The sequence below is a fragment of the Faecalicatena sp. genome, assembly GCF_058819085.1.
In genome coordinates this window covers 1-57,671 of the sequence record NZ_JBZUUL010000020.1, presented here as the reverse complement: position 1 = coordinate 57,671, position 57,671 = coordinate 1, and the positions used below count along the sequence as shown (strand labels likewise).

At 45.8% G+C, this 57,671-nt stretch carries 48 protein-coding genes, 1 other RNA gene and 1 riboswitch (1 of these 50 running past the window's edge); of the genes, 44 read left to right on the top strand and 5 right to left on the bottom strand.

The genetic code is table 11. The annotated features are described in order from the left end of the window. From AC4OGX_RS10240 to AC4OGX_RS10205, 8 genes are all read left to right on the top strand, one after another. Positions 1–1,559: the 3' portion of an alpha-L-rhamnosidase-related protein gene (locus AC4OGX_RS10240; protein WP_493330281.1), read on the top strand. Its footprint begins 793 nt before the window's first position; only the last 1,559 of its 2,352 coding nucleotides appear in the window; the start codon falls outside the window, past its left edge; it ends in the stop codon at positions 1,557–1,559. A 61-nt stretch (positions 1,560–1,620) separates the two neighbouring features. Continuing rightward, complete coding sequence (locus tag AC4OGX_RS10235; RefSeq protein ID WP_493330280.1) at positions 1,621–2,982, top strand: GH1 family beta-glucosidase; 1,362 nt, start codon at positions 1,621–1,623, stop codon at positions 2,980–2,982. A gap of 44 nt (positions 2,983–3,026) precedes the next feature. Further along, entirely contained in the window at positions 3,027–3,848 is an 822-nt protein-coding gene (locus AC4OGX_RS10230; protein ID WP_493330279.1) for an MATE family efflux transporter, read from the top strand. Further along, positions 3,809–4,402, top strand: a complete 594-nt coding sequence (locus AC4OGX_RS10225; RefSeq protein ID WP_493330276.1) for an MATE family efflux transporter — start codon at positions 3,809–3,811, stop codon at positions 4,400–4,402. Before AC4OGX_RS10230 ends, AC4OGX_RS10225 begins: the two co-directional genes overlap by 40 nt. 302 nt (positions 4,403–4,704) lie before the next feature. Continuing rightward, positions 4,705–4,971, top strand: a complete 267-nt coding sequence (locus AC4OGX_RS10220) for an MFS transporter (RefSeq protein ID WP_493330275.1) — start codon at positions 4,705–4,707, stop codon at positions 4,969–4,971. Between the two features lie 372 nt (positions 4,972–5,343). Then, positions 5,344–6,597, top strand: coding sequence for a helix-turn-helix transcriptional regulator (locus tag AC4OGX_RS10215; RefSeq protein ID WP_493330274.1), 1,254 nt, complete (start codon positions 5,344–5,346; stop codon positions 6,595–6,597). A gap of 194 nt (positions 6,598–6,791) precedes the next feature. Continuing rightward, the gene (locus tag AC4OGX_RS10210; protein ID WP_493330273.1) at positions 6,792–7,367 is read left to right on the top strand and encodes a hypothetical protein; all 576 of its coding nucleotides are present in this window, start codon (positions 6,792–6,794) and stop codon (positions 7,365–7,367) included. Between the two features lie 176 nt (positions 7,368–7,543). Further along, positions 7,544–9,079 (top strand): family 43 glycosylhydrolase, encoded by a 1,536-nt coding sequence (locus AC4OGX_RS10205; RefSeq protein WP_493330272.1) that lies wholly within the window; start codon positions 7,544–7,546, stop codon positions 9,077–9,079. Positions 9,080–9,086: 7 nt separating this feature from the next. Here AC4OGX_RS10205 and AC4OGX_RS10200 read toward each other — a convergent pair whose 3' ends face one another. Further along, positions 9,087–9,644: a TetR/AcrR family transcriptional regulator gene (locus AC4OGX_RS10200; protein WP_493330271.1), complete on the bottom strand. Its 558-nt coding sequence runs from the start codon at positions 9,642–9,644 to the stop codon at positions 9,087–9,089. Positions 9,645–9,886: 242 nt separating this feature from the next. On the opposite strand from AC4OGX_RS10200, the gene AC4OGX_RS10195 reads away from it, so the two are divergent. The 14 genes from AC4OGX_RS10195 to AC4OGX_RS10130 all read left to right on the top strand — a co-directional run bounded on the left by AC4OGX_RS10195 (position 9,887) and on the right by AC4OGX_RS10130 (position 24,032). Next, a complete protein-coding gene (locus tag AC4OGX_RS10195; protein WP_493330270.1) occupies positions 9,887–11,275 on the top strand; it encodes an MATE family efflux transporter in 1,389 nt (462 codons plus the stop codon). A 58-nt stretch (positions 11,276–11,333) separates the two neighbouring features. After that, entirely contained in the window at positions 11,334–12,164 is an 831-nt protein-coding gene (locus AC4OGX_RS10190; RefSeq protein WP_493330269.1) for a DUF4299 family protein, read from the top strand. Between the two features lie 34 nt (positions 12,165–12,198). Continuing rightward, a complete protein-coding gene (locus AC4OGX_RS10185) occupies positions 12,199–12,843 on the top strand; it encodes a hypothetical protein (RefSeq protein WP_493330268.1) in 645 nt (214 codons plus the stop codon). A 54-nt stretch (positions 12,844–12,897) separates the two neighbouring features. Further along, a complete protein-coding gene (locus AC4OGX_RS10180) occupies positions 12,898–13,071 on the top strand; it encodes a hypothetical protein (RefSeq protein ID WP_493330267.1) in 174 nt (57 codons plus the stop codon). A 49-nt stretch (positions 13,072–13,120) separates the two neighbouring features. Continuing rightward, positions 13,121–13,264, top strand: coding sequence for a hypothetical protein (locus AC4OGX_RS10175; RefSeq protein ID WP_493330266.1), 144 nt, complete (start codon positions 13,121–13,123; stop codon positions 13,262–13,264). A 402-nt stretch (positions 13,265–13,666) separates the two neighbouring features. After that, entirely contained in the window at positions 13,667–15,373 is a 1,707-nt protein-coding gene (locus AC4OGX_RS10170) for a sensor histidine kinase (RefSeq protein ID WP_493330265.1), read from the top strand. A gap of 12 nt (positions 15,374–15,385) precedes the next feature. Next, positions 15,386–16,888, top strand: a complete 1,503-nt coding sequence (locus AC4OGX_RS10165; RefSeq protein ID WP_493330264.1) for a response regulator transcription factor — start codon at positions 15,386–15,388, stop codon at positions 16,886–16,888. Positions 16,889–17,045: 157 nt separating this feature from the next. Then, positions 17,046–18,299 carry an ABC transporter substrate-binding protein gene (locus AC4OGX_RS10160; protein ID WP_493330263.1) on the top strand — a complete coding sequence of 418 codons (1,254 nt, stop codon included), beginning with the start codon at positions 17,046–17,048 and terminating at the stop codon, positions 18,297–18,299. 88 nt (positions 18,300–18,387) lie between these two features. After that, positions 18,388–19,293 carry a carbohydrate ABC transporter permease gene (locus AC4OGX_RS10155; RefSeq protein WP_493330261.1) on the top strand — a complete coding sequence of 302 codons (906 nt, stop codon included), beginning with the start codon at positions 18,388–18,390 and terminating at the stop codon, positions 19,291–19,293. A gap of 18 nt (positions 19,294–19,311) precedes the next feature. Next, positions 19,312–20,193 (top strand): carbohydrate ABC transporter permease, encoded by an 882-nt coding sequence (locus tag AC4OGX_RS10150; RefSeq protein WP_493330259.1) that lies wholly within the window; start codon positions 19,312–19,314, stop codon positions 20,191–20,193. A gap of 78 nt (positions 20,194–20,271) precedes the next feature. Further along, positions 20,272–21,657, top strand: a complete 1,386-nt coding sequence (locus AC4OGX_RS10145) for a glycoside hydrolase family 30 protein (RefSeq protein WP_493330258.1) — start codon at positions 20,272–20,274, stop codon at positions 21,655–21,657. Between the two features lie 97 nt (positions 21,658–21,754). Next, a riboswitch (FMN riboswitch) is annotated at positions 21,755–21,879 on the top strand. Between the two features lie 191 nt (positions 21,880–22,070). Then, complete coding sequence (locus tag AC4OGX_RS10140; protein ID WP_493330257.1) at positions 22,071–22,697, top strand: ECF transporter S component; 627 nt, start codon at positions 22,071–22,073, stop codon at positions 22,695–22,697. 244 nt (positions 22,698–22,941) lie between these two features. Beyond that, on the top strand, positions 22,942–23,394 hold the full coding sequence (locus AC4OGX_RS10135; protein ID WP_493330256.1) for a LytTR family DNA-binding domain-containing protein: 453 nt from the start codon (positions 22,942–22,944) through the stop codon (positions 23,392–23,394). After that, positions 23,391–24,032 carry a DUF4318 domain-containing protein gene (locus AC4OGX_RS10130; RefSeq protein WP_493330254.1) on the top strand — a complete coding sequence of 214 codons (642 nt, stop codon included), beginning with the start codon at positions 23,391–23,393 and terminating at the stop codon, positions 24,030–24,032. The genes AC4OGX_RS10135 and AC4OGX_RS10130 overlap by 4 nt, the downstream gene beginning before the upstream one ends. Positions 24,033–24,051: 19 nt before the next feature. On the opposite strand, the gene AC4OGX_RS10125 is transcribed toward AC4OGX_RS10130, so the two are convergent. Continuing rightward, positions 24,052–25,401, bottom strand: a complete 1,350-nt coding sequence (locus tag AC4OGX_RS10125) for an MATE family efflux transporter (protein ID WP_493330252.1) — start codon at positions 25,399–25,401, stop codon at positions 24,052–24,054. 288 nt (positions 25,402–25,689) lie between these two features. Here AC4OGX_RS10125 and AC4OGX_RS10120 point away from each other — a divergent pair, with 288 nt between their 5' ends. From AC4OGX_RS10120 to AC4OGX_RS10090, 7 genes are all read left to right on the top strand, one after another. After that, positions 25,690–26,166 carry a pyridoxamine 5'-phosphate oxidase family protein gene (locus tag AC4OGX_RS10120; RefSeq protein ID WP_493330250.1) on the top strand — a complete coding sequence of 159 codons (477 nt, stop codon included), beginning with the start codon at positions 25,690–25,692 and terminating at the stop codon, positions 26,164–26,166. A gap of 196 nt (positions 26,167–26,362) precedes the next feature. Continuing rightward, complete coding sequence (locus AC4OGX_RS10115) at positions 26,363–26,785, top strand: bacteriohemerythrin (RefSeq protein WP_493330248.1); 423 nt, start codon at positions 26,363–26,365, stop codon at positions 26,783–26,785. A 305-nt stretch (positions 26,786–27,090) separates the two neighbouring features. Beyond that, positions 27,091–27,873 (top strand): ABC transporter ATP-binding protein, encoded by a 783-nt coding sequence (locus AC4OGX_RS10110; protein WP_493330246.1) that lies wholly within the window; start codon positions 27,091–27,093, stop codon positions 27,871–27,873. Between the two features lie 13 nt (positions 27,874–27,886). After that, positions 27,887–30,526, top strand: coding sequence for an extracellular solute-binding protein (locus AC4OGX_RS10105; protein WP_493330244.1), 2,640 nt, complete (start codon positions 27,887–27,889; stop codon positions 30,524–30,526). A 44-nt stretch (positions 30,527–30,570) separates the two neighbouring features. After that, on the top strand, positions 30,571–31,665 hold the full coding sequence (locus AC4OGX_RS10100) for a 2-aminoethylphosphonate--pyruvate transaminase (RefSeq protein WP_493330243.1): 1,095 nt from the start codon (positions 30,571–30,573) through the stop codon (positions 31,663–31,665). An 82-nt stretch (positions 31,666–31,747) separates the two neighbouring features. Beyond that, a complete protein-coding gene (gene phnX, locus AC4OGX_RS10095; protein ID WP_493330241.1) occupies positions 31,748–32,521 on the top strand; it encodes a phosphonoacetaldehyde hydrolase in 774 nt (257 codons plus the stop codon). Between the two features lie 352 nt (positions 32,522–32,873). Beyond that, entirely contained in the window at positions 32,874–33,578 is a 705-nt protein-coding gene (locus AC4OGX_RS10090; RefSeq protein ID WP_493330239.1) for a cell wall hydrolase, read from the top strand. Between the two features lie 114 nt (positions 33,579–33,692). Here the strand turns inward: AC4OGX_RS10090 and AC4OGX_RS10085 are convergent, their stop codons facing one another. Both AC4OGX_RS10085 and AC4OGX_RS10080 read right to left on the bottom strand, forming a co-directional pair. Continuing rightward, positions 33,693–35,888, bottom strand: a complete 2,196-nt coding sequence (locus tag AC4OGX_RS10085; protein WP_493330237.1) for a DNA topoisomerase III — start codon at positions 35,886–35,888, stop codon at positions 33,693–33,695. Positions 35,889–35,906: 18 nt separating this feature from the next. Continuing rightward, positions 35,907–36,749: a YitT family protein gene (locus tag AC4OGX_RS10080; protein ID WP_493330236.1), complete on the bottom strand. Its 843-nt coding sequence runs from the start codon at positions 36,747–36,749 to the stop codon at positions 35,907–35,909. 142 nt (positions 36,750–36,891) lie between these two features. Here AC4OGX_RS10080 and eno point away from each other — a divergent pair, with 142 nt between their 5' ends. From eno to aroD, 7 genes are all read left to right on the top strand, one after another. Continuing rightward, on the top strand, positions 36,892–38,163 hold the full coding sequence (gene eno / locus AC4OGX_RS10075; RefSeq protein WP_493330235.1) for a phosphopyruvate hydratase: 1,272 nt from the start codon (positions 36,892–36,894) through the stop codon (positions 38,161–38,163). A 156-nt stretch (positions 38,164–38,319) separates the two neighbouring features. Next, complete coding sequence (gene secG / locus AC4OGX_RS10070; RefSeq protein ID WP_493330234.1) at positions 38,320–38,562, top strand: preprotein translocase subunit SecG; 243 nt, start codon at positions 38,320–38,322, stop codon at positions 38,560–38,562. Positions 38,563–38,698: 136 nt separating this feature from the next. After that, positions 38,699–40,933 (top strand): ribonuclease R family protein, encoded by a 2,235-nt coding sequence (locus tag AC4OGX_RS10065; RefSeq protein ID WP_493330233.1) that lies wholly within the window; start codon positions 38,699–38,701, stop codon positions 40,931–40,933. Positions 40,934–40,962: 29 nt separating this feature from the next. Then, positions 40,963–41,430: an SsrA-binding protein SmpB gene (gene smpB / locus AC4OGX_RS10060; protein WP_493330380.1), complete on the top strand. Its 468-nt coding sequence runs from the start codon at positions 40,963–40,965 to the stop codon at positions 41,428–41,430. A gap of 199 nt (positions 41,431–41,629) precedes the next feature. Continuing rightward, on the top strand, positions 41,630–44,188 hold the full coding sequence (locus AC4OGX_RS10055; protein ID WP_493330231.1) for a YhgE/Pip family protein: 2,559 nt from the start codon (positions 41,630–41,632) through the stop codon (positions 44,186–44,188). Further along, on the top strand, positions 44,185–46,377 hold the full coding sequence (locus tag AC4OGX_RS10050; RefSeq protein WP_493330229.1) for a YhgE/Pip domain-containing protein: 2,193 nt from the start codon (positions 44,185–44,187) through the stop codon (positions 46,375–46,377). Before AC4OGX_RS10055 ends, AC4OGX_RS10050 begins: the two co-directional genes overlap by 4 nt. A 99-nt stretch (positions 46,378–46,476) precedes the next feature. Further along, the gene (gene aroD, locus AC4OGX_RS10045) at positions 46,477–47,259 is read left to right on the top strand and encodes a type I 3-dehydroquinate dehydratase (protein ID WP_493330228.1); all 783 of its coding nucleotides are present in this window, start codon (positions 46,477–46,479) and stop codon (positions 47,257–47,259) included. A 109-nt stretch (positions 47,260–47,368) separates the two neighbouring features. On the opposite strand, the gene ssrA is transcribed toward aroD, so the two are convergent. Further along, positions 47,369–47,714, bottom strand: a transfer-messenger RNA (tmRNA) gene (gene ssrA, locus AC4OGX_RS10040). Positions 47,715–47,903: 189 nt separating this feature from the next. On the opposite strand from ssrA, the gene AC4OGX_RS10035 reads away from it, so the two are divergent. The 8 genes from AC4OGX_RS10035 (at position 47,904) to hisF (ending at position 57,601) form a co-directional block, all read left to right on the top strand. Continuing rightward, positions 47,904–48,725 (top strand): zinc dependent phospholipase C family protein, encoded by an 822-nt coding sequence (locus AC4OGX_RS10035; RefSeq protein ID WP_493330227.1) that lies wholly within the window; start codon positions 47,904–47,906, stop codon positions 48,723–48,725. A 93-nt stretch (positions 48,726–48,818) separates the two neighbouring features. Then, the gene (locus AC4OGX_RS10030; protein WP_493330226.1) at positions 48,819–50,072 is read left to right on the top strand and encodes an MFS transporter; all 1,254 of its coding nucleotides are present in this window, start codon (positions 48,819–48,821) and stop codon (positions 50,070–50,072) included. Positions 50,073–50,111: 39 nt separating this feature from the next. Next, complete coding sequence (locus AC4OGX_RS10025; RefSeq protein WP_493330225.1) at positions 50,112–50,816, top strand: ABC transporter ATP-binding protein; 705 nt, start codon at positions 50,112–50,114, stop codon at positions 50,814–50,816. Positions 50,817–50,825: 9 nt separating this feature from the next. Further along, positions 50,826–53,912 carry an FtsX-like permease family protein gene (locus AC4OGX_RS10020; RefSeq protein WP_493330224.1) on the top strand — a complete coding sequence of 1,029 codons (3,087 nt, stop codon included), beginning with the start codon at positions 50,826–50,828 and terminating at the stop codon, positions 53,910–53,912. A 115-nt stretch (positions 53,913–54,027) separates the two neighbouring features. Beyond that, positions 54,028–54,708 carry a response regulator transcription factor gene (locus AC4OGX_RS10015; RefSeq protein WP_493330222.1) on the top strand — a complete coding sequence of 227 codons (681 nt, stop codon included), beginning with the start codon at positions 54,028–54,030 and terminating at the stop codon, positions 54,706–54,708. After that, entirely contained in the window at positions 54,705–56,216 is a 1,512-nt protein-coding gene (locus AC4OGX_RS10010) for a sensor histidine kinase (RefSeq protein WP_493330220.1), read from the top strand. The genes AC4OGX_RS10015 and AC4OGX_RS10010 overlap by 4 nt, the downstream gene beginning before the upstream one ends. Positions 56,217–56,219: 3 nt before the next feature. Then, a complete protein-coding gene (hisH, locus tag AC4OGX_RS10005) occupies positions 56,220–56,828 on the top strand; it encodes an imidazole glycerol phosphate synthase subunit HisH (RefSeq protein WP_493330219.1) in 609 nt (202 codons plus the stop codon). Between the two features lie 11 nt (positions 56,829–56,839). Continuing rightward, entirely contained in the window at positions 56,840–57,601 is a 762-nt protein-coding gene (gene hisF / locus AC4OGX_RS10000; protein ID WP_493330218.1) for an imidazole glycerol phosphate synthase subunit HisF, read from the top strand. Positions 57,602–57,671: the final 70 nt, after the last annotated feature.

The following is a 57,671-nucleotide window of genomic DNA, read 5'->3' as shown; positions in this document are numbered from 1 at the left end:
AAAGAGCGATTCTCCTGGATGCGGGGGTAGAGAAGAATGGTTATCCGATCTTTCGTTTTGACGGAGGAAAGGGCAGCAGGGTTTATTTTACATATTTAGAAAGGTTTACAAGCAGTACTAAGAAGATTAAAAAAACGGATGCCGAGAATGGTGAGATCATCGGACTGACAGATTCCATCATTTTAAATGGCAAAGCATTCTGCTACGAGCCATTTAGATATCGCACCTTCCGCTTTTTGTATATGGAGATCGAAGCGAAAGAAGATGTGACGGTGTATGCGCCCGTCTTCCGAAAGACGGGGTATCCACTTCTGATTGATTCATGGGTGGCTTCTTCCGAAAAATGGGTGGGGGAGGTATGGAATATCTGCAGCCGTACACTCCAAAATTGTATGGTGGAATCCTACATGGACTGCCCATACTACGAACAGATGCAGTTTTCGATGGATACAAGACTGCAGGCAATGTTTAACTATGCACTGAGCACAGATACAAAGCTGGCGCGAAAAGCCCTGGAAGACTTTCACTGCTGTCTGACCCCGGAAGGGCTGATCCACGGCAAATATCCTTCTGCATACTGCCAGATTATTTCTACCTTTTCGCTGCATTACATCTATATGCTAAAAGAATATTATATGCAGACAGGGGATCTGATGACAATTAAGATGTATCTGCCGGATGTGGATGCTATCTTGGGATATTATGATCGTAGGATTGGACCTGACGGCCTGGTGGGACGCCTTGGGTACTGGGAATTTGTCGACTGGCAGAAGGCCTGGGCGGATACAGCCGGAGCGCCTGCCGCACTGTCCAAAGGTCCGTCCACAATTATCAACCTAATGTATGGGTATGCCCTAAAAGATGCGGCGTTTCTATATGAAGCGGCGGGACGCAGAGAAATGGCATCAGAATTCGGGGAACGCCGCGAAAAGATCACCCGTATCATCCGTAATCTATGCTGGAATCCCGATAAGATGCTTTACCGGGAGGGACCAGAGTTTGAACAGTATTCACAGCACGCTCAGGCCTGGGCCGTATTGAACGAGATGGATGATCAGGAAACCGCACAGAAGATACTGAAAGCGGCAATGACAGATGAGGAAATACTCATATGTTCTTTTTCTACCTCCTATGAATGGTTCCGGGCACTGGAAAAAGCAGGCTTGTACTCTGATACAGAAAAATACATGAAACGATGGGCAAAACTGCCAGAGCAAGGCAGTACGACCTGTCCTGAGGAGCCGGAAGACGGCAGAAGTGAGTGCCATGCGTGGAGTGCGCTGCCATTGTATGAAATGATCAGGTGTATGGCAGGAATCAAACCGTATACGCCGGGATGGTCCATGGTGGAAATCAGACCGCAGCCGGCATACCTTACGGATCTGGAAGGAGAAGCAGTGACTCCGGGCGGAAAAGTCTATTATAAATATCAAAAGCAGAACGGAAAATGGAACTGTCAGGTGAGATTACCGGAAGGTGTCCGGGGGATCTTCATTTATCCGGATGGAAAAGAAGAGAGAATCTCAGGTGGAAAGCTGTATCAGTTTTCAGAGATCTAATATTTACATGGCTTGTGGCATTTTGCAATTTGTATTTGGATGAAAATAGGAGAAAATAAGAATGACAAAAAAGTATGAATTTCCAGAGGATTTTGTATGGGGTGTCGCAACGGCGGCACAACAGATTGAAGGAGGGGCATTTGAGGATGGCAGAGGCGCATCTATCTGGGATGTTTACTCGAGACTTCCGGGAGCCATCAAGCATGGTGAGACGCCGGATGTGTGCTGTGACTCTTACCACAGATATGAGACAGACGTGAAACTTTTGAAGGAGCTGGGCGTAAAATCCTATCGTTTCTCCTTCTCATGGTCCAGAATCATTCCGGATGGTTCCGGAGAGGTGAATCCGGCGGGGATCGCCTATTATAAGAAACTGATCAAAGCCTTAAAGGAAGCGGATATTATGCCGAATGCCACCATGTATCACTGGGATCTGCCCTATGCACTGCAGGTAAAAGGAGGATTTGGAAATCGCGATATCATCAAGTGGTACACCCATTATGCGGAAGTCCTGCTGGATAATTTCGGAGAAGACGTGGATATGTGGGCGACCTTCAATGAACCGATTGCAGTTTATGTGGGATATGCACTCGGCTGGTTCGCACCGGGGCTGAAGGATGAGGCTTACGCCCGCCAGTGCCTGCATCATCTGCTTTTATGTCATGGGGAGACGGTCAAATTATTTCGAAAGAAGAACCTCCCAAATGCAAAAATCGGAATTGTGGTGGATGTATGGAAACATTATGCGGTGCGTAAAGGAAATGCCGAGGATGAATGGGCGGCGCTTTACAACAATGAAATTGCAGGTTATGGCATGTTTTTAAACCCTTTGTTTCTTGGAGAGTATTCGAAAGAACATTGGAATTATATGACAGAACATCAGATAGCACCTGCTGTACAGGACAAAGATATGGAAACTATCTGTCAGAAACTGGATTTCTACGGATTGAATTTCTACAATGCCATCTTTGACAATGTGGATGAACAGAAGAGAAAGGAACAGGAAAAGGCACAGAAAGGCGGGAACTATCAGGACCGCCCGGAGGTACATACGGATATGCTGCCGGATGTCCTGCATATGCTGGTGGACAAATACCATATCAATATTCCGATTTATATCACCGAGAATGGGTGCTCTGCGGATGGAGCCAATAAAGAGGAACTGTTAAATGACCAGGAACGCATCGATTATGTGAAAGGTGTCCTGACTGCTCTTCACAAGGGAATACAGGAGGGCATTGATGTACGTGGGTATTACCTGTGGTCACTGATGGACAATTTTGAGTGGTCCCTCGGGTTTGCTGCCAGATATGGGCTCTATTATACAGATTATGAGACGTTGGAGCGCATCCCGAAAAAGAGTGCAGGCTGGTATGCAGATGTCATCAGGAATCATGGTTTTGAGGAAAAAAAGGAGAGATAATTGCAGATGTTGCAGCAGATGGTACAAAAATGGGATGATAACAGATGAAGACGAATGTAGAGAAGCGTGTTCAGGATATGACGACAGGAAGTGTGACAGGACATTTATTGCGCTTCTCTCTTCCACTTCTGGTCGGAAATATGTTTCAGCAATTATACAACATGGTAGATACCATTGTGGTTGGTCATTTTGTGGGAGCAAATGCTCTTGCTGCGGTAGGGCTTGTGGGAAGCGTTACCTATTTGTTTTTTTCGTTGTGTGTTGGTTTAAGCGGTGGCATAGGCGTGCTTGTTTCGCAGTTTTTCGGAGCAGGAAAAGAAGATTCCCTAAAAGAAACGGTAGCCAATTCTATTTACATTACGCTGGCGGCGGGAGCATTTATGAGTATTCTAAGCATTATTCTGGCGGAGCCAATCCTTCGGCTGATGAATACACCGGAAGAGAATATGAAGGATGCGCTGGTTTATTTGGTGATTGTATGTGGAAGCACGATTGTAGTTGCGGGATATAATACGATTTCTTCCATTATGCGTGCATTAGGAGACTCGAAAACACCCTTGATTTTTCTCGTGATTTCCAGCCTGTTAAATATTGGACTGGATTTGCTCTTTGTACTGGGATTTTCTATGGGAGTTGCAGGTGTGGCATGGGCAACGGTCATTTCACAGTCGGTGGCAGCAATTGGCTCCATAGTTTATGGATATCGTACAAATCCTTATTTAAGACTGGAAAAGAATGATTTCAATTTCAATAAAATGATTGTAAAAAAGAGTATGCAGATTGGAATTCCCCTAGCCTGCCAAAATGCCATGAGTCTGTTTCGGCAGTGGCATCCCAGACGGTTATCAATGGCTTTGGATCCGTAGTAATCGCAGGAGATGCGGTAGTAAAAAAAGTTGTGGCTATTATGCAGCAGCCATTTGGAGTTCTTGGTATTGCCTGCTCCAATTTTTCCGGACAGAATGCAGGTGCAGGGAAATATGACCGGGTATATGAGTCCTGTAAGAAAGGCATGCTGATGGTAACGATTTACAGTGCGGTGATGGCTGTAGTAAATCAGTTTTTCAGTGATCCCATTGCGAGAATTTTTGTGACGGATCCGCAGGTCGTGGAGATAGGTTCGCTGGGACTTAAGATTACTGTATGGATGTTTATTGCTTTGGGAGCGCTGTATGTAATGCGTGCTTCGCTGAATGGTGTGGGAGATTCAGCATTTACTATGATTAACGGTATTTTTGAGGTGATTGGCAGTGTGGTATTTGTGTATATTCTTACATCAATTCCAGCTTTTGGAATGAAAGGAATCTGGTATACAAATGGAGTTGTCTGGACTATGGTAGCATTGGCTAACCTTGCCCGGGTAGTGAGTGGAAAGTGGAAAAAAGCCCTCGTTGTGTCGAAGACTGATATGGAAAAATAGAAGAATCCTGATATAAAAAAGCAGCAGGTAAGAGAGTCCTCCAGCTCTCATACTCGCTGCTTTTATTCATGATAATAGAAAGCTCGTACAGAGTACTTTTTATTATTTAATTGAAGAGAAATTCAATTCAGACAGAGTATCTGGGGCGAATTTTTAGGCCGCAGGTGCCTAAATTGGTTAATGAATATAGGGAAAGCGATTTTGTGCACTGCAGGACGAATTCTTATCTGTGTAAAACGAAAAGGTGTTTATATAATATAGCCAGCAAAGAAACCTACAATATACAAAAGGAGCAAAAAGTGATGAAAAAAGAAAAAGTGAAACGCACCAAGGTTGGCGCCGCGCGTCAGATATGCTGGCAGAGCAGTTCGATATCATCTGGATGTATGCTGATGGTACAGGGGTTTATCTCTATTTACTGTACGGACACAATGGGGATGCCGGCAGCACTGGTCGGCACACTTCTGATGGTAAGTAAGATCTTTGACGGGTTTACAGATCTGATCGCGGGCTATGTGTTAGATAATACGAGATCCAGATGGGGAAAGGGAACGAAAGGGTTCGTTTAAAAGATATCTTTGTCGTATTGAAAAAGAATAGATATGTCTGGATTCTGTCTCTTATGGCTTTTGTATTGAACTTTGTTACAAGTCTGGGTGTATCTACATACTATTTTAAATACATCGTAGGGGATATTTCACTGCTCAGTATTATGGCATTTTCGCAGACTTACAGTTAGCGAAGTGTTTCACGAGCTTAGTGTTTATGATATAATGAGAACACCGGGGGAAAAGGGCCGTGTTTTTCATGCTTGTGTGAAAAAGCATGACCTGAGGCCCCTGCATTATCATGATGAAATAATAGGCTTATGAATGCGGTTAAGGATAAAAATATTTTGGCGGCTTTAAAAGGGCCGGCATTTTTCAGGGAGGCTTTAGAGAATGGATTACTTGGATTCGGTAGAAAGAAGGCTTTGGTTTTTTTCAGGACAGATATTTAGTGCATGCGGGCTTGGGACATGGGCATATTCTGATGAGGGGGTACTGTATACTTCAACAAGCACCAACACAAAAGAGTTCCAGATGTTTTTTGCGGCAGGGGGATGTAAAGACTATGCACTGACTACGGGAAAGAAGCATCAGGCCCCTTTTATCATGAGTGATTCGCTGGGACTGATCTGGGTAGGTGAATATGTGGATCTATCAGACGGCGGCAGGATGCTGGTGGTCCTGGGGCCGGTCTTTTATGCGATGACAAGTGTCCGTTATATGGAAAAGCGACTCAAGGAGATGGATATTTCCATTGAAATGCAGCGTAATTATATGAAGGTCTTAATGAATGTTCCGGTGATTCCCATGGTAGTCATACAGCAGTATGCCAAGATGCTGCATTTTACTGTTTCTAATGGGCCTGCCGAAACCATTTATTATCAATATGAGCTGAAAGAGGAAAAGGCAGAGATTCCGCTGGAATCCGAGGAGAGTCAGCTTGAAGACTGGGATTTGTGGAACAGGACGAATCAGTGGAGGCAGATGATCAAGAAGGTTGTGCGGGAAGGGGATATGAATTATAAAAAGGCCTTCGATGAGATGAACGGTGTTGAATACATGCCGGATGAATACGACACGGATAACGTCTACCGGACGAATAAGAACATGATGATCATCCTGACTTTCATGTGTTCACAGGCGGCAATCGAGGGCGGTCTGCCGCCTCAGACAGCGACAGCGCTGGAGAGGCATTATATCAGACGGGTGGAAGATATGGAGACCCTTACGGAGCTGCAGCAGTTAAATGAGATGATGATAGAAGATTTCATCCAGCATGTCAAGGCAAGCAGGGAAATGGATGGCATCTCACCTCAGATCAGGGAATGCTGTGAATATGTAAAAGCTAATTTTATGAAAGAGCTGACATTAAAGAATATCGCGAAGGCAATGGGCTATACCGAATATTATCTGAGCAGGAAATTCCAGCAGGAGATGGGGATCCGTTTATTAGATTATATTAAAAATGTGAGGCTGGAGTATGCAAAAGTATGGCTGCTCTCCACGGATAAAAGCATTCAGGAGATCAGCGAACAGCTTCGGTTCGGGACAAGGAATTACTTCACGCGGGTCTTCAAGGAGAAGACAGGGAAGACACCGGCGGCTTACCGGGACGAAAACCGGGGACAGGCAGAAGTTACCGGTTAGATCGCGCCATGTAAGCAGCTGCAGGTTACGGAATCATACAGGTGCGCATAGTAACTGCATCAGGTCCGGTAAACGGAGCTCTTCGTTGCAGTTGAGGTTTAAGCACTAAAATATTAGGTTACTAATAGACTTTACCCATTCACAGGACCATGCTATGATTTGTCTATAAAATAAAAAAGGGAGGACAAATAATCATGACCGGGAGTGAAAAATTAGATCTATTGCTTTCCAAGATGTCCACTGTTGAGAATCGGATGGGGACCATGGAAGAACGTATGGGGACTATGGAAGAAGGTATGGCCACAATGGGTGAACGGATGTCATCTATGGAAGAGCGGATGGCTACGAAAGCAGAGTTATCCGAGATCAAAGAGCGGATGGCTACGAAAGCAGAGTTATCCGAGATCAAAGAGCAGATGGCTACGAAAGCAGAGTTATCCGAGATCAAAGAGCAGATGGCAACGAAAGCGGAGTTATCCGAGATCAAAGAGCAGATGGCTACGAAAGCAGAGTTATCAGAAGTCAAGGAAAGCATGGTAACAAAAGGGTATCTGTGTACTAAAATGCGTGAAATGGAAAATAATATCCTGCGGGAGGTTGATACGGTACAAGAGAAATCAAATGCACATTATGAGGAATTGAAGAAGCAGATAAAATTAATGAGGGACAGATTTTATGTAAGGGATCTGGATTCTATCAAATCGAGATTATCTGTTGTAGAGGTGGACGTAGCTAATCTTAAGGCGAAGGTTATCTTAGAGTATGTTTAGGATACAGTCTCATTGAGGAAGCAGATTTGGACTATCCGATTTGACGATATATTGACGGAATATAACGAAAATATGCACATAATCCCTATTTTATGAGTTCCCATATGGCAGAAAACAGGTATACTTGAAAGAAAATGGTTAGTATACCAGCTATATTGAAACAGGGAGGAATTAAAATGGAGAAGAGACAGGTATTTAATCCGTACCTGCCGTCCTACGAGTACATACCGGACGGCGAGGTCCATGTTTTTGGGGATCGTGCATATTTATACGGGAGTCATGACAGGTTTGGAAGCGCAGGGTTCTGCCTGAATGATTATGTATGCTATTCGGCAGATGTGAAGGATCTGACAGATTGGAAATACGAGGGCGTGATTTTCGAGAAGACGCAGGATCCGAGAAATCAGAATATCCCGGAGGATGCTCCCGGGCAGACGCTTTTATTTGGCATTGAGCCGGAAAAGGAGGAGGATCTAAATCCCCGCGGTATCCACGCACAGTGGGCCCCGGACGTGGTACAGGGACTGGATGGACGGTTTTATCTGTATTACTGTCTTGACTTTCTGCCGGAGATCGGAGTGGCAGTCTGTGATACGCCTGCCGGGAAGTATGAATTCTTAGGATTTGTCAGACATCAGGATGGAACCATACTGGGAACAGGGGAAAAGGATCTGGTGCAGTTTGATCCGGGTGTTTTTATAGATGAGGGAAATGTTTACCTATACTCAGGAAATGCCCCGATGCGCCCGGAACATGACAATGGAAAACAGGCATCCCAGGTGATGCGTTTGATGCCTGATATGCTGACACTTTTGACAGAGCCGAAGAAGCTTCTTCCGTCAGTTACTCAAAGTGAGGGAACTGGATTCGAGGGCCATGAGTTTTTCGAGGCAAGTTCTATCAGAAAGATCGGCAGCAGATATTATTTTGTCTATTCGTCTGTGAAAAGCTCAGAGCTGTGTTATGCGGTGAGTGAGAAGCCGGATGAGGGGTACAGATTTGGAGGGACACTGGTCGATATCGGTGATATCGGGATGAACGGACGTACCGCCGAGGAGGCTGTGAATGCCCTGGGGAACACGCATGGAGGGATGGAGCTGATCAACGGGCAGTGGTACATTTTCTATCATCGTCAGACGAACCGTACGAATTTCAGCAGACAGGGGTGTGCAGAGAAGATTACGATAGACAATGACGGGAAGATTGCACAGGCGGAGGTGACCTCCTGTGGATTGAATCAGGGACCGCTTGTGGACAGAGGGACATATCCGGCGCGGATCTGCTGTCATTTAACAGGAAAGAAAGGGGTTACTTTTTCCCATCCGCTGGCCATGAAGATGGAGTATCCGTTCCTGACACAGGACCTGCCTGATATCGGTCCGGAAGAAGAGGCTGCAAAGGCCGATGCAGAAGTGCCGGTTCAGTACATCTGTAATATTCAGGATGAAAATGTGATCGGATATAAGTATTTCGAATTCACAGGTTCCAATACAATCAGCCTGCGCGTGCGGGGGAATGCAAAAGGGACGATTCATATCCAGACAGATGCAGATAAAGCGGCATGCGGGGAAGTGAAACTGGATATCGCATCTGATGAATGGATCGATGTAGAAGGAACCTATGAGATAGAAAAGGGGGTACATCCACTGTATCTGAGGTTTTCAGGTGAGGGCAGGATCGATCTGTCACTATTCAATTTGTATAAAAGATAGTAGCTTTCTATGCCTTGAAATTTTTCGTTATAATATGTACCGTTTCACTGATAAACTGTGCGACCTGCTCTACCGGTTCTTTCATCCCGCTTTGAGACCAGTAGCTTATGACTCCGCCGCTGCCCTGAGCGATAAAGTAGTAAAGAAGTTTCTGCTGGCTCTTATCCAAATGCTCAAAATGGCGGCTCATCATAGGAAATACCTTGTGGTAACTGGTTAAGAACAGGCGGACGGAAAAGCCTGGATCTCCGTGATCAGAGCAGATCGTCCGGTACAGAGCGCCATTTTCCTGTATTTTTGTCAGAACAGTAGTATAAAGTGAAGTAATATTGCGGCATGCATCGTGCTCCAGTGTCTCCTGAAGATACTGGAGCATTTCTTCTTCGATACTTTCCAATAAATCCAATGGATCATGGTAGTGTTTATAAAAAGTTGCTCTGTTAATCTCACTTCTTTCACAAATTTCTTTCACGGTGATACGGCTTACCGGCTTTTCTTTCAGCAGTTCCAAAAAATTTTCACGAATCACCTTCCGGGTGTAGCGGACACGCGCGTCTGTCTTCATATCTTCTTTTTCCTTTCTGATAATCAGCAGTTTTCCCAAAATGTGTTGCTTATGTAGCATAATTCAAAATATTGCTGATTGATTGGGATCTTTTTCATTATTATAATATATATATGAAAGATAATCAACATATGTATATTTAGTTTGATCAAAGTAATTTCATCGGGGAAGCAGTGAAGCGGATTTTGAATATTTGTGCTGGATTCCAGAGTGAATGAAAGAAGGAGTTTGGAGGGAACATTATGCAGAAGAAACAGGAACGTATATTTCGGGATATGGGAGTCTGGAAGGCAATCGCAGCGTTGGCAGTGCCGGCAATGATTACCATGATCGTTATGATTTTCTACAACATGGCCGATATGTTTTTTGTAGGGCAGCTGGGGGATACCGCTCAGGTAGCAGCCGTATCGCTGGCGGGACCGGCCTTTACCATGATGATGGCGGTCGGAACGCTGCTGGGCGGAGGCGGATGTGTACTGATTGCCAAGACGCTGGGGCAGGGAGATGAGGAAAAGGTAAAATTGTACTCCAGTCTGTGCTGTTTTTGGAGTATCGCTTTTGGGGTGATCTATATGGTCGTGGTCTTTATATTTACCACACCGATTCTGCATTTCCTTGGGGCCAATGAAGAAATATGGGATTACGCCAAAATGTATCTCAGGGTACTGGCACTTGGCGCACCTGTTATGATCTTTACAACGGGGTTTGGCAGTGTTATCCGTGCTGAAGGGGCAGTCAAGGAGGGGATGATCGGAAATCTGTTTTCTACGATTACCAATATCATACTGGACCCGGTTTTTATTCTGGTCCTAAAGCTTGGCGTGGGCGGTGCGGCCATTGCAACGGTGTTGGGAAATGTGGTGGGAGCACTGTATTTTGTCTTCTATATGAAAATAGGGAAAACGAGTTTCACGCTCAACCCGGCGTATGCCATTAAAAATCCATGGGAAGTTAGAAAGATACTCGTGATCGGGATACCAAATGCAATGAGCAGTGTGCTGGTTGGATTCGCCTCGGCTTTTGCCAATCAGCTGTTGGTGAAGCATGGGACAAATGCCGTGGCAGCCATGGCAGCAGCGGGAAAATCCACCATGATTATTTCCATGGTACAGATGGGAATCTGTCTGGGAGTCCAGCCCATGCTGGCATATTGCTGCGGGGATGGCAACATGCCAAGGATCAGGGAAACCTTAAGGAAACTTTCTCTTCTCACGGTGTTGGTCGGCTCGGCTGCCACACTGTTCTGTGTGTTAAACAGCAGGGCAGTGATCGCACTGTTTTTAAAGAATCAGGAGGCACTTTCACTGGGGCAGGAGATGGTGATGCTGTTGATGGTGACGGGGCCATTTCTGGGGATCTATTACATCAGCACTAATTTCCTGCAGGCGTCAGGAAATGCAGGACTTGCGGCAATTATCTCCATGCTGCGCCAGGGCTTTTTACTGGTACCGCTTCTTGCTGTCATGAATTGCTTCTGGGGAGTGAAGGGGATTACTTTAGCGCATGTGACGGCGGATCTGACGGCGGTTGTAACTGCCGGGCTTCTGGCACTGCATAAGTATCGGATACTTAAGAGTTCTCTGGAGGATGATATTTGTTGCGATATAGAGGCGAAAAAAGTAGATATTTAAGTTGGGGGAAGTTATAATATAGATAGATTAAAAACGTCATTGAGCAGAGGAGAAAAGTATGTCTGTAGAAGTGCGGATTGAACCAAAGGGGCTTTTTAAGAAAAAGGTATCGTTTCAGGATATTCTTTCAGACGGAATGGCATACGGGATCATGGATGAAGATTTCAGGCTGATTCCAAACGAGACAGGAGAGCATACCGTCATCTATGATCCACAGAGGATTGCGAGAGGAATTGAAGTCAGTTTTGAGAATACTTCGGTTATTTTGCGTATGAATTTACCGACCTCTCAGGAAGAAATTCATCAGTTTTATGAGTTGGTCAAAAGAGTGTGTGGACTATGCAGGACGAAAGTGTTTTACAGGGATGGGGAAAAGACGGAGCTGGCTTGGATCCCGGATTGTATTGAAAGGGATAAGAAGACGGCAGTGGGTGCACTGGAAGATATTTTCAGCAAAGCAGGCGATAAGTATCTTACGATATTCGGAGTCATGAATCCCTTATGTCTCGGGAAGAGAGAAGACAATCTTATAGCGAATGATCTTCAGGCTTTTGGAAGCTATCTGGCTGAAAAGCAGTCTATCGACGCATATTATGCGGCTCCGAGAGTATACCGGCATAAGGATAGAGAGACATTGTTCGGCTGCTTTGCGGTCGGGGAAGAGATTGCATCAATCGTTCCGCTGGAACCGGAGATTATATTGAACCAGATAGAGGGTGTTGAGGAGTGGTATGTCCTGTTGGGAGACGGCGGGAATAATCTGGTCAGTTATGGGGATTTCATAAACGCAGTCAAGGAGAAGGAATATTATGATGCAAATCATGTGATCGTTTCTCTCAGAAAGGAAGAGATAGAAGAGATCCTTGAAACCTACCGAACGGAATTATAGCAGGCGGGAATCTTTCAGAATAAGGAGAAAAGTTTTGGAGACGATTCAGCTGAACAAAAAGTACCATATATTTTATACGGACAAAAGCGTGTCACAGATGATGAATCCAGAACGGAAATGGTACCTTACTTTCTGCATGATATTTGCTTTTGCAGTCCTTATGATATTTATAACTTTTGGTTTTGGGCTTCTTATCATGTCAACAGGGGATGGAAGAAAGGCTGGGATAATATTAAGTGGATGCGGAGGAGCGTTCCTTCTTTTCTGGTATGGTGCGATTCAATATGTAAAGTATTTTTATTATGTATGCTTCGAAGAGGATGGGGTTACCTATAGAATGGGAGGCTCGTTTTTTCGGCACTTTATCAGATATGAAGAAATTGCTGCAGTCCAGATAGGCAGTTGTTACGCCGATTTTATTCCGGGAAAAAGGTTTGGAAAACAGGGAGCACTATTTACAGAGCAGGGATGCAGACAGCTGTTTGGAACCTTCATGAATATGATAGATGATCAGGGAGTCTATCGATTTTCAATGCCTTACTTAGAGGCTGGATATTGGTTTATCATACAGAAATGTTCGGGGCATATCAGGATCGTGAAGCAAAGCGGCGAAGTGAATTTTCCTGATACAGAGCAGGAGAAAGAGGTGAAGCAGCAGTATAGTGGATATGTAAACTGAAACATGTTGTTGAACAGCAGAAGTAAAGATCTCTGCAGAAGAGAGAGGAGGATTATGATGAAGAAGTTTTTTTCGATTTTGTCAGTATTTGCGGGGGTTTTGATTATTGGGCTGGCGATCGTGAGCTTTATTACAGGAGAGGTATATAATCAAATTTTTATTCTACTGCTTTTAGTAGAGCTTTGGTCTGTTATTATATCTAAGAGGGTGAAAGGTAATCCTTCCTAAGTGAAAGACAGGGGAGAACACAAGCAATGGTTATGGGGATTTGATTATCATGAGCACGGAAAACTATGAAAATACCATTCCAAAAATGAAGATACTTCATGATCTTGAGATATCTGAAAAGCAAATTGATGAGGGAGAAGTAAAAGATGCCAGAGGTGCTCTGGAGTCTATGAGGGCAAAATACAACTTATAAACTTATAATAACAAAAGATCAAGCCATTTGTTCCTATCGGAACAGGTGGCTTGATCTTTTGTGGCTTAAAGTACATAACCATTTTAACTTTTGATCCGAGTCTGTATACGCCGATATAAGAGAAGAAATTCGGCAGCTAGTGACCGCAGACGAGAACGAAGCGGCAGCACAGATTATAAAAAGTGTAGATGGCAGAGAAAAAGATTCTCTTACATCTGCACTTTTTAAATGGAATTTATTAATGCTAAAAATTTGATGTTAGTGAATTTTTTTGTTAGTATATTGGTAAAAGGATTTCCGGCTGGCATCTGTTTTTGGTATACGGGAAACGGAGTCTGAAGCAGTATCAAAAGTGGAGGTACCGGAGGAGCTGTAAGTTTTAACTTATACCAGGAGGCGCAGATGATGAAGCAGAAGAATAAATTTTCGCAGTACAGTATTGGAATCAGGATGGCAGCCTGTTTCATCGGACTGGTTATTCTGCCCTTTATCCTGCTGGCATTTGTTATGTTTTACAGTTTTCAGAGCTATACGGTAGACAACATGGGAGAGACGACGCTGGACACCATGTCTGCCATTAAGTCAGAATGCGATGTTCTCCTGGAACAGTATGAGAGCATGACGATGACACTTTATTATGGCGGATATGTGGATCTGCTGTCAGAGGGTACCTATTCCACTGCGATATCCGGTGTACTTGATGGAATCTGTTTTCCGGATACGCATATCCATGCAGCGTACCTAAAGTCAGGGAATCAGGTATATCACAGCGGCGCGATTTATGAAGAACTCTTTGATATAATGGAACCATTTGAGGAGGATATCTTTGAAGCCGGTGGAAAATGCATCTGGTATTCAGTGGACGGAATCCGCGGAAGTGCGGATGAGAAGCATTATGTTCTGGCCAGGAGACTGAATAATAAGGCATTTGAATCAGTAGGTATCCTGTATCTGGTATTAGATGAACATTTTATCTCAAAAATCTACTCCCAGCTTACCAGTGGTTTTACAGAAAAGTATTTGATAGATGTTGATGGAAATATTCTGTATTCAGCCGGAGAGCGGAGAAAAGATAAAATCGATATCTCAGGTATTCCAAAGTCCAAGAGATCCGGATTTCAGGACATAACGACAGACAGCGGCAGTTCTGTTTATGTTTATAGCAAGCTTAGAAGTGCAGACTGGTACTGTATCAGTATGATCCCGGATACTGAAATCATCCGGGATATTATCAGGATAGAGATGCCTTTTATCTTAATTTCCATAATATATCTGCTATTTCTTGTCATTATGCTGTATACGATGAGGAAGAATGTCTTTCGTCCCCTCAGAATGTTGAAGCGGGCGATGGATGATTATGCAAACGGCGGCCTGGAGCCGATGAGACTTGAACCGATGGGAAGCGGAGAGTTCAGAAGTCTGGCAGAGCATTTTTCGGAGATGACTGACAGGATCTTTCATTTTACGACAAAGTATCGGGAAGAAGTGGACGAAAAAAACCGACAGCGTATGAAGGCACTTACGGCCCAGCTTACTCCCCATTTCATCTATAATGCATTAAATACAATTAAATGGATAGCGGTATTGAATAAACAGGAAAATATCCAACATTTGATTGAGTCATTGATCTATATCTTCAGGAATGCGGCGAGGGTAGACGATGAGTCATATACAGTGCAGGATGAACTTAAATTGATTGAGAACTATGCGGTGATCCAGAAGGCTAGATTTATGAATTTTGAACTTATGATCGAGGCAGATGAGATATGCATGGGATACCGCATTCGAAAGTTCCTTCTGCAGCCTGTCGTAGAGAATGCCATTGTGCACGGTCTGGGCAGAGGCCAGCAGAAAGATGGGAAGATCTGTCTCAGAATCTGGAAGGAAGAGAACGGCCTCTATATTACAGTGAAAGATAACGGTGTCGGTTTTGATGTGGAAAAGTGGAGACATCAACCCGATATCAGAGACGACCACACGAATATCGGACTGCATAATGTAGAGGAAATCATACGATTGGAATACGGGGAATCATATTCCATTGAAATACAAAGTGAATTGGGCAGTGGAACGGTGATAACATACCACCTGCCGTTAATCTCAGGATAAGGTGATGATAACATGATTCGAACGATTATAGTGGATGACGAGATTCTTTCAAGAATTGGAATCCGTTCCTTTATTGATGACAAAGAGGATATAAAGGTAACCGGAGTTTTCGGCGGGGCGGCGGAGGCACTGGAATTTCTGCGTGAAAATGTTACAGATGTGGTGATTACAGACATCGAGATGGCTGATATGAGCGGACTGGATCTGATTTCTGCCATACGTACAGAAAATCTGGCACCCGGGATTATTATTCTAAGCTGCCACGATAGTTTCGCCTATGCCCAGGAGGCAATCTCGAAAGGCACTAACAGTTATCTGCTGAAGATGGATATAACAGAAGATATTCTGGTAAAAGAAATCAAAAAAGTATATTCTCAGATAGCAGCTGACTATAAACCGGGAAGAAAACCTGACAATCATCGTGAAGGCAGCTTGGAAACAGGAACTTATGTAATCGCAATTCCACGGGTAAAGACAGCAGTCCGTGAGGAAGGCATGGGGAGCCTGGATAATTCCATGCTGGTTAGTATGTTGGAAGAAGTTGTCTGCCGCTATCAGATGGGGACACTGTTTTCGCCTTACAACAGGGAAATGTTTATTATGTTCCTCTTTGACAGAAAGCTTTTGCCAGATGAGATTTGCAGCGAACTTTCCAAAAATCTTTCTGTAATCGGGGCCAATGTAAAGCAGTATATCAACGGGGAGATTATTTTCGGAGTCAGTTCTCCCTTTACTGACCAGAGAGAAGCCAGGGAGCATTATGATGAGGCAGTTTCTGCTGCAGATTTGGATTTCTATGATTTGAACAAGGATGTTTATATGTGGGAATCCAATCAGGTGGTTTTGCCTGCCATCACCTTTACCGCCGAACAGTTCACTGCGGCAGAAGGAATCGACAGGTTTTCCGTAGAGCTGCATGAATTCTGTGAAAGAGCGCGGCGTGAAAAAGCAGATGTAAATGGGTTAAAAAACCGGTTGATCCAGGGAATCAATGAAATGACATACCAGCTTTTTCACGAGAATTGCCTGAGTGAAGAATTTTCGGGGCGTTGGAATATCAGCTCCCGAACCATCGCTCTTGTGACAGAAGCCAGGAGCCTTATGCGCATGGAGGAGAGGCTTGTTGAGCTTTACAGAGAATTTCATGATGATATGATATCCGAGCTGAGTTCAGACGATTTATCTGAAATCTTTCGGTATATTGAACAGAATCTGGATCAGAAAATATCCCTCACAAGGCTTGCTGAGACCGGATGTATGAGTATACCGTCACTGTCAAAAAAGTTTAAGGAGCGGACAGGCCTTACTGTGACTCAGTATATGAACCGTGAGCGGATCCGGCGGGCGCAGATACTGTTAAAGAATCCGGCAAATTCTCTCTGGCAGATTGCAGAGGTCACAGGTTTTGCAAATGTGAATTATCTGATCCGTGTTTTCAAAAAAGTCACCGGGACTACCATCGGGGAGTATCGGAAACAACTGGGTATCAAAGTATCAGATGAAGAGGAAGATTGATCAGATTTTGAATTCTTTATAAAATAGTGAATATCCGGAGTTAATCCGGATATTTTTTTGAAGTTTTTCAAGAAGTCTGTTTCTTGCCGGACACCTTGAAAATTCCGTATAATAATCTCAGAAAATAAAACAAGCGGTTACAGAAAGGAAGGTAAAGATGAAGAAGAGAGTATTGGCAGTTCTGCTCTGCACAGTAATGATGACAAGTCTTCTTACAGGGTGCAAAGGCTCGTCAGGCGATGAGGGGACGTCTGACGGAACATCAGGGAGTATTACAATCTGGGAACATGAGTATACTTACGAGGACAGCCTGGCAGCGGTAATAGAAGCGTTTAATGAGAAATATCCGGATATTGAAGTCAATTATGAAATCAGAGCGGATGGTGATTATTACAGTATTCTTTCAACAGCAATTCAGTCCGGTGATGGTCCGGATTTATTCTGGACGAATGGAACGGCAACGATCAACATGCCGGATTATGTTGAAAATGGTGCATTAGCAGATTTAACGGAACAGGTAGATTTCAGCTTCTTTGATGACAGTGCGATGGCGCTTTCACAAGTAGACGGAAAGTACTACTCTGTACCTTGGATGACGCTGGATACAAGAACAGTTTTCTACAATAAGGATATGTTTGAGGAACACGGCTGGAAGATTCCAAAAACATTTTCTGATTTTGAAAAACTTTTAGCTGAAATTAAGGATGAGGGAATTACACCGATTTCTATGGCTTTGGAATCATGGTCACTATTATTTGGATTTGAGCCTCTTTTGGCAGGCTATGCTCCGGAATATAGTGCTGCTCTTTCGGATTATAAAGATATTACAGCAACCGACCAGCCAGTCCGCGACTGTATGCAGCTGATGGTTGATTGGGCGGACGCAGGTTATTTTGGGGATAATTGGCAGGGGGTGATTGATAATGCATCGCAGCTCCTGGCTTTTACATCTGGTAATGCGGCGATGAATATTGCAGGCTCCTGGGATGCGGCTACAATCAGCAGCAATAATCCGGATTTGAACTACGGTGCTTTTGCTATTCCAACAGAAGAAGGTACATGCAGTCTTGTAGGATCTGCAGCAAATGGATTTTCTGTAAACTCAGCATCTTCTAATCTTGAGGCTGCTGTGACTTTCGCAGACTTCTGTGCAACAGAAGAAGCACAGACAATTTGGGTACAGTCTCAGGGCGCGGTTCCGGCAACGGATAAAATTAAGGCATCTACCGAAATTGCCCAGGAGATTTCTGAGAGTGGTCAGGGAAATATATACAGAAGCTGGCAGAATGTACTTAGTTCTTACTCACCTACGGGCGATGCATCCACAATATGGGGCAACGACTTTACCAAAATATTTACCGGTGAAATGACAGTAGATGAGTTGTGTGATGAAATACAGAAAAACATGTAGTTAATTCGTGCCAGTTATACTAGCAAACATTTAGGAAGTGCCGGCCTGGAAATGGCCGGCATTCTTTTCAGAGAGTGAGGAAACAATTTTGAGGAAAAGAAGAAAAAATAGAAATCATTTATTCTTTATCGTCCCGGGATTTATTTTTTATACTATATTTGTTGTACTGCCGATTCTGTGTGTGCTCGTTCTGGGATTCACGAACTGGTCCGGACTGGGGGACATCAAGTTTATCGGAATTGACAACTTTATTACCATATTTACAGATGAGAGATTTGCCCCGACATTTTTTAATGCGCTTAAGAATAACTTGAAGTATCTTGTCTGTGTATGGGTGATTATTACGCCGATTCAATATCTGATTGCTTATGTGCTGTATATCAAAATTCCGGCGTACAAGTATATCAAGTTTATGGTATTCCTGCCATACGTCATTAGTACAACAATCGTCGGATTCTTTGCAACATTAATTTTCAACCCCAATATTGGCTTTCTCAATGAATTCCTGGAGAAGATCGGTTTGGAGACAGGAGCATGGTTCGGGGATCCGGGATGGGCGTTTAAACTTCTGATTCTTTTCGTTATCTGGCAGGGGGCCGGTTCGGGTATTATGATTTTTTACTCGAATTTCATGGATATTTCACAGGATGTCATGGAGGCATGCCGTGTAGACGGCTGTACAGAATGGCAGAGATTCTGGCATATCCTTCTCCCGCTTTCACTGCCGTCCTGTGCTTCGATCATCACTATGAGTACCATTTGGGCTCTGGCTATATTTGATCTGCCATATATCCTGGGAGGGGCAAACGGAGGCGTAAACGGATCGCTTGACTTTGCGAACACGGTATTCTACCGCTTTACTTTCGGAAGCGGACTGAATGGAAGGCAGGACTACGGCTTTGGTGCCGCAATTTGTCTTGTTATGTTCGTTATTATGATGTTTGTGACATTTATCCAGAGCAAAGTACTCGCAAAATTTGAATATGACAATTAGTCAGGGAGGTGTACAAAAATGACGAAAAAAGCAAAAGCTAATGATTTTTCCGTCCAGTCAGGGCACGGAGTGATGTCAGGAAAGGCGAAAGCAGTTCGGTGGCTGATTTCTATTGTTTTGATCATCTTTACATGTTTTACTATTTTTGTGGTGGGGGCTACTCTTCTGAACGCACTTAAGACAAAAAGCGACCTGGTAACAAACTTTGTAGGGTTTCCAAAATCTATTACATTGTCCAATTTTGCAGCGATACTGTTGGAAGGTGATTTTTTTCTGTATTTTAGAAACTCATTCATTCTTACGGTGTTAGGGACAGCGGGATGTATTATTCTCTCTGCAATGGCTGCATATGGAATTGCAAGATATGAGTTCAGGGGCAGATCAATCCTGTCACGCTACTTTTTGGTTGGGATGATGGTTCCTATCCAGGTCAGCGTCCTTCCGCTGTTTCTGATTCTGAGAAATTTAGGTCTGCTGAATCACCTTATGGGATTAGTGCTGGTATATATATCGCAGATATCCATGTCCTGTTTGATCTTCCAGAAGTTCTTCCGGACGATTCCGAAAGCACTTGAAGAATCCGCCAGACTGGATGGATGTCATGATCTTAAGATTTTCTTCCGGATCGTGATGCCAATTTGCAAACCTGTTATCTTTACAATGTCTCTAATCACTGCGATCGGATATTGGAATGATTTTTACATGCCGATGATCATTCTTGGAAACAAGAACGTAAAGACTTTGACGTTGGCAATTTATCAATATATCGGACAGTTTACGAAATACATGAGTGAATCTATGGCTGCTGTTATCATAACTCTGATCCCAATCGTTATTATTTACTTCCTGTTCTCTTCTCAGATTGTGGAAGGCCTTACAGGAGGAGCTGTGAAGGGGTGATGCAGAGAACATTTTACAATATATGGGATAACAGTCCGGCTTGCCGGGAGGTCTATATTTTAGGAGGAGATGCTGTATATGAAATTGAATATGGTGATAACGAAAGATACTTCCGGGGCTGAACGGCAGTACCAGTATCAGAACATTGAGTTTTCCTCTGATGCGGGGGAAGAAAATTCTGTTGTTAACCTGTATCCGGAGCTTCTCTATGAAGAATTCGAAGGATTTGGCGGAGCGATAACTGATTCAGCGGCTTATGTATATTCTCTGATGCATCCGGCACAGAAGAAAAAAATGCTTGAAACGTATTTCAGTCCTGGGCAGATGAATTATAGGATGATCCGCATCCATATGGACAGCTGTGATTTCTCTACAGAAATGTATGAAGCTATGTCCGATGAGAACGACATAGAATTAGAAAGTTTCGATTTCTCGCGGACAGAAAAATATATCATACCTATGCTCAAGGACGCGGAGGAAGCGGCAGGACAAAAGCTGGAGATTATGCTTTCACCCTGGTCTCCACCGTCATTTATGAAGAGTAATGGCTTACGGAAAAACGGCGGCTCTTTAAAGCCGGAATATTATATTATGTGGGCGGAATATTTATGCAGATATATTGAAGAGTTCCAGAAGCGTGGTTTTATGGTAAAACGGATCAGTCTGCAGAATGAGCCGAAAGCTGTGCAGACATGGGATTCGTGCGTCTATACAGCGCAGGAGGAGAAGAATTTCCTTATGGAGGCACTGTATCCTGCACTGGTGCGTCACAATATGAAAGAAATCGAAGTTTTTATCTGGGATCATAATAAAGAAAGAATTTATGAGAGGGTAAGGGAGATTTACAATGATTCGACGAAAGGGATGATAGCCGGAGCTGCCTGCCATTGGTATAGCGGTGATCATTTCGAATGTTTGTCACTTGTAAGGCGGAAGTACCCGGACCTCAAGCTAATCGTATCAGAGAGTTGTATTGAATTCAGCAAGTTCGATTCCGATGATTCGCAGGCAAATGCTATGAGACTTTCCCACGAGATTATAGGAGATTTGAATCACGGTGTTTCCGCATTCTATGACTGGAATATTCTGCTGGATGAGCAGGGCGGTCCAAACCACGTGGGAAATTACTGTCTGGCCCCGTTTTTGTATGACACGAAGAATCATCTGCTCATGCCACAGTTCATTCAGAAACACTTTTATCATTTTTCACACTATATCCAGCGAGGCGCGAGGCGCATTGGTGTCAGCAGATATACCGATGCATTGGATATAACGGCATACAGGAATCCAGAGGGCATGGTAATTGTGATATTGCTTAACAGGAAGGAAGAATGCCTGCCTGTTAATCTACGGATGAACGGGATGCTTGTTAATATTGAAATTCCGGGTAAATCCATCTGTACCGGGATGATTGACGAGATAGAAAATATAAGCTATATTAAGCCTCAGGACTATGAAAATTGAGAAATTATCTGCCATGATTACAGGCAATGGTGATTATCACCAAAAAAACAACTTGCATAACGTTCAATAATGAGTTATACTTACCTACAGAATAGAGAAAATTCTTCGGGGTCGGGTGCAATTCCCAACCGGCGGTATAGTCCGCGACCCGCTGTTTATGACAGTGGCTGAACTGGTGCAATTCCAGTACCGACAGTAAAGTCTGGATGAGAGAAGAAATTTATGCCATGATATAAGCGTATTTTCAAGCCCCGGGTTTATATATCCGGGGCTTTTTCTTTTTGGATCTTAGTGAAATTAAGACTCCAGAAGCGAAGTTGAGCAGAAGATATTACATACGCAGGCAGCATGATTTCCAGAAGATTTTCTTTCTTTTCAATTCAAATCATTTTAATTAAAGGAGAGAAACAATTATGAGCACAGAGACAAATGTAGTATCAAGAACACAAGGCAGAATGGGAATCCGTACGATCGCACAGGTGAGTATGCTGTCTGCGATCGCCACCGTATTAATGCTATTTGAAATACCGCTTCCCTTCGCACCGGCTTTTTATGAGATTGATTTCAGTGAGGTACCGGTACTGGTCGGATGTTTTGTGATGGGGCCTCTTGCCGGAGCTGTCATCGAGCTGATAAAGATCCTTCTGAATCTGGTAATCAATGGGACAATGACTGCAGGTGTAGGTGAAGCCGCAAACTTTCTGATCGGATGTGCTTTATGTGTTCCCGCAGGACTCATTTATAAGAGAAACCGAACAAGAAAAACGGCAATTATCGGAATGCTTACAGGGACTGTATTCATGACAGCTGTGGGCTGTCTGCTGAATGCCTATATTCTTCTGCCGACCTATGCAAAAGCATTTGGAATGCCTCTGGACTCACTGGTAGAGATGGGAACGGCAGTGAACTCACACATTACAAGTCTTTCCACATTTGTATTCTTTGCAGTGGGACCGTTTAACCTGTTGAAAGGGGTTTTAGTATCCTTGATCGTATTCTTGATTTATAAAAAAATCAGTCCAATCTTCAGAATGAGATAAGGCTGTTTTATAATCGCATCAAAAAGAAAAGAGCATTTCCTGACAGCGTTCATTTAAAAGGGCGGTCTGCCGGGAGGTGCTCTTTTTTCTATTATTTGCAGGCTGGTTGATAGCTTTTTCGTCCTCTTACCCTTTCCTAACAGCCACTGGGCGGATATGAGTAGACATTTATTTTTATTTTGGATAAGATAAAGAAAAAGAAAGAAGAAGTGATCCATAGGAAATGCAGTAGGAGGAATATGACATGCGGGTGGAGATAGAAAAAATAGAAAAGGAACGGCCGGAATCGGTAAAGCTGATGGTACACGAAGAGACGGAAAGTATAAAGCAGCTTGCAGAATTTATCGAGCAGGAGAATTTCAGACATATGCTTCTGACCTGCAGCAAGGAGGATAAGATCTGCCAGGTAAAATGCAGAGACATTTACTATATTGAATCTTTGATGGAGATACAGTATATCCACACCAGGGAAGAGATTTACAACACCAGGCGCCGTCTTTATGAACTGGAAGGGCTTCTTCCGCCAGAATTTGTGCGGGCATCCAAATCGGTTCTTTTGAATATGACAAAGGTGGAGTTTTATAAACCAGTATCCGGCGGGATCATGATGGCAGAGTTTGAGAATGGTGACAGCACTTATATTTCCAGAAAGTATTTAAAAGGCCTGCGGGCAAAAATCAAGGAGGGATTGTTATGAGGACAAAACAGACATTGGATGAGAAAAAGGAAAAGCTGCTTTATGGATGTTTATTTGGATTTATTTTATTTGCAAGCTCTGCGATCTATATAAGCATATTTGCAGACAAAAAAGAGGCTGGAGTCTTTTTGCCTTATATCCCAGTGGCACTGGTGGGATATCTTTTGGCCGGAAATCTTTTGGTCTGGCTGTATACAAGACGAGGCAAGGGATCGGCAGGAGTTTGGTTCAAGGGAAGTGCTGCCATTTATACGATCGGGATCATAGCAAGTGCGGTGGCGATCGCAGGATCTGTACTGCCCCAAGTCATACGGTATATGCTCCTGGTCAATTTGGTGATCATAATCCTATGCTGGCTCTTAGACTACTGTTTCTTAGTAAAGGTGGCAAAGGAGCTGAATCGGGGAAAGAACTGCCGGAGTCTGGTCGTAGATATACAGGAATGCCCGAGAAGTGTGGATGCATTCTGTAGAGAAATCGAGGATTACTGCCGGAAAAACGGAAGAAGGCTGGAATTTTTGAAGAGAGGGAAGGTGGCAGAGATCCGGATGGACGGGGAGCGATATTCTGTGGAGGTGGATTCCTTCTACTCCATGTTCGGGCCGATGTATGCATTAAAATTCAGGCAGATGCACTAAAGCATCTGCCTGATCCTATTTAGATTTTTACCTTTTTCATTTTGTACAGATAATAGAAGATAAATAAAACAGCCGTTGAGATCCAGGTGATCGGATAACTAAAGATAATGACCGGGATGGTCGGCTTGAGCTTTAGCGCTCCGATGATCCATACTACCCTCAGCAGGCAGACACCGCACATGGTAATGATCATAGGAATGACCACGTCACCGATTCCCCGAAGAGAGCCGGACAGGATCTCGATGAACGGAAATACGATATACCAGGGCGTGATGAGTATGAGCATTTCGGAACCAATGCGTATGACTTCTGTATCGGTGGTAAATAGTCTGAACAACAGCACACGGGCAAAAATCAGGAAAATAACCAGGATTCCTGACACGATGAAGTCGATCCCAAGACAGACGTGAGTGCTTTTCTTTACCCGGTCAAGCTTTCTTGCTCCGTAATTCTGTCCCACAAAGGTAGTAATGGAGATCCCAAAGGCACTGCTGACCATCCAGAATACAGCATCCAGCTTTCCATATACCGACCAGGCGGCGGCCGTATCGGTGCCGAACCCATTCAGGGCGGCTTGTATGATCACGTTTGTGATGTTGTACATGACCGATTGGAAACCGGCAGGCACTCCGATCCGCAGCTGGGATTTAAGGACTGATCTGTGCAGACGTATCTGTCGGATAAAAAGCTTTAGGATCCCCTCGGAGCTCATCAGCTTACGTGTCACTAATGCGGCGCTGAAAGCCTGGGACAGCAGGGTGGCAAGTGCGACCCCAAGAACTCCCATATGGAAGACCACAACAAAGACCGTATCCAGGATGATATTCATAAAACAGCAGAATATCAGGTAATAAAGAGGATGCTTAGAATCCCCGACGGCCCTTAAGATACTGGATCCTATATTATAGATGAAGACAAATAGGATGCCGGCAAAATAAATCCGAAGATATAAGGTGGAATCAGCCATGATCTCTTCGGGAGTGTGCATCCACCTAAGCATGGCCGGTGCGAGGATGATCCCGATGATGCTGATCACGATACTTCCGGCGATGGAAAATGCATAGGCGGTATGTAAGCTCTGCCGGACAGATCGTTCATCCTGGGCGCCGAAAAATTGGGCGATCACAACGGAGGCACCGGAGGACAGCCCAGTAAAGAAACCGACGATTAAGTTGATGATCTGCGTGGAGGAACCGCCCACACTGGCCAGGGCTTCCTTTCCCACGAAATGTCCAACAATGACGGTATCTATCGTATTGTATAACTGTTGAAAAAATGTTCCGAATACGATCGGAAAAAAGAAAAGAAGAAGCTGCCGCCAAATGACACCTTCTGTGATCTGATTCACATTTTGACTTGTCTGTTTCATCTCATAAACCCTCACTCAAACCATAAAATTTCTTTTGCAGACCTCTGCTAAGCAGAGAATTCATGTCAAGTCCCCAATCTTGACAACGCTACTATATCATGAAAAAACAGAACTGTCGATAGGTTAAAAGACGAAAGTAAATATATGTGTAATTGTTCGATCCTGATGCAAGTGGAAAGCAGCATCTAAGTAAACATTCTATAGAAAAGGAGTGGATAAAACTCCTCTTTGAAGAACCTTCCAGGTATGTTATGATAAGAACAGATAAAACAAAGGAGGTCTATAACAATGCCGCGAATGAGAAGAAGAGACCGCGAGATAGACACGAAAGAGGAACTGCTCGAGGTACTGGATACCTGCAAGGTGATGCATATGGCGATGTATGATGAGGATGGGATCTATATCCTTCCTATGAATTTCGGATATACATATGAGGATGGGCAGCTCATATTTTATCTCCATGCAGCCCTGGAGGGGAAGAAACTGGACTTGTTGAGAGAAAATCCAAAGGTTGGGTTTGAACTGGACTGCGGACATGAACTGATCGAGGGAAGAGTTGCCTGTCAGTATGGTTACCGGTATGCCAGTATCGTCGGAAAAGGGGTGGGTGAGATCATAGAAGATCCCCAGGAAAAGATAAAGGCATTGACTGTATTGATGAAATGTCAGACAGGAAAGGATTTCGAATTTAACGAGCGTCTTGTCAGTATCGTTTCGGTCATCAGGATCACTGCCCATGAGTTCAGTGGAAAACGCCGTGAGTAAGCCTGGCAGATGATGCCGCTATGCATCCCCCGGATGAGAGATTGCCCATACTGCATCTCGATCGAGGAAAGTGATGGAATAGGCTTGGCGTAGAAACAAAAATATGTAATACTATGGATAACAGCCCCGGCTGTTTGATCATATGGCAGTCCGGCTGGCGAAAGTTAGCAATGATAGAAGTATAGGAGGAATTAATATGAGAGCAGAATTCGATGAAAGTTTGGTAACTGGTAATGAGATGATTGATTCACAGCATCAAGAACTGATCGGGAAGATCAACAAACTGCTGGACAGCTGCGAGACAGGGAATGATAAGCTTGTGGCGATCAAGACCCTGGATTATCTGGCTGATTATACAGAATTCCATTTTTCAGAGGAAGAAAAGCTTCAGGCAGAGATCGAGTATCCGGGTATGGAGAAGCACAAAGAAGAGCATGAGAAGCTTAGAAGAGTCGTAAAAGAGCTTTACGAGATGCTTGAGGAAGAAGAAGGCCCGTCAGAAGCATTTGTTGAGCAGGTGAACAAAAATGTGATCCAATGGCTGTACAGCCATATCAAAGGCTTTGACCGCTCCGTGGCAGAGTACAAGAACATGAGAAACAGTAACGAAATGTTATAAATATCAGGAGGCTGCGGCAGCGGCTATGAAAATTGCAGGGAAGCAGATTCTTTGCGTTGATACAAAATCTGGTATGAGAGGGATACTTCGGTGAAGCGTAAAGGCAGAGTGCAGAACACTGGCCCAGGCTTTGCAAAAGTGCCTCCTTCATACCAGATTTTTTTCAGATTCTTTACATTCTTAACGATCGTTTAACGAAAGCTTGAACTTCTCTTGATTGTTTCCCACACGCTCTATTGCTATAATTTCACTGTTCCCAAGAGGATGCATGTTATAGATGCAGAAAAACGAAAGGAAGTTAACAGATGTTGAAATTAGAGCATATTAAAAAGTCATATGATAAGGCCACGATCTTAAATGATATCAACCTGGAGATCGATAAAGGAGAGATCGTTTCCATATTAGGACCATCGGGATGTGGAAAAACTACGCTTTTGAACCTGATCCTGGGGATAACTGATGCGGACAGCGGCAGGATTTTATTCCAGGGAGAAGATATCACCCATGTTCCCATGGAAAAGAGAGGGTTTAATATTGTGTTTCAGGATTATGCATTATTCCCAAATCTGAACGTATACCAGAATATTGTTTATGGATTAAAAAATAAACCCGGGATCACCACAGAAGAGGAGCTTTGGGAACTGATCAGGCTTTTGGGACTGGAAGAACATTTGGATAAGAAGATCGACCAGCTTTCCGGCGGACAGAAACAAAGAACAGCACTTGCAAGGACACTTGTTATGAAGCCAAAGATCCTGCTTTTAGACGAACCCCTAAGTGCCCTGGATGGAGTCATTAAGGAGTCGATCAAAGAAAAGATTAAAAAGATTGCACAGGAATACCACCTGACCACGATTATTGTGACGCATGACCCGGAGGAAGCACTGACATTGTCAGATCATGTCCTGATCATCGATCAGGGGCAGATTTCCCAGTATGGGAAACCGGATGAAATTGTACAGACCCCCGGGAATGGCTTCGTAAAAGAGTTTATCTTACGGCAGCTGGAGATTAAAAGGAAGAATATCTATTCTCTGTTCGCAGTTTCTGATGCGCCTTATCTGTCGTCAGAAAGTCTGGTCTCTTAGGGGGATGCAAAACATGAAATCAAAAAACAGGGAAATGAAATGCATCTTCGTGCTGATGTCCTGTATCTTTCTGGCGTTCCTGATCTTTCCCATGCTGCGGCTTTTTGTAAAGTCGTTCCTGGGGCAGGATGGACTGACTATGGAGTTTTACCTCTCCATCCTGACGGACAAGGGATTCCAAAGGGCATTTTTAAACAGCTTTCTGGTGGCTGGAACAAGTGCTGTCCTGACAACAGCAGTGGGATTTTTTATGGCCTATACCATCCATTACACAAATGTACATAGATGGATCAAATCTCTGATCCGGGGAACCGCATTTCTGCCGATGCTTCTGCCCACGCTGACCTATGGATTTGCCATCATTTATTCTTTTGGAAAGCAGGGGCTGATCACAAGGCTGGCGGGACGTCAGTTATTCGAGATCTATGGATTCAACGGGCTGCTTTTGGGATATGTGATTTATACTCTGCCTGTTTCATTCATGCTTTTGAATAATACGATGGGGTATCTGGATAAAAAGTTTACGGTGGTATCGCGGATCATGGGGGACGGAATGCTGTCCACATTCAGCATGACGGTTCTTCGTCCACTGGCGGGGACTCTGGCGGCATCCTTGATCCAGTCCTTTTTTCTTAGTTTCACGGACTTTGGGATTCCGGCCTCGGTTGGGGGAAAATTCGATGTGGCCGCCAGCGTGCTATACAGCCGGATGCTGGGAAGTGTCCCGGATTTTAACAGGGGCAGCGTGATCGCTGTCATGATGCTGATCCCGTCAGCAGTCAGTATCCTCATACTTCATGTATTGGAAAAGTACAACGTCAGATATCATAAGATATCTGCCATAGAGATCAAAAAAAGTATAGGAAGAGATCTGGTATTTGGCGGTATAAGCTTTCTGGTCTGTGCAGGGGTTCTGTCGGTCTTTGCCGTTATCTTCCTGATCCCGTTCGTCGGGGACTGGCCTTACAGCCTGAATTTTTCCATGGACCACATCAGGGCTGTGTTTCATGATGCAGGACTTTTAGGAGTCTATCAGAATTCACTGCTTGTAGCCGGCCTGACGGCACTTGGCGGTACGCTGGCAGCCTATGGGGCAGCGCTTATTACAGCCAGGAGTACGGTGAGTGAGCGGATCAAAAAAGCTGTGGAAGGGACCGCGCTTGTAACAAATACCATTCCGGGGATGGTGCTTGGCCTGGCATTTTTGTTTTGTTTCTCTGGAACAGAGCTGCAGAGCACGTTTACCATATTGATCGTGTGCAATATCGTCCACTTTTTTTCCACTCCGTATCTGATGATGAAGAGTTCCCTGGAAAAAATGAATGCCTCATGGGAAACTACGGCGATGCTGATGGGGGACAGCTGGGGGAAGACGATCCTAAGAGTAGTGACTCCAAACGCCATGTCTACTATACTGGAGGTGTTCAGCTACTATTTTGTGAATGCGATGGTCACAGTAAGTGCTGTTGTGTTCCTTGCCGGAGCCAGGACGATGGTAATGACTACGAAGATCAAGGAATTGCAGTATTATAACAAATTTCAAGAAGTATTTGTGTTGTCACTGTTGATATTATTTACCAACCTTGCTGCAAAGGCTGTTTTTCAGTTTTTGGCAGGCAGGAGATCTCGGACAAAGGAGAGAAAGAAAATGAAGAGTATGAAAAAGGCAGCAGCCGCAGGCCTGGCAGGAGTATTAGGCCTGGCAGTGATGTTTTCCACAGCAGGATGTGGAGGGAATACAGAATCAAAGGAACAGGTCGTGATCTATTCGAATGCAGATGATGAGGCAGTGGAGGCTATGAAGTCTGCCCTGGATGCCAATGGCTATGAGGGGCAGTATATCTTCCAGACCTTCGGTACGTCAGAGCTGGGCGGGAAGCTGCTGGCAGAAGGAGCAGATATCGAGGCAGATCTGGTGACCATGAGCACGTTTTATGTGGAGAGTGCGCAGGAAGTAAAGCATATGTTTAAAGATCTGGATTTTGAAAAAAATACACTGGAAGAATCACCGGCTTATTGTGCACCGATCACCTCCCAGGAGGGCACGATGATCGTAAATACAAATCTGGTAAAGGAGAAAAATTTAACACTGCCAGAGTCTATAAAGGACTTGGCAAAACCCGAATATCAGGATATGATAACGGTAACGGATATTGCATCTTCATCCACTGCATGGCTTTTGATCCAGGCACTTGTCTCGGAATACGGGGAGGACGGTGCCAGGGAAGTTTTGGCAGCAATTTATAAGAATGCCGGAGACCACATCGAAGAATCTGGTTCCGGTCCGCTGAAACTGGTGCGTGCGGGAGAGGCTGCGATCGGATTTGGCTTACGGCAGCAGGCGGCGGCTGATAAGGAGAAAGGGCTTCCGATCGACTTTATCGATCCGAAAGAGGGAAACTTCACACTGACAGAATCCCTGGCAGTCGTCGATAAAGGGGAGAAGAGCAATGAGAAAGCGATGGATATGGCAGAGTGCATCATCAAGAATGCCAGGGAAGACCTGCTTTCTGTGTATCCGATCCCGCTCTATGAAGGAGAGCACGTGGACAGCTCTAAAATGTCAGGCAGTCCAAAAGTATTTTCTGAGAAGCTGACAGTAGATTTACTGAAAAAGCATCAGGAACTGTCTGAGAGCTGCAAGCCGGAATAAAAAAAAGGCCGGCCAGAGTAAAGATTGAGAGGAGAATCTACAACATGAAGAATTACAAATTACTGACCCCGGGACCATTGACAACGACCGATACGGTAAAAAGAGAGATGCTGTTTGATCACTGTACATGGGATGATGATTACAAGGTGATCACCTTGGAGATCAGGAGGAAGCTTTTGGAGCTGGCACATGTTTCCGAGGAGGACTACACTGTCGTGCTGATGCAGGGCAGCGGAACTTTTGGCGTTGAATCTGTACTGACCAGCGTGATCGGCGATCAGGAGAAGCTTCTGATTATTGCAAACGGGGCTTATGGCGAGCGTATGGAGGACATCGCAAAGCATGCAGGGATTCCTTATATGATCCACCACGAGGTATATTATAAGGTGCCAGATGCACAACAGATCGCGGCAATCCTGGATGAAAACCCGGATATCACACATGTATCCATGGTACACAGCGAGACGACATCCGGGATTCTGAATGATATCGAGTCTGTATCGAAGGTGGTAAAGGAAAGAAACAGGACAATGATCGTGGATGCCATGAGCAGCTTCGGCGGAGTCGACATCCCTGTGGGAGAGTGGGGGATCGATTTTATCGTAAGCAGCGCAAACAAGTGTATCCAGGGAGTGCCGGGATTTTCATTTATCATTGCCAATAAAGAAAAGCTGATAGAGAGCAGGGGCAAGGCAAGGAGTCTTTCCCTGGATCTGTATGACCAGTGGGAGACGATGAATAAGGACGGAAAGTGGAGATTTACCTCCCCGACTCACGTAGTCCTTGCATTTGCGCAGGCGTTAAAAGAGATGGAGGAGGAAGGCGGCATTCCTGCAAGATATCAGAGATATGCAGAGAATAACAAGCTTCTGATAGAGAAGATGGCGGAATTAGGAATTCATCCGTATATTGATTCCAAGCATCAGGGGCCGATCATTACGACCTTCTTTTATCCTGAGAACCATAAGTTTACGTTCCAGGACATGTATACATATATCAAGGACCGCGGATACGCAATTTATCCGGGAAAAGTAACTGAGGCGGAGACTTTCCGTATCGGGAATATCGGAGAGATCTACCGGGAGGATATCTTAAAGCTGATCGAAATCCTGACGGAGTTTTTGGAAAAATACAATTAGCATGATATTTTAATGAGAGTGCATAGGATCTGTCTGCCGGGCAGACGGGATCGTGGTGAAATGAGTACAAGGAGAATGGGATATGAGCAGAAAGATTGAAGCAGTGATATTTGACTGGGCAGGAACAACAGTAGATTATGGGTGCTTTGCCCCGGTCCAGGCTTTCATGGAAGTGTTTAAAAAGGCCGGGATAGAGCCAACTATGGATGAGGTCAGAGAGCCGATGGGAATGTTAAAGAGGGACCATATCAAGACCATGCTTGCTATGCCGAGGATTCGGGACCTCTGGGTAGAAAAGTATAAAAGTGAACCGGGGGAAGCAGACATTGACAGGCTGTATGATTCCTTTGAGGAAAATCTGATGGGAATTCTGGAGCGTTTTGCAGAGCCGAAGCCGTATGTGCTGGAGACGGTGGCAGAGCTTCGCAGGAGGGGGATCAGGATCGGGTCCACGACCGGGTATACGGATGAGATGATGTCTGTAGTTGTTCCGAAAGCGAAAGAGGCAGGATACGAGCCAGATGCGTGGTTTTCCCCAAATTCGGTGGGAAATGCAGGGCGGCCCTATCCATATATGATCTTTAAAAATATGGAAGTATTAGGGATCTCTTCTGTAGACAATGTGGTGAAGGTAGGCGATACAGTTTCCGATATCAAAGAGGGAAAGAATGCAGGTGTATTTACGGTCGGAGTGATCGAAGGAAGTTCTGAACTGGGGCTTACTCAGGAGGAATTTGAGGGGCTTTCCGGGGAAGAAAAGGAGCAGCGTATCAATAAAGCTGCTCAGAGATTCCGGGATGCAGGTGCCGATGCGGTGATCAGAAATATGAGCGGCCTATTATCCGTGTTAGAATAGCAGAGAGGCCGGGAAAGGTATCGCGTATGGGGATGCTGGAATAAGATCATGGACAGGCGGAAGTCCCGGTGAAAAAGAGAATAAAGTGTACGGAAAGGCCAGTATGAGGAGCGCTCGTCATACTGGCTTTTTCTTTTGGATACATGAGGGAAAATGGCGGTTTTATACAAGAGGATAAAGGCAGGAAATTGAAAAGAAATAAAAAAGTTGACAAGAGTGTTTTTTTATAGTAGAATGTCGTTTGTAACAATTTTGTAATATCTGTAATATTTACGAAAAGATAAGCATATATTTTATTACAAGCTTATTACAAAGAAGTAAAGATATTGCAACAAATCAGGAGGGTAAGTATATGTTACAAGGGAAAAAATTTATATCGGTATTGTCTGCGGTCACCGTATGTACGATGTTTTCAGCAGGCTTTACTACACAGGCGGCATCTTCTATGCCAGAGGCATACACAATTACTACTGTAGATAAAGGGGAGAGTACAGAAGCAGTTGGGAAGATCACGGAATCAGAGCTTAAGAAGACAAAAGAGGCTGCAGTAGGTGCAAAAGCTGCATATGATGCAGAGCAGCTCAGGATAAAAAAGGAACAGGAAAGGCTGGCAGAGGAGGCAAGACTGGCGGCAGAGGAAGCACAGAGGGCAGCAGAAGAAGCACAAAGAGCTGCCGAGGAAGAGGCTGCCCAGGCAGCGGCCGCGGAAGCAGTAAGCCAGGCGGCACCGGGAGAGCAGGAGCTTCTCGCATCTATCATCTTCTGTGAGGCAGGTAATCAGCCTTACGAGGGGCAGGTGGCTGTAGGAGCGGTCATCATGAACCGTGTCAGAAGCGGTGTGTATCCAAACAGTATTTCCGAGGTCATCTATCAGTCAGGCCAGTTTGGCCCTGCTATGACAGGGTGGCTGGACAGCGTGCTTGCCAGCGGCGGCTATACGGATACAGCGATGCAGGCGGCAGCAGATGCGCTTGCAGGGGCGAACCCTGTGGGAGACTGCCTTTACTTTGGAAACGGAGACTGGGGCATTCAGATCGGAGACCATTTCTTTCATTAATAAATATTAAAAATTACAAAGATCAGGGGAATCTGTTCTCATTGACAGAATCCCCTGATCTTTTTCGCATTTAATTTTGTCTATAATATAGAAGAAAGGCACTGCCCCAAAACCTTAGATCTTGAGATCCAGCTTGGAGAACGCATCTGCGAATGCATTATTGATCGGCTCTTTTACTTCTTTGGCCTGCTTTTTAAGGTAGCTGTTGACATCCTTTTTACTTGCGCCCCTGCCTTCCTTACTGCGTCTCTCCTGGAAAGAACTGAGCTTTTCTTTATGACCGCAGGAGCAGATAAAGCGCTGACCGTCTCCTTTTCCTACTAATTCCATTTTCTTATGACAGACAGGGCATCGTGCATTGGTGCGGCGGGAGATAGTTTCCCGGTACCCGCATTCGCGGTCCTGGCAGACAAGCATTTTTCCATGCTTTCCGTTTACCTCCAGCATATATTTACCGCATTCCGGGCATTTGGTACGGGTTAAGTTGTCGTGCCGGAAGCGTCCGTCTGCAGTTTTGATCTCCTGAATGAGTGATTTGGTGTAAGCTTCGATCTCAGTCATGAAATCCTGATCAGATTCCTTCCCTTTTGCGATAGCCTGAAGGCGGAGTTCCCAATCGGCAGTCAGTTCCGGGCTTTTCAGGTCTTGCGGGACAAGCCCGAGGAGCTGCTTCCCTTTTGAAGTGATATGGATCTCATTCCCCTTCTTTTCCATCAGAAAGCTGTTGAACAATTTTTCGATGATATCGGCCCGCGTTGCAACGGTTCCCAGACCGCCTGTCTCACCGAGGGTGCGGATGCGTGTCTTGTCTTTGGTCTGCATGTATTTTACGGGATTCTCCATGGCGGCGATCAGAGTACCTTCTGTAAAATATGCGGGCGGCTTGGTCTTTCCTTCGGTAATATTAAGGCTTAAGACATCAAGCTTCTGGCCCTTTTCTACCTCTGGCAGTGTCTGTTTGATCAGGGAATCATCTGCATCCTCCTCATCGAGATCCTCATAGCCGGCTTCATATATCTCCCGCCAGCCAGAGTGCTTTATGATATTCCCTTTTGCGGTAAAGAGTTCGGAGCCGATTTGTCCCTTAATAAAGGTCTCCTCATATTCACATGCAGGTGACAAAACCGCGAGAAAACGGCGCACCACCATATCATAGATCTTTCGTTCCTCATTGCTCATATGGGAGAGCTGTACAAATTGTTCTGTGGGAATGATCGCATGGTGGTCGGAAACCTTTGCATTATCTACAAAGGCTTTACTGGCTTTTATCGTCTGCATGGAAAGCTTCCCTGCGAGCCTGCTGTAAGGTCCCACCGCACAGGCTTTCAGGCGTTCCTTTAAGGTTCCTGTCATGTCTGAGGTCAGATAGCGGGAATCTGTGCGGGGATAGGTCAGTACTTTATGATTTTCGTACAGCCGCTGCATGATATTTAAGGTTTCCTTAGCAGAAAAGCCAAAACGCTGGTTGGCCTCCCTCTGCAGTGTGGTCAGATCATAAAGTGCAGGGGAGAAGGATTTCTTTAACTTCTTGTTCACTTCCGTAATCTCAAGCGGTCCACTTAACTGCTTATAAAGCTTCTGAATCCTTTCATGGTCGAATGTGCGGTTTGAACCGGCTTTTCCGTCTGTCCAGGTGAAGGTGATCCCCCCTGCCGCAGCTTTCATGCCGTAAAATGGTTTCGGCCGGAAGCTTCGAATCTCTTCCTCACGGGCTGCGATCATAGCCAGGGTTGGAGTCTGCACCCGGCCGCAGGACAACTGGGCATTATACTTGCAGGTGAGTGCGCGGGTCGCGTTGATTCCTACGACCCAGTCTGACTGGGCACGGGCGACGGCGGCTCTGTAAAGATTGTAATATGCCTTACCCGGTTTTAGATCCGCAAAGCCTTCCCGGATGGCCTTATCTGTGACAGAAGAGATCCAAAGCCTTAGGATGGGCTTCTTGTTCCCGGCCTTGTCAAGGATCCAGCGTGCTACCAGCTCGCCTTCACGTCCGGCATCGGTGGCGATAATAATGTCGGAGACATCCTTTCTGTAGATCAGTTCCTTGATGGCATTGTACTGTCTTGTGGTCTGCTTGATCACGACCAGCTTCCAGTCCTTTGGCAGCATGGGAAGTGTATCCATATTCCAGGTTTTATACTGCCCGCCGTATTGTTCCGGGTCTGCAAGTGTGACAAGATGTCCCAGTGCCCAGGTAACGATATAATCTGTTCCTTCTATATAAGTATTGGTCTTTTTCGTACAGCCAAGGACACGGGCAATGTCCCTTGCCACGGATGGTTTTTCTGCGATTACAAGATGTTTCATTTAAATGCTCCTTATCTGTTATATACTATGGAAACCTTTTCCGATGATCTCACTCGTATTCGAGATCAGGATAAATGCTTCCGGCTGATTCTCTTTAATAAAGTTACGCAGCTTAATCGCCTGAGGGCGGTTTAGCGCTGTAAAAACGATATACTTGTCTTTCCCTGAAAATGCTCCCTGGGCCAGGCATACGGTTGCACTCCGGTGCAGGGTATTTACGATAAAATCACAGATCGCTTCCGGCTCGTCACATACCACGTTGAAATATTTGGAAAGGTTAAAGCTTTCGATAAAGGTATCGATCATAAAGGAGCGAATCGCCAGGCCGAGGAAGGAGTAAAGTCCGGTTTCGATGTCGAACATAAAGCATCCGGCGATGGTAATCAGCACATCCGTAACAAGCAGGGCACGTCCGATGTCAAAGCTGGAATATTTTTTTAAGATCATGGCAATGATATCCGTACCACCACTTGAGGAACCGATATTGAACAGGACCGCGGAGCCGAGTGAAGGCAGTGCGATCGCAAAGCACAGCTCCAGCATGGGCTGGTCTGTGAGCGGATGTGTCATGGGCCAGATCCGTTCCATGACGGAGAGCGCCACAGAAAGCAGGATACTGCAGTATGCGGTCTTGGCGGCAAATTTTTTCCCCAGTACGATAAAGCCGATGACCAGCAGGATCATATTCATGACAAAAGTAAAGTCGCTGGCTGACATGAACCCTGATTTTGCAATCAATACAGCGAGGCCTGTAATACCTCCGAAGGTAAAGTTGTTTGTAAACTTAAAAAAATAGGTCCCCACAGCCATGATAAGCGTGCTGCCTGTTAACAAGAGAAAATGTTTCATTTTTCCTTTCATTTGTGTATTCCCCAATCATACATAATTTTGAAATTGACAGTCTCTGTAACATATCGAATTGTAACGCCGGGAATATCAAAAGTCAACGCATTAAGATAAGATAATTGGAAATACTAAAATCCCAAAAGGAGGTAGTAAATCTATGTATCAGTATTTACCGATTCGGGATGTATACGCAAGAGAAATCATTGATTCCAGAGGGAATCCTACGATAGAAGTGGAGGTACTGGCCGGCGAGGAGACCGTAGGCCGGTTTGCAGTGCCGTCAGGGGCATCCACAGGAAAATATGAAGCCGTGGAGCTGCGCGACAATGAGGAACGTTATGGTGGGAAAGGCGTGGAACGGGCGGTGGAGCATGTGAATGACCAGATTGCAAGGGCCGTGATCGGAATGAATGTATTTGACCAGGCCGGCCTGGACAATGTGCTGATCAAGACTGACGGAAGCAGGAATAAGAAAAACCTTGGTGCCAACGCCCTGCTGGGGGTGTCCATAGCAGCGGCTAAAGCAGCCGCAGGTGCACTTAAGGTTCCGCTGTACCGTTATCTGGGAGGGATCAATGCGCATAAGCTGCCTACTCCCATGATGAATATTTTAAACGGAGGAGCCCATGCAGATAATACACTGGATATCCAGGAATTTATGATCATGCCTGTAGGCGCATGCTGTTTTAAAGAGGGACTGCGCATGTGCGCCGAAATCTACCAGGCATTAAAAAAACTGCTGAAAGAAAATGGACTGAATACGGCAGTGGGAGATGAGGGCGGCTTTGCACCAGATCTGCCGGATGCCAGGGAAGCCTTAAAATTCATCAGAGACGCGGTGGAGCGTGCCGGCTATAAGATGGGGGAGGATATCGCGATCGCTCTGGATATTGCGGCTTCCGAGCTCTATAACAAGGATTATAAGAAATATGAATTCCCGGGGGAAAGCAGGATGCAGGGACAGAAGATCGTACGTTCCGCCGAGGAATTGATTGAATATTATGAGGATCTGTCACTGGAATTCCCGATCTATTCCATAGAAGACCCTTTGGATGAGGAAGACTGGGATGGCTGGGAGTTGTTGACGACCAGGCTGGGCAATGAGATCCAGCTGGTGGGGGATGATTTGTTTGTCACGAATGTGGAACGCCTGAAAAAGGGGATCGACCAGAATGTAGCCAATGCGATCCTGGTAAAGGTGAATCAGATCGGAACTCTTACAGAGGCGATAGAGGCCATCGATATGGCACAGAAGGCAGGCTACAATGCGATCATCTCCCATCGTTCAGGAGAAACAGAGGATACCACCATTGCAGACATCGCAGTGGCATTTAATACAGGCCAGATCAAGACCGGGGCACCCTGCCGGACGGAACGGGTGGCGAAATATAACCAGCTTCTCCGGATTGAGGAAGAACTGGGGAGATGATCTTCCTTGAAATCAGGACCGCTTGCCCAGTGAAAGGTGAGCGGTTTTTTGTAGAAACAGAATCGGCTGGCTTCATGAAAAACTTGGAAAAGTTATTGCAAATCCTGCCTATCTGTGGTAAGATAATCGTGGTTTATCCGCAGGAGGTGTAGATTAATGGATATTTTGAAGATTGTATTAACGATTATATTTGTTATAGATTGTATTGCACTGTCAGCAATTATCCTTCTCCAGGAAGGGAAGTCAGCAGGACTTGGAACGATCAGCGGCGCAGCTGATTCATACTGGGGACAGAACAAAGGACGTTCCATGGAAGGTGCCCTTGTGAAGTCAACGAAGTTCCTTGCTATTTTATTTATAGTTTTGGCACTGGTTTTGAACTTGGGTGTATTTAACTAAGAAGATAAGATGACGAACACTCTATACGGATATAGAGTGTTTTTTCTTTATAAAATAAAAAAGGAAGATCATCCAAAGAGAGTATTTAATATTTTGATTCCGGTTAGGATATCAGTATAAGAAAGAAGGTGAGTATATGGACCAGACATTTGAAAAGAGAAAAAAGGTCATTTATGATTTTATATGTGATGATTTCTATGTCCCCATGAAGATCAAGGAGATCGCGATTGTACTCCAGATCCCGAGGGAACAGCGAGGAGAGCTGAAAGAGGTTCTGGATGCTCTGGAGGCAGAGGGGAAGATCTATGCTTCTAAGAAAGGCAAGTATGCAAAGGGACAGGCAAAGCGTCTGACGGGCGTTTTTCAGGCCAATGCAAGAGGATTCGGATTCGTTATCCAGGAAGGAGAAGAAGAGGATATCTTTATCTCCGAGGAGAATATCAATGGTGCATTCCAGGGAGATCAGGTGGAATTTGTTATCACGAAAGCACCCGAAGGAAAACGCAGGGAAGGTAAGATCGTGCGTATCCTTTCCCATGGGACGACAAAAGTAGTCGGACTGTATGAGAAGTGTAAAAGCTTCGGATTTGTCCGGCCGGATAACCAGAGGTTTCTGCAGGATATCTATATCCCCGAGGGAAAAGAAAGAGGAGCTATGAACGGGCATAAGGTGGTCGTTGAGCTATTATCCTATGGCGGACAGGATCTAAAGCCAGAAGGGAAGGTAGTGGAGATCATCGGACACGTGAACGATCCGGGAACGGATATCATGTCCATTGTAAAAGGATATGATCTTCCTGTTGAGTTCCCGGAACGTGTGATGAACCAGGCCGAGCGCGTCGGAAAGGATGTTACGAAGGCCGACATGGAAGGCAGAATGGATCTGCGTGACTGGCAGATGGTGACGATCGACGGGGAAGATGCAAAGGATCTGGATGATGCCGTGTCCCTGACAAAGGAGGACGGTAATTATAAGCTGGGAGTGCACATCGCCGATGTGACGAACTATGTACAGGAGAAGAGTGCGTTGGACCGTGAAGCATTAAAGCGAGGAACAAGTGTGTACCTGGCAGACCGTGTGATCCCCATGCTGCCTCATAAGCTGTCCAATGGGATCTGTTCTCTGAACGCAGGGGAGGACCGTTTGGCATTGAGCTGTATTATGACAATCAGCCCCAAGGGAGAAGTGGTCGATCATGTGATCGCGGAGACGGTGATCAAAGTGGATGAGCGTATGAGCTATACCAGTGTTGCCAAGATCCTAAAGGAGCAGCATGCCGGGCAGGACTTGGAAGAAGATCAAGAGTCTTCCTCAAAAGAAGCCTTGGAAGAAACAGCAAAAGACACGGAATGTGAGGGCTTAAAGCCTGAGAGCGGGAAGTACAGGGAGCTGGTCCCGATGTTTCTTCTGATGGAAGAGCTTTCTTCTATTTTAAGAGAAAAACGGAGAAAACGGGGCTCTATAGATTTTGATTTTCCGGAGACAAAGATGGTTTTGGATGAAAACGGGAAGCCTGTGGACATTAAGCCTTATGACAGGAATACGGCGACAAAGATCATTGAGGATTTCATGCTGATGGCAAACGAGACAGTGGCGGAGGAATATTTTTGGAGAGAGCTGCCGTTTTTGTATCGTACCCATGAACAGCCGGATGAGGAAAAGATCAAGAAGCTGAGTACATTTATCAATAACTTTGGCTATCATATCCATGTGGGAAACAGTGAAGTGAAGCCCAAAGAGGTACAAAAGCTGCTCGGCAGGGTGGAAGGCACTCCCCAGGAGGCTCTGATCAGCCGGCTGGCGCTGCGTTCCATGAAGCAGGCCAGGTATACACCGGAAAATACAGGGCATTTCGGGCTGGCTGCGAAGTATTACACTCATTTTACGTCACCGATCCGCCGTTATCCTGACCTGCAGATCCACCGGATCATCAAAGAGAATCTCAGGGGAAGGATGAATGAGGAGAGGATCGATCATTATGAGAAGATTCTTCCTCAGGTTGCGATGCAGGCCAGCGAGACCGAGAGACGCGCAGAGGAGGCCGAGCGCGAGACCATCAAGCTGAAAAAGGTGGAATATATGCAGGCACGGATCGGGGAAACCTTCGAAGGTGTCATCTCAGGTCTGACCAAGTGGGGCGCATATGTGGAGCTGGAAAATACGATAGAGGGACTTGTGCATGTCATGAATATGACGGATGACCACTATGATTACCGGGAGGATCAGTATGAGCTTGTGGGAGAGCACACAAGGAAGGTCTACAAACTGGGACAAAAAGTCAGGGTCCGTGTACTGGATGTAGACAGGCTTTCAAGGACTATAGACTTTGAATTCTGCGAAGAGGAAGAAGAGCAGGAATCATTTATGTAAAACAAAGATGTTTGAGCGAGGGAAATGCGATGGCTAAGACAGAGGGCAAGCTGATTGCCAACAACAAAAAAGCATACCATGATTATTTTATACTGGAGAAATACGAGACGGGCATCGTTCTGCATGGGACAGAGGTGAAGTCACTTCGGATGGGGCAGTGCAGTATCAAGGAAGCCTTCATAAGGGTTGAAAACGGAGAGATGTTCATCTACGGGATGCATATCAGCCCCTATGAAAAGGGGAATATCTTCAATAAAGACCCGCTGCGCGTGAGGAAGCTGCTTCTCCATAAGAATGAGATCAACAAGCTGTTTGGTAAGATGAAGGAGAAGGGGAACACGCTGGTCCCGCTGCGTGTTTATTTCAGCGGCAGCCTGGTAAAGGTGGAGATCGGGCTGGCAAAGGGGAAAAAGCTGTACGATAAGCGGGATGATATTGCAAAGAAGGATCAGAAGCGGGAAGCCCAGAGAGAGTTCAAGGTGCGTAATCTGGGATGATCCTGCTTAAGGAACAGGTTTCTTGTGCAGACGGCCTGGCATAAAAAGATGATGTCAGCTGCCTGCACAAAAAATAGGATAAAATTTCTGACCATTCGTCATTTTTGATGATAGATTTCCTGTGTTATTTTTGGTATACTCTAGTTAATGTATTGTTGTAAAGCAGCAGTGCCTTGTCCAAAAACAGGAGGTTTTATACATGAAGAAATCGTTCCGGATTTTTAAGAGAGATATACAGCGGCTTTTCCGTAATAAAGTCGCGCTGATCGTGATGGCAGGCGTTTGTGTCCTGCCTTCTTTGTATGCATGGTTCAATATCGCGGCGAACATGGATCCTTACAGTAATACTCAGGGGATCAGGGTCGCTGTTGCCAATAATGATGAGGGCTCTCAAAACGATCTGCTTTCCCTAAACGCAGGAGAGAGTATTGTAAAGAATCTAAAAGAAAATGACCAGCTTGGATGGACCTTTGTGGATGAGAACAGGGCAGTGGAAGGCGTACGCTCAGGCGAGTACTATGCGGCGATCGTGATACCGGAGGATTTCAGCAGTTCTCTGATAAGTATCATTTCGGGCCGGCCGAGGAAGGCCGAGCTTTCCTATTATATTAATGAAAAGAAGAATGCGATCGCCCCGAAGATTACAGATACCGGTGCAGGAACTGTACAGCAGGAGATCAACGATACCTTTTCATCTGTGGCAGCAGAAACCATATCCAAGCTGATCCAGTCATCTGTGACAAAGGTCTCGGGCAGGATGAGCAGCATGAATTCCGATGTGATGTCGATGCTTATGGAGGTTCAGGAGAATCTGGACCAATACCAGAAGGTGTTGAAAAGTTTCCGGGATACAGCAGGGAACAGCCCGGCACTGATCCAGGACTCCCTTCGGACATTGGAAAGTGTGAGATCTGCGGCCGTCTCAGGTTCAGAAGCGTTTGATGATACAAACTCTCTCCTGGAGAACACAAGGGGCTCGATCGGGGCGTTTTCCTCTGTGTTTTCACAGAATCTCTCAGATGGGGAAAACAGGCTGAACAGTATTTATGGTTCTGCATCTGATAAGCTTGAGAGTCTGAAGACACAGGCAGAGACGATCGATGGTGTGATTGGGAACGGGATTGATTCTGTGGAGAGCCTTGTGGACATAAACAGCAGGATCCTGGAAGAGCTTAAGGAATTCAGTGCGGATATCCAAAGCAGGCTTCCAGACGGTACCCTGGAAGGGATCACTGCCGATGTAGATCAGGCTGTCGCAGAGCTGGAGGCGCAAAACGGGCAGTATCAGGATTTCCTGTCTTCCTTACAGGATGGAAATGCGAGTGTGGAAAATGCGTTATCTGTGGCAGAGGATGCAAAAAAACAACTGGAAACATTGATATCCCAGAGCCGTGAATCGATCAGGGGATACCAGAATACATTTGATCAGACCCTGCTTACACAGCTGAATCAGTCACTGGATACCTTTTCCTCCTTAAGCGGCAGTTTGTCAGCGACGTTATCCGGGGTATCGGCATCTGCGGAACAGATGAAGGATATACTGGACCAGCTGGAGGAAAGTCTGGATGACAGCGTTAGCATACTGGGCAGTACAGGGGAGGCAGTGTCCGCGCTTAGCGGACGTCTGACCCAGATTACGACAGACCTTTCGGCCCTGCAGAGTAGTGAGGCCTATCAGAAATTTGTCTCTCTGGAGGGGCTGGATGCAGATTCGATCGCAGATTTCATGGCATCTCCGGTCACGATCGAGAGTGAGACACTATATAGTGTAAAAAATTATGGCTCTTCTATGACACCGTTTTATACGAATCTGGCACTCTGGGTGGGAGGGATCGTCCTGATCTCTATCCTAAAGCTGGAGGTGGACCGGGATGAGAAGGTGCGTGGATTTTCCGCTGCAAGTGCGTATTTTGGACGCTGGATGCTCTTTATGGTGCTGGGACTGATCCAGGGGCTGATCGTCTGTCTCGGGGATCTGTGGCTTTTAAAGGTACAATGTATTCATCCTGCCGCCTTTGTTTTGGCGGGGATGTTCTGTTCCTTGATCTATGTGAATCTGATCTATGCACTTGCGATCACCTTTAAGCATATTGGAAAAGCCTTGTGCGTGGTGCTCGTGATCCTGCAGATCCCGGGATCAGCCGGAACATATCCGATCGAGATGACACCGGCCTTTTTCCAGAGGCTTCATCCGCTGCTGCCCTTTACATATGGGATCAATGCTATGCGGGAGGCGATCGCAGGGATGTACGGGTATGAGTATTGGAAAAATCTTTTAAGCCTTGCCATTTACCTTCCCATCGCACTCCTCATCGGACTGGGACTGCGCGTGCTGCTGCTGAATCTGAATTATCTGTTTGACAAGAAGCTTGCCGAGACGGATCTGATGCTGGGGGAGACGCAGGCGCAGAAACGGGAAAGAACTCAGCTTACACTGGTCGTGAAAGCTTTGATGGGAGATAAGACCTTGAGAGAAGAGCTGGTTTCGAAGGCCGCCGCTTTTGAGGCAGGATATCAGAAACAGATCAGGACCGGATTTGCGGCCATGCTGATCCTGCCTTTGATCTTCCTGGTATTGATGTTCAGCATCGAGTCCAAAATTGTATTTCTGGTGCTGTGGATCGTCTCTCTGATCGTGATCGCCGTATATCTGATCTGCCTGGAATATATTCATGAACGGCTCAGACGGCAGATTGAGGTCGGGGAGTTGACACAGGAAGAGCTATTAAATGCCATGAAAGGGAGGGAGGACGAATGAAAAATATATGGAATATCTTCAAAAGAGATGTGCTCAGGATCCGCAAAAATGTCATTGCCTGGATCGTCATTCTTGGTATCACGGTAGTCCCTGCTCTTTATGCATGGTTTAATATTGCGGCAAGCTGGGATCCATATGGGAACACGAAAAATTTAAAGGTTGCGGTGGCCAGTGTTGACAAAGGATATGAAGGGGAGCTGGTCCCGGTCACCTTGAATCTTGGAGATAACGTTCTGTCTGCATTAAGGGAGAACGATCAGCTGGACTGGACCTTTACAAATCAAAAGAAGGCACTGGACGGGGTGAAGTCGGGAAAGTATTATGCTGCGATCGTCATCCCGGCGGATTTTAGCAAAAATATGATGAGCCTCTTTTCAAAAAATGTAACAAATCCAAAGATTACTTATTATTCTAACGCAAAGGAAAATGCGATTGCGCCCAAGGTGACGGATAAAGGGGCAAGTGCCATCCAGACGCAGGTAAAGGAGGTCTTTATCGAAACGATTTCCGATACTGCACTTTCCGCGATGCAGGCAGTCGCTGCTACAGCAGACGTAAAGGGGGCTTCCTCCATTGCTGCGACCCTGATTACAAATCTGGAAAAGAACTACTCGGAATTAAATGCGGCATCCGGTACGATCCAGGCGTTTGCGTCTCTCACAGAATCTACGCAGAAGATGCTGGATACGACCTCTGCATTTCTAAAACAGTCAGAGGAACATTCCGATGACAGCATGGAGGCACTGGAAAAGACCAAGACCACATTTTCTGATATGCAGGGGGCTATTGCGGGGGCAACAGACGGTATCAATGAGGCCCTGTCAGAGAGTGGCAGTTACTACGAGCAGATTGCCCAAACGATCCGGGATACACTGTCTTCGCTTTCAGCAGATACACAAGGGGCGGCAGATACGCTGGATGGCCTTGCAGAGAAAGCGGGAGCAATGGCAGATGCTTATCAGACATTAAGTGATACGCTGTCTCCTATCCTGTCCCAGATCGGTGAAGAGCACCCGGACATTGCTCCGGTTACCGGAAGGATCACCGGTAAGCTGAACGAATCCATTGCGGTCCAGACCACACTCAAGGAACGTTTAGAAAAGGCGGCCGCATCGGTCAGGAACCAGGAGGGCGGTGCTTCTGTTTCCATGGAGGACTTAGACCAGCTTTTGGATAAGAATGCTCAGAGTATTGCGGCGGTAAAGGAGGAGTATGAGCAGAATGTGAAAAGCAGTCTAAAGGAGCTGTCTGGTTCTCTAAGTGATACGAGAAGCAGTATCTCAGGGCTTTTAGGACAGCTGGATCAAAGCGCCGATGGAGTTTACCAGTTATCTGGCTCGGCATCGTCTGATCTGTCCCAGGTCACCGAAACTCTAAAGACATCCGGCACACTGCTTGACAAAGCGGCAGCAAGGCTTTCCACGACCATAGAACAGCTGAAAAAGGTGCAGGCAGACGGAGATTTTAAGACCCTGGAAAATATCATTGGAGGAGACAAAGAAAGTATGACCGCTTTTTTGGCCTCCCCGGTATATCTGGCAGCGGAAAAATTATATCCGGTTAAAAACTATGGCTCATCCATGGCTCCTTTTTATTCGGTACTGGCGATCTGGGTGGGCGGCATTGTATTGGTTGCCATGTTGAAGGTGAATGTTTCCCCGGCCTCTCTTGAGGGGATGAAGAAGGTGAAAAACCATCAGCAGTATCTTGGCCGGTATCTTCTGTTTTTGATCATCGGACTGATGCAGAGTGGACTGATCTGCTTAGGAGACCTATACTATCTGGAGATTCAGTGTATCCACCCGTTTTTATTCCTTCTGGCAGGATGGGTGACCAGTATCGTCTATGTGAATATCATTTATACTCTGACCGTTTCATTTGGGGATATAGGCAAGGCAGTCTGTGTCGTGCTTCTGGTCATGCAGGTAGCCGGTTCAGGCGGTACCTTCCCGATTGAGGTGGCACCGGAATTTTTCAGAAGGGTGTATCCACTTTTGCCATTTACCCACAGCATGGCAGCCATGCGGGAGTGTATCGGCGGCATGTATGGCCTGACTTACTGGAAAGAGCTTGGTGTGCTTGGAATTTTCCTGGCGGCTTCCTTGTTCCTGGGATTAGTACTTCGGACACCGGTCATCAGGCTGAATGACGCGTTTACGGAAAAGCTGGAGAGTACACACCTGATATAATGCGGGGATCATTCTTTTGTCAAAGGGGATAAAAGTGATGGAAGATGTGGATAAGATCGTGAAGCAGGAATGAAATTGTGGATAAAAGGAGTTTTTTTTATGAATACAGTTAAAGTAAGAAATATAGAAATTGGTTCAGGAGTCCCGAAGATCTGTATTCCCATTGTAGGGATCACACAGGAAGAGGTACTAAAAGCAGCCCGGGAGATCAAAAAGCTGGACGCGGATGTAGTGGAATGGCGTGTGGATTGGTTTGAAGAGGTCTGGAATGGGGAGAAGATCCGGGAGACCTTACTGCAGCTCCGTAAAATACTGGAGGAGATCCCGCTTTTGTTTACCTTCCGTACCTTAAACGAGGGTGGGGAGAAGGCGGCTCAGGCAGAAGACTATGTGAACCTGAATCAGGCAGCAATAGAAACGGGCTGCATAGACCTTGTGGATGTGGAGCTGTTTACCGGGGATGAGGCTGTCAGAAAAATAGTCGAAAGGGCCCATGAACATGCAGTGGGGGTAGTCATGTCCAGCCATGATTTCCAGAAAACACCCAGCCGGGAGGAAATTGTTTCCCGGCTTATAAGGATGCAGCAGCTTGGCGCGGATATCCCGAAGATCGCTGTGATGCCCCGGTGTAAAAAGGATGTTCTGACACTACTTGCGGCAACAGAGGAAATGTCCTCTGAATATGCAGACCGGCCGATCATCACTATGTCCATGGCCTCTGACGGAATGATCAGCCGCCTGTGTGGAGAGGTGTTTGGATCTGCGCTGACCTTCGGGGCAGCTGGAAAAGCTTCTGCGCCGGGACAGATGGAGGCAGGGGATCTAAGGACCGTGCTGGATATACTTCATAAAGGTCTGGATCACACAGAGGTGGAGGATTAGAAGAAGGAAACCGGGTGCCGGTGTGATCTGGACTCAAGCGTGCCTAAAATTCTGTACAATATACAAATGGGGAAATACCTAATCTACAGGCATTTCCCCATTTTTTTAGTAGTGGACCTGGCGGGAATCGAACCCGCGTCCAAAAACCTATCCCATGTACTTCTACTATCATAGTTAGTTCTTTTTCATTCCCTCAAGCCGTACGGGAACTAACACCCTTACGGTTTCAGTAGCTTCATGATACGCCTACTGGCTCAAAGCTTTGCCAGTATCGTTTCCCGTATAGTCGGTGCCAGATCCTTAAGGTACGGGTACCCTAAGGCTGACATGCAGCATTTAGGCTGCAGCTAATTCGAAATTATCGTTAGCGTTTAATTTTAATTTTGCGATTTGACGCATCAGCCTGCGGATAGCTTCTCCATCTTCAAGATCCCTGTCGAAACCAGTACAAGCCCTTGATTGTTACTGCATATCTATTCTATATAAAAGAGAGTGTAAAGTCAAGGCAATCAGAAAAGTTTACATTTATTTCAAAATTTACTTAAATTTTTATATTATAGACTGGTTTCTTTACGTGATTTCTGTGATAATATATTTCATAAGAGGGGGAACATAAAAAATAAGAGGAAAAGAGGTTATGAACAATGCCAACTACATATGCACATTACAGATTCGGAAAAGATGTGATCAGTACTCTGCCCAGACCGCTCGAGACATCCGTCGAGAATAACAGGGCCTTGTTTGATATAGGACTGCATGGTCCGGATATTCTGTTTTATTATAAAGCACTTTCATCCAATCCGGTGAATGCGCAGGGGTATGCGCTCCACGATAAGATGGCGGATGAGTTTTTCAGAAATGCGGCAGAAGTGATCGAGAAATCAGAGAATCCGGCGGCGGCCAGAGCATATATGTATGGATTTATCTGTCACTTTGCGCTGGACAGTGAGTGCCATAAGTACATTGAGAAGATGATACAGGTGAGCGGGATCAGCCATTCAGAGATCGAGATGGAATTTGACCGGTACCTTTTGACAGAGGATCATATCAATCCCCTGACTTATCTGGGGACGAAGCATATTCATGCTGACATGGAGAATGCAAAGATCATCGCGCCCTTTTTTGAGGACATAACGCCGGAGACAATGAAGAGATCCTTAAGCTCCATGATCCTGTATCATAAGCTTATGATGGCGCCGACGAAAGCCAGAAGGAAGGTGCTTTTTATGGCAATGAAGGCTGCAGGGTGTTATGACTCTAAGCATGGAATGGTGATGAGTGAGGAACCAAATCCGGAATGTGAGAAGTACTGTCTGTTATTGAAAAAGCTTTATGCGGGGGCAGTGCCTCTGGCAGCAAGCCTGATCATTCAGTATCAGAAAGCGCTGTTTCAGAAAGCAGAACTTCCGATGCGGTTCCATGAGACATTTGGGGCAGGAGAAAACTGGGAGAAGCTGCCGTTGTAGAATTTTTTTAGTGCCATTTCCTGAGGCGGTGCACAGTGCCCGCCGGAGGTTATTGACAAATTTTCAGGATAGAGTGATCAGAGGGGGAATCTTATGAAATTTAAATTAACAGCTTTGGAGAAGAAATGGGTTTTGTATGACGTGGGAAATTCTGCGTTCACAATGTTGGTTGCCACGATATTTCCGATTTACTTTAATCATCTGGCGGACCAGGCGGGGATATCTTCCGTGAACTATCTGGCATACTGGGGGTATGCAACCTCGGTCTGTACCCTGCTGGTTGCGATCTTGGGGCCGATCCTGGGGGCCGTTGCGGATACAAGAAACTATAAGAAGGTCATCTTTTCTATTTTCCTGGGTATAGGTGTCATCGGCTGCGTCGTGTTGGGATTTTTATCCTCCTGGATCTGGTTTTTGGGAATTTTTATCCTGGCTAAGACCGGGTATTCCTCCAGCCTTATCTTCTATGATGCTATGCTGACGGATGTGACAGAACCAAAGAGGATGGATACCGTTTCATCCCAGGGATTTGCATGGGGATATATCGGAAGCTGTATTCCTTTTATAGCAAGTCTCGCCGTGGTGCTTGGAGGAGGAAAGCTGGGATTGGGAATGCAGGCTTCTATGGTGATCGCATTTTTGATCACGGGAATCTGGTGGCTTTTATCGGCAGTTCCGCTGCTTACCTCTTACAAACAGAAGTATTTTGTTGAGACAACGGGAAATGTGGTAAAGAGCAGCTTTGTACGTCTTGGGCATACGTTCCGTGATATTGCGAAGGAGAAGCATATTTTGATTTTCCTTCTTGCCTTTTTCTTCTATATAGATGGAGTATATACAGTCATTGACATGGCTACGGCTTATGGGCAGGCTTTGGGACTGGACAGTACAGGGCTTCTGCTGGCGCTGTTATTGACACAGATTGTGGCATTCCCATGCGTTCTTATTTTCAGCAGGCTGGCGAAGAAAATATCTTCAACTACGATCATCACGGTCTGTATCGCGGCATACTTAGGGATCGCGCTCTATGCATACGGGCTGGATACCCAGCTTGATTTCTGGATACTGGCAGTGCTTGTAGGAATGTTCCAGGGGACGATCCAGGCATTATCACGTTCCTATTTTGCAAAGATCATCCCAGCGGAAAAGTCAGGCGAATACTTTGGAATCTACGATATCTGCGGGAAAGGGGCATCCATATTCGGTACAGCATTTGTGTCTGTATTGAGCCAGCTCACTGGAAACGTGAATATCGGAGTCAGCGCATTGTCTGTTATGTTCCTGGCAGGATTACTTTTATTTAGGAAGGCTGTGAAAGCGAACCGGGAGTTTACGGACAGAACATAAATATGGGACAGAATTTTAAGACGGACGAGGAGATGCAGTATGGAAGATTTTGTGAAGCTAGAAGAGATCACAAAGATTTATAAAATGGGAGAAGTTGAGATCCGGGCCGTTGACGGGATCAACTTTGCAATCAAGAAGGGGGAATTGGTGGTCATAGTGGGCCCCAGCGGCGCGGGGAAGACCACAGTATTGAATATTCTGGGGGGGATGGATACTGCGACAGGCGGCAGGATTACTGTCGATGGCGCGGACATCACTGGTTTTAATGCACGGCAGCTGACGGGCTACCGGAGGAATGATATCGGTTTTGTATTTCAGTTTTACAATCTGGTCCCGAATCTGACGGCGCTGGAGAACGTAGAGCTTGCACTGCAGATCTGTAAGGATCCGCTGGATGCCAGGGAGGTATTGGAGGAAGTAGGGCTTGGTGACCGTCTGGATAATTTCCCGGCACAGCTCTCCGGCGGGGAGCAGCAGAGAGTTTCCATTGCCCGTGCGCTCGCCAAGAATCCAAAGCTTCTGCTCTGTGATGAGCCGACCGGGGCTTTGGATTATAATACAGGAAAGTCGATTCTTAAGCTGCTCCAGGACATGTGCCGGGAACGCGGCATGACAGTTATCATCATCACTCATAACTCAGCTCTTGCACCTATGGCAGACAGATTGATCAGGATCAAGAACGGAAAGGTATCCAATATGGAAGTCAATGAACATCCGGTTTCAATTGACGAAATAGAATGGTAGGGCAGGGATATGAGTAAAAAGGCGCTGAGAAAAGATTTTTATATGGAAATACGCCGCAGTCTGGGGCGTTTTCTTTCTATTTTTTTCATCGTTGCGATCGGAGTCGCATTCTTTTCGGGAATCCGTTCTGCGGAACCGGATATGCGGCTTTCAGGGGATGCATATTTTGATGAAAAGAATCTGATGGACATCAAGGTAGTCAGTACATTGGGACTGACAAAAGATGATGTGAAGGCAGTCGAAAAGGTGGACGGCATCAGGAAGGTGGAGCCAGGATATTCTGTGGATGCCTTATGCTCGGTTTATGACAGTAAAAAGGTCGTACATATCATGTCACTGCTTCCCTCCATGAATGAGGTGACAGTGGAGGAGGGGCGGCTTCCGGAGAATTCAAAGGAGTGTCTTGTGGATGTGGATTTCATGGTTTCCAGTGAATACAAGATCGGGGACAAGATCACATTCACATCAGGAACAGATGAGGATATCAGGGATACCTTGAAGACCGATACCTATACCATCGTAGGAACGGCCAGCAGCCCGTGCTACATCTCTTTCCACAGGGGCAGCAGTACGATAGGAACCGGTACGGTCAGTGGATTTATCAGTGTCCCTAAGAGCAGCTTTGATATGGATGTGTATACAGAGCTGTATGCGTCTGTAGACGGTGCAAAGAAGCTGACGGCATTTACCAAGGAATATGATGACCGGGTCGAAGATGTGATCGGGGAAGTGGAGAAGATCCGAAAGGACCGGGAAAATGCCAGGTATCAGGAGATCGTGGACGAGGCCAACGGTAAGCTGAATGATGCAAAGAAGGAACTTGAAGATGCCAAAGAGGAGGCCGGAAAGAAACTTGACGACGCGAAGGCAAAGCTGGATGACGGAAGGAAAAAGCTTGAGGATGCCAAGGCTGAGATATCAGACGGGTATGCCAGGTTAGAGGACTCCAGGAATCAGCTGAATGAAAAGCAGGCGGAAGTTGACCAGGGGTATGATGAGCTGAATGCCCAAATCGATACACTGAATGGAAAGATCGGAGAGATCAATCAGGCAAAAGAGCAGTACAGTGCTTTATCTGCAAGCGGGATGACTGATCCACAGACGCTTGGTACTTTGCAGGCTCTGGGGGAGGCGATCACTGCAGGGGAACAGCAGATCGAGGCGGCCCGTGCCCAGATCGAGGAGGCCAGGGCACAGCTGGATGCAGGACAGCAGCAGATCAATGACGGATGGGCTCAGGCAGAACAGGGCCAGAATGATCTTGACAATGCCCAGAGTGAGATCTCTTCGAAAGAGCAGGAACTCAATGATGCCCAAAAGGAATATGAAGATGCCAAGAAAGAGGCAGATACAAAGATCGCTGACGGAGAAAAGAAGATTAAGGATGCTGAGTATGACATCAGCAAGATAGAACATGCAAAATGGTACATCGATGACAGGAGCACACTGACTGAATATACAGGTTATGGGGATAATGCAGACCGTATGAAAGCGATCGGGGAAGTCTTTCCGGTATTGTTTTTCTTAGTCGCAGCGCTGATTAGCCTGACGACGATGACACGCATGGTGGAGGAGCAGAGGACACTGATCGGAACCCTCAAGGCACTTGGATATGAAAGACATTCGATCGCAGGCAAGTATTTAGGATATGCCTGTCTTGCGACTGTCAGCGGAAGTGTGGTGGGAGTTCTGATCGGAGAGAAGATTCTGCCCTACATTATCGTGACTGCCTATGGGATCATGTATCAGCATATGCATACGGTGAGGATACCGTATAATCTATTTTACGGACTGACAGCCTCACTTGCGGCGCTGGCATGCACACTGCTTGCTACGATTTTCTCCTGTTTCCGGGAGCTGCGGGAGCAGGCAGCAGAGCTGATGCGTCCGCCTGCACCAAAGCAGGGAAAAAGGGTTTTTCTGGAGCGTATCCCGTTTATCTGGCGCCGGTTAAGCTTTATCTGGAAGGCAACTGTGAGAAATCTGGTGCGCTATAAGAAACGTTTTTTCATGACGGTATTTGGAATCGGAGGATGCATGGCCCTTCTGCTTGTCGGCTTCGGGCTAAAGGATTCGATCTTTGATATTGGGGTGTTCCAATACAATGATATCCAGCTTTATGATGGGAATGTCATTCTGGATGAGGATGCATCGGCAGAGCAGAAACAGGAATCCTATGACAGGCTTTCTTTCGATAAACGGGTGGAAAGTACCGCAGTAAATCTTCTCCAGCAGGTAGAGGTCAGCAACGGGAAGATGAAAAAGGATGTGTTTCTGGATGTTCCGAAGGATGTCAAAGGGATTTACGAATTTATCGTATTTAAGGACCGCATAACAAAAGAAACCTATAAATTGACCGATAAAGGTGCGATCCTGACAGAGAAGATGGCCAAAACACTGGATGTAAAGGCCGGTGATACCATTACGATCAAAGATGATGAAAAGGGAGAGATCAAGGTCAGGATCGAGAGCATCTGTGAGAATTACATGGGCCATTATCTCTATATGACACCAGGCCTGTATGAAGAGCTGTATGGCAGGACGCCGGAATATAATTCGGTATACTATAAGATGAAGGACGGGGAAACTAACCAGCTGGAAAAGGTTGGAGAGTCTGTCCTGGAAACGAAGGGGGCCTTAAGCGTCAGCTATACCAATACACTTGTGGAGCAGTTAGATGATATGCTGGGAAGCCTGAACATCGTACTGGTTGTACTGGTGATCTCTGCAGGAATGCTTGCGTTTGTTGTACTCTACAATCTGAACAACATCAACATTACAGAGAGGCAGAGGGAACTGGCTACACTGAAGGTATTGGGATTTTATGACAATGAAGTTTCCGCATATGTGTACCGTGAAAACATCATCCTGACCGTGATAGGGGCCTTGTTTGGAATGCTTCTGGGCAGGATACTGCACCAGTTTGTCATTGTGACGGTAGAGATCGATTCTGTAATGTTCGGTAGAAATATCGACCTCAGCAGCTTTATCTACAGTTTTTTGATCACAATGGGATTTTCTTTCTTTGTAAATGCAGTTATGTACTTCAAGCTAAAGAGGATCAATATGGTGGAATCCCTGAAAAGTGTGGAATAAAGTGCTCAAAGCCGCGGAATTTCACAGTTTTGCCATATTTACCTGATATGATACAAAAAATAGATCAGAGTAATCATATAGATCAGAGTAATCATGCGGATAGGAGACGATTGGAATGGAGAAAGCTAAAATTTTAATTGTAGATGATGAGAGCAGGATGCGCAAGCTTGTGAAGGATTTTCTTACAAGAGAAGGATACACAGTACTGGAAGCCGGGGACGGCATGGAGGCCATGGATAGTTTTTATGCAGATAAGGACATTGCCCTCATCATCCTGGATGTGATGATGCCCAAGATGGATGGCTGGCAGGTGTGCCGGGAGGTGAGAGAACACTCTAAGGTGCCGATCATCATGCTTACTGCGCGTGCAGAGGAGAGGGATGAACTGCAGGGATTTGAGCTGGGCGTGGATGAGTATATTTCCAAGCCGTTCAGCCCGAAGATACTGGTGGCCAGAGTCGAGGCAATCCTGCGCAGGACTCAGGGGATGGAGGCATCGGATGTGATGGATGCAGGAGGCATCCTGATCGATAAGGCAGCGCATATCGTAAAGATCGACGATAAGACGATTGATCTCAGTTATAAAGAATTTGAACTTCTCTCTTATTTCGTGGAGAACCAGGGAATCGCACTTTCGAGAGAGAAGATTCTGAATAACGTATGGAATTATGACTATTTTGGGGATGCACGTACCATTGATACTCATGTCAAGAAGCTGCGCAGCAAGCTTGGGGACAAGGGCGAGTATATCAAGACGATCTGGGGGATGGGATATAAATTCGAGGTGGAAGCATGAAATATTCCATAAGACGGCAGATGGTGATTGTTTTTGTCGGTCTGATCATCTTCATTCTTGTATTGATGTTTGCGGCCAATACTGGTTTTTTGGAAGAATACTATATTGTGCATAAGCAGGCTGACCTGCTGGATATGTACAGTTCCATCGATACCGCACTTCAGAACGGCGATCTCAAAGAGGAATCGGTGACCAGTAAGCTGATGCGCCAGACAGAAAAAGGCAACTTGTCTGCGATCGTAATACAGCCGGACGGGAATTTCATTTTTTCAACGGAGCCGGATGCAGGCAATCCGCTTTATCTGAAACTTTTTGCATATATTTTTGACAAAAACCAGGATAAAGGAAAGCTGTTGAAAAGTACAGATTCCTATAAGATCTATAAGACAAAGGATTTTATGAATAGCACGGAATATCTGGAGATGTGGGGGAAGATGTCCGATGGGTGCATCTTCGTGATCAGGAGCCCGCTTGAGAGTATCCGTGAAAGTGCAGACCTGGCGAATAAATTTTTAGTGTATATGGGCGGGATTGCGATCCTGCTGGGAGGGCTTCTGGTCTGGTTTTTCTCGAGAAAGATCACGGATCCGATCAAAGAGCTGGCAGTGCTGTCACAGAGGATGGCTGATCTGGATTTTGACGCTAAGTATACAAGCGGCGGGGATAATGAAATAGGAGTGCTGGGCAGAAACTTTAATATTATGTCCCGGCGTCTGGAAAAGACAGTTTCTGAACTAAAGAGTGCGAATAACCGTCTTCAAAAGGATATCGAGCAGAAAGAAAAAATAGAGAATATGCGCAATGAATTCCTGGGAAATGTCTCCCACGAATTAAAGACACCGATCGCATTGATACAAGGCTATGCAGAAGGACTGAAAGAGGGAGTCAGTGACGACCCGGAAAGCCGTGAATTCTACTGCGATGTCATTATGGATGAGGCGGGAAAGATGAACCGGATGGTGAAGAACCTGCTGATTTTAAATCAGCTGGAATTCGGAGATGATGACACGGAATTCGAGAGGTTTGATATTGTAAGTCTGATACGCGGAGTGCTCTCAAGCTGCGAGATCCTGATCCAGCAGGCGGGCGCTACGGTGGATTTCATCGCGGACGAGAGCGTCTGTGTCTGGGCTGACGAATTTAAGACTGAGCAGGTTCTGCGCAATTACATCACCAATGCGATCCATCACGTGGAGAATGAAAAACGGATCGAGATCAGGGTCATTTCCAGGGAAGACAGGGTCAGGATTACCGTGTTCAACAGCGGGAAGCCAATCCCGGAAGAGGATCTTGCAAAACTATGGGACAAGTTCTATAAGGTAGATAAGGCTCATACCCGGGAATACGGAGGGAATGGGATCGGGCTTTCCATCGTGAAGGCCATCATGGAGTCCTTTCAACAGGAATACGGAGTCCGAAACTTTGAGAATGGAGTTGAATTCTGGTTTGAATTAGACGCTGGGACGGGAGAAAACTGCCCGGCAGAGGAAGAGAGAAATGAGGGTTAACAGATGATAGCGATTATTGATTATGATGCAGGTAACATCAGGAGTGTGGAAAAAGCACTTTTATCTCTGGGGCAGGAAGTCGTGATCACCGGGGATAGAGAAGTGATCTTAAGTGCAGACAAAGTCATCCTTCCGGGAGTCGGTGCGTTCGGTGATGCGATGGCAAATTTAAGAAGGACGGGGCTTGACCGTGTCATTCATGAGGTGGCAGCAAAGGGGACTCCATTTTTGGGAATCTGTCTGGGGCTGCAGCTTTTATTTGAGAGGAGTGATGAGACGCCGGGTGTAGAAGGCCTGGGGCTTTTGAAGGGTGAGATCCTCAGGATTCCAGATAAGGAGGGGCTTAAAATCCCTCATATGGGTTGGAACTCACTTCACCTGGAACAGGGAGGAAGGCTGTTTGAGGGCGTGCAGGAGCAGTCTTATGTTTATTTCGTGCATTCCTATTATCTGAAAGCGAAAGATGAGAGCATTGTAAAGGCATCTACAGAATACAGTACTCATATCCATGCATCCGTGGAGTCCGGGAATATATTTGCCTGCCAGTTCCATCCGGAGAAGAGCAGTGAAGCAGGCTTGAAGATATTGAAGAATTTTGTGGAACTTACATAGGAGGGAATGAGATGTTTACAAAAAGAATTATCCCATGTTTGGATGTGAATGCGGGCAGGGTCGTAAAAGGCGTGAATTTTGTGGATCTTAGGGACGCGGGGGATCCGGTCGAGATTGCCAAGGCATATGATAAGGCAGGGGCGGATGAACTGGTCTTTTTGGATATCACGGCATCCTCTGATGCAAGAGAGACGGTTGTGGATATGGTGCGCAGAGTGGCACAGTGTGTCTTCATTCCTTTCACGGTGGGAGGCGGAATCCGTACGGTCGAGGATTTCCGGGCTCTATTACGAGAAGGGGCGGATAAGATTTCTATCAACTCCTCTGCAATTAATACACCCCGGCTGATCCATGATGCCGCAGAAAAATTCGGAAGCCAGTGTGTTGTTGTGGCGATCGATGCAAAAAAGCGGGAAGATGGCAGCGGATGGAATATCTATAAGAACGGCGGCCGCATTGACGCAGGCATCGATGCCGTTGAATGGGCGAAAAAAGTGGAAAGCCTTGGGGCGGGAGAGATCCTGCTCACCAGTATGGACTGCGATGGTACGAAGGCAGGCTATGATCTGGAACTGACCCGCACAATAGCAGAGCATGTTTCAATTCCCGTAATCGCATCCGGCGGAGCAGGGAAGCTGGAACATTTCAAGGATGCCCTGACAACAGGAAAAGCGGATGCGGCACTTGCGGCCTCTTTGTTCCACTATAAAGAACTGGAGATCCGGGAAGTGAAAGAATACCTTCAAAAAGAAGGTATTTCCGTACGGTTATAGAAAGAATATAATAACTTCTCGGAATCTCAATAAATGAGATTCCCCCCGAAAATTGACAACTAAATATCGT

Coding starts and splice junctions, on each gene's coding strand:
- AC4OGX_RS10230 (WP_493330279.1), top strand. CDS start 3,027: ATGAAGACGAATGTAGAGAAGCGTGTTCAGGATATGACGACAGGAAGT.
- secG (WP_493330234.1), top strand. CDS start 38,320: ATGGATATTTTGAAGATTGTATTAACGATTATATTTGTTATAGATTGT.
- AC4OGX_RS10050 (WP_493330229.1), top strand. CDS start 44,185: ATGAAAAATATATGGAATATCTTCAAAAGAGATGTGCTCAGGATCCGC.
- AC4OGX_RS10065 (WP_493330233.1), top strand. CDS start 38,699: ATGGACCAGACATTTGAAAAGAGAAAAAAGGTCATTTATGATTTTATA.
- AC4OGX_RS10145 (WP_493330258.1), top strand. CDS start 20,272: ATGAAATTGAATATGGTGATAACGAAAGATACTTCCGGGGCTGAACGG.
- AC4OGX_RS10170 (WP_493330265.1), top strand. CDS start 13,667: ATGATGAAGCAGAAGAATAAATTTTCGCAGTACAGTATTGGAATCAGG.
- AC4OGX_RS10025 (WP_493330225.1), top strand. CDS start 50,112: ATGGAAGATTTTGTGAAGCTAGAAGAGATCACAAAGATTTATAAAATG.
- smpB (WP_493330380.1), top strand. CDS start 40,963: ATGGCTAAGACAGAGGGCAAGCTGATTGCCAACAACAAAAAAGCATAC.
- AC4OGX_RS10200 (WP_493330271.1), bottom strand. CDS start 9,644: ATGAAGACAGACGCGCGTGTCCGCTACACCCGGAAGGTGATTCGTGAA.
- AC4OGX_RS10085 (WP_493330237.1), bottom strand. CDS start 35,888: ATGAAACATCTTGTAATCGCAGAAAAACCATCCGTGGCAAGGGACATT.
- AC4OGX_RS10115 (WP_493330248.1), top strand. CDS start 26,363: ATGAGAGCAGAATTCGATGAAAGTTTGGTAACTGGTAATGAGATGATT.
- AC4OGX_RS10165 (WP_493330264.1), top strand. CDS start 15,386: ATGATTCGAACGATTATAGTGGATGACGAGATTCTTTCAAGAATTGGA.
- AC4OGX_RS10080 (WP_493330236.1), bottom strand. CDS start 36,749: ATGAAAGGAAAAATGAAACATTTTCTCTTGTTAACAGGCAGCACGCTT.
- AC4OGX_RS10195 (WP_493330270.1), top strand. CDS start 9,887: ATGCAGAAGAAACAGGAACGTATATTTCGGGATATGGGAGTCTGGAAG.
- AC4OGX_RS10030 (WP_493330226.1), top strand. CDS start 48,819: ATGAAATTTAAATTAACAGCTTTGGAGAAGAAATGGGTTTTGTATGAC.
- AC4OGX_RS10035 (WP_493330227.1), top strand. CDS start 47,904: ATGCCAACTACATATGCACATTACAGATTCGGAAAAGATGTGATCAGT.
- hisH (WP_493330219.1), top strand. CDS start 56,220: ATGATAGCGATTATTGATTATGATGCAGGTAACATCAGGAGTGTGGAA.
- hisF (WP_493330218.1), top strand. CDS start 56,840: ATGTTTACAAAAAGAATTATCCCATGTTTGGATGTGAATGCGGGCAGG.
- aroD (WP_493330228.1), top strand. CDS start 46,477: ATGAATACAGTTAAAGTAAGAAATATAGAAATTGGTTCAGGAGTCCCG.
- AC4OGX_RS10125 (WP_493330252.1), bottom strand. CDS start 25,401: ATGAAACAGACAAGTCAAAATGTGAATCAGATCACAGAAGGTGTCATT.
- AC4OGX_RS10205 (WP_493330272.1), top strand. CDS start 7,544: ATGGAGAAGAGACAGGTATTTAATCCGTACCTGCCGTCCTACGAGTAC.
- AC4OGX_RS10220 (WP_493330275.1), top strand. CDS start 4,705: ATGAAAAAAGAAAAAGTGAAACGCACCAAGGTTGGCGCCGCGCGTCAG.
- AC4OGX_RS10055 (WP_493330231.1), top strand. CDS start 41,630: ATGAAGAAATCGTTCCGGATTTTTAAGAGAGATATACAGCGGCTTTTC.
- AC4OGX_RS10210 (WP_493330273.1), top strand. CDS start 6,792: ATGACCGGGAGTGAAAAATTAGATCTATTGCTTTCCAAGATGTCCACT.
- AC4OGX_RS10135 (WP_493330256.1), top strand. CDS start 22,942: ATGCGGGTGGAGATAGAAAAAATAGAAAAGGAACGGCCGGAATCGGTA.
- AC4OGX_RS10140 (WP_493330257.1), top strand. CDS start 22,071: ATGAGCACAGAGACAAATGTAGTATCAAGAACACAAGGCAGAATGGGA.
- AC4OGX_RS10015 (WP_493330222.1), top strand. CDS start 54,028: ATGGAGAAAGCTAAAATTTTAATTGTAGATGATGAGAGCAGGATGCGC.
- eno (WP_493330235.1), top strand. CDS start 36,892: ATGTATCAGTATTTACCGATTCGGGATGTATACGCAAGAGAAATCATT.
- AC4OGX_RS10235 (WP_493330280.1), top strand. CDS start 1,621: ATGACAAAAAAGTATGAATTTCCAGAGGATTTTGTATGGGGTGTCGCA.
- AC4OGX_RS10175 (WP_493330266.1), top strand. CDS start 13,121: ATGAGCACGGAAAACTATGAAAATACCATTCCAAAAATGAAGATACTT.
- AC4OGX_RS10215 (WP_493330274.1), top strand. CDS start 5,344: ATGGATTACTTGGATTCGGTAGAAAGAAGGCTTTGGTTTTTTTCAGGA.
- AC4OGX_RS10160 (WP_493330263.1), top strand. CDS start 17,046: ATGAAGAAGAGAGTATTGGCAGTTCTGCTCTGCACAGTAATGATGACA.
- AC4OGX_RS10120 (WP_493330250.1), top strand. CDS start 25,690: ATGCCGCGAATGAGAAGAAGAGACCGCGAGATAGACACGAAAGAGGAA.
- AC4OGX_RS10090 (WP_493330239.1), top strand. CDS start 32,874: ATGTTACAAGGGAAAAAATTTATATCGGTATTGTCTGCGGTCACCGTA.
- AC4OGX_RS10110 (WP_493330246.1), top strand. CDS start 27,091: ATGTTGAAATTAGAGCATATTAAAAAGTCATATGATAAGGCCACGATC.
- AC4OGX_RS10105 (WP_493330244.1), top strand. CDS start 27,887: ATGAAATCAAAAAACAGGGAAATGAAATGCATCTTCGTGCTGATGTCC.
- AC4OGX_RS10010 (WP_493330220.1), top strand. CDS start 54,705: ATGAAATATTCCATAAGACGGCAGATGGTGATTGTTTTTGTCGGTCTG.
- AC4OGX_RS10180 (WP_493330267.1), top strand. CDS start 12,898: ATGATGAAGAAGTTTTTTTCGATTTTGTCAGTATTTGCGGGGGTTTTG.
- AC4OGX_RS10130 (WP_493330254.1), top strand. CDS start 23,391: ATGAGGACAAAACAGACATTGGATGAGAAAAAGGAAAAGCTGCTTTAT.
- phnX (WP_493330241.1), top strand. CDS start 31,748: ATGAGCAGAAAGATTGAAGCAGTGATATTTGACTGGGCAGGAACAACA.
- AC4OGX_RS10150 (WP_493330259.1), top strand. CDS start 19,312: ATGACGAAAAAAGCAAAAGCTAATGATTTTTCCGTCCAGTCAGGGCAC.
- AC4OGX_RS10190 (WP_493330269.1), top strand. CDS start 11,334: ATGTCTGTAGAAGTGCGGATTGAACCAAAGGGGCTTTTTAAGAAAAAG.
- AC4OGX_RS10100 (WP_493330243.1), top strand. CDS start 30,571: ATGAAGAATTACAAATTACTGACCCCGGGACCATTGACAACGACCGAT.
- AC4OGX_RS10020 (WP_493330224.1), top strand. CDS start 50,826: ATGAGTAAAAAGGCGCTGAGAAAAGATTTTTATATGGAAATACGCCGC.